General features: G+C 65.1%; 40 protein-coding genes and 3 pseudogenes (1 of these 43 running past the window's edge). 23 read left to right on the top strand and 20 right to left on the bottom strand.

Going from position 1 to position 54,722, the window contains the following annotated elements; all coding sequences use genetic code 11:
- A pseudogene (locus ACTJLC_RS16455) lies at positions 1 to 347 on the top strand (ISNCY family transposase); the annotation flags it as partial.
- A 282-nt stretch (positions 348 to 629) separates the two neighbouring features.
- On the opposite strand, the gene ACTJLC_RS16450 reads toward ACTJLC_RS16455, so the two are convergent.
- The 4 genes and pseudogenes from ACTJLC_RS16450 to ACTJLC_RS16435 form a co-directional block, all read right to left on the bottom strand.
- Positions 630 to 1,742 carry a porin gene (locus tag ACTJLC_RS16450; protein WP_310133202.1) on the bottom strand — a complete coding sequence of 371 codons (1,113 nt, stop codon included), beginning with the start codon at positions 1,740 to 1,742 and terminating at the stop codon, positions 630 to 632.
- Between the two features lie 218 nt (positions 1,743 to 1,960).
- Complete coding sequence (gene mgtA, locus ACTJLC_RS16445) at positions 1,961 to 4,714, bottom strand: magnesium-translocating P-type ATPase (protein WP_310133199.1); 2,754 nt, start codon at positions 4,712 to 4,714, stop codon at positions 1,961 to 1,963.
- Between the two features lie 937 nt (positions 4,715 to 5,651).
- Positions 5,652 to 6,383, bottom strand: coding sequence for a type VI secretion system baseplate subunit TssG (tssG, locus tag ACTJLC_RS16440; protein WP_310133198.1), 732 nt, complete (start codon positions 6,381 to 6,383; stop codon positions 5,652 to 5,654).
- Positions 6,380 to 6,724 (bottom strand): annotated as a pseudogene (locus tag ACTJLC_RS16435) (type VI secretion system baseplate subunit TssF); the annotation flags it as partial. The gene tssG and the pseudogene ACTJLC_RS16435, both read right to left, overlap by 4 nt.
- Before the next feature lies 1 nt (position 6,725).
- On the opposite strand from ACTJLC_RS16435, the pseudogene ACTJLC_RS16430 reads away from it, so the two are divergent.
- Positions 6,726 to 7,427 (top strand): annotated as a pseudogene (locus tag ACTJLC_RS16430) (AAA family ATPase); the annotation flags it as partial.
- A gap of 626 nt (positions 7,428 to 8,053) precedes the next feature.
- On the opposite strand, the gene ACTJLC_RS16425 reads toward ACTJLC_RS16430, so the two are convergent.
- Entirely contained in the window at positions 8,054 to 9,592 is a 1,539-nt protein-coding gene (locus ACTJLC_RS16425) for a sensor domain-containing diguanylate cyclase (protein ID WP_154873329.1), read from the bottom strand.
- Positions 9,593 to 10,144: 552 nt separating this feature from the next.
- Here ACTJLC_RS16425 and ACTJLC_RS16420 point away from each other — a divergent pair.
- The 13 genes from ACTJLC_RS16420 to ACTJLC_RS16360 all read left to right on the top strand — a co-directional run bounded on the left by ACTJLC_RS16420 (position 10,145) and on the right by ACTJLC_RS16360 (position 21,567).
- The gene (locus ACTJLC_RS16420) at positions 10,145 to 10,327 is read left to right on the top strand and encodes a Flp family type IVb pilin (protein ID WP_310133195.1); all 183 of its coding nucleotides are present in this window, start codon (positions 10,145 to 10,147) and stop codon (positions 10,325 to 10,327) included.
- A 76-nt stretch (positions 10,328 to 10,403) separates the two neighbouring features.
- Positions 10,404 to 10,901, top strand: coding sequence for an A24 family peptidase (locus ACTJLC_RS16415; protein ID WP_154873328.1), 498 nt, complete (start codon positions 10,404 to 10,406; stop codon positions 10,899 to 10,901).
- A gap of 12 nt (positions 10,902 to 10,913) precedes the next feature.
- Positions 10,914 to 11,876, top strand: a complete 963-nt coding sequence (gene cpaB, locus ACTJLC_RS16410) for a Flp pilus assembly protein CpaB (protein WP_073428308.1) — start codon at positions 10,914 to 10,916, stop codon at positions 11,874 to 11,876.
- 47 nt (positions 11,877 to 11,923) lie between these two features.
- Complete coding sequence (locus ACTJLC_RS16405) at positions 11,924 to 13,390, top strand: type II and III secretion system protein family protein (RefSeq protein WP_310317493.1); 1,467 nt, start codon at positions 11,924 to 11,926, stop codon at positions 13,388 to 13,390.
- Positions 13,391 to 13,401: 11 nt separating this feature from the next.
- Positions 13,402 to 13,821, top strand: coding sequence for a CpaD family pilus assembly lipoprotein (locus ACTJLC_RS16400; protein ID WP_374709872.1), 420 nt, complete (start codon positions 13,402 to 13,404; stop codon positions 13,819 to 13,821).
- Between the two features lie 27 nt (positions 13,822 to 13,848).
- Positions 13,849 to 15,066, top strand: a complete 1,218-nt coding sequence (locus ACTJLC_RS16395) for an AAA family ATPase (protein WP_310120496.1) — start codon at positions 13,849 to 13,851, stop codon at positions 15,064 to 15,066.
- Positions 15,066 to 16,475 carry a CpaF family protein gene (locus ACTJLC_RS16390; protein ID WP_310133185.1) on the top strand — a complete coding sequence of 470 codons (1,410 nt, stop codon included), beginning with the start codon at positions 15,066 to 15,068 and terminating at the stop codon, positions 16,473 to 16,475. The genes ACTJLC_RS16395 and ACTJLC_RS16390 overlap by 1 nt, the downstream gene beginning before the upstream one ends.
- Positions 16,472 to 17,449 carry a type II secretion system F family protein gene (locus ACTJLC_RS16385; RefSeq protein WP_154873322.1) on the top strand — a complete coding sequence of 326 codons (978 nt, stop codon included), beginning with the start codon at positions 16,472 to 16,474 and terminating at the stop codon, positions 17,447 to 17,449. Before ACTJLC_RS16390 ends, ACTJLC_RS16385 begins: the two co-directional genes overlap by 4 nt.
- Entirely contained in the window at positions 17,446 to 18,408 is a 963-nt protein-coding gene (locus tag ACTJLC_RS16380; protein ID WP_310133180.1) for a type II secretion system F family protein, read from the top strand. Before ACTJLC_RS16385 ends, ACTJLC_RS16380 begins: the two co-directional genes overlap by 4 nt.
- A 221-nt stretch (positions 18,409 to 18,629) precedes the next feature.
- Entirely contained in the window at positions 18,630 to 19,376 is a 747-nt protein-coding gene (locus ACTJLC_RS16375) for a tetratricopeptide repeat protein (protein ID WP_310120500.1), read from the top strand.
- An 8-nt stretch (positions 19,377 to 19,384) separates the two neighbouring features.
- On the top strand, positions 19,385 to 19,828 hold the full coding sequence (locus tag ACTJLC_RS16370) for a TadE/TadG family type IV pilus assembly protein (RefSeq protein ID WP_310133175.1): 444 nt from the start codon (positions 19,385 to 19,387) through the stop codon (positions 19,826 to 19,828).
- A gap of 3 nt (positions 19,829 to 19,831) precedes the next feature.
- Entirely contained in the window at positions 19,832 to 20,923 is a 1,092-nt protein-coding gene (locus ACTJLC_RS16365) for a TadG family pilus assembly protein (RefSeq protein ID WP_310120502.1), read from the top strand.
- Positions 20,920 to 21,567 carry a methyltransferase family protein gene (locus ACTJLC_RS16360; protein WP_310133171.1) on the top strand — a complete coding sequence of 216 codons (648 nt, stop codon included), beginning with the start codon at positions 20,920 to 20,922 and terminating at the stop codon, positions 21,565 to 21,567. Before ACTJLC_RS16365 ends, ACTJLC_RS16360 begins: the two co-directional genes overlap by 4 nt.
- Positions 21,568 to 21,638: 71 nt before the next feature.
- On the opposite strand, the gene ACTJLC_RS16355 is transcribed toward ACTJLC_RS16360, so the two are convergent.
- From ACTJLC_RS16355 to ACTJLC_RS16345, 3 genes are all read right to left on the bottom strand, one after another.
- Positions 21,639 to 23,009, bottom strand: a complete 1,371-nt coding sequence (locus tag ACTJLC_RS16355; RefSeq protein ID WP_310133169.1) for a hypothetical protein — start codon at positions 23,007 to 23,009, stop codon at positions 21,639 to 21,641.
- Positions 23,010 to 23,055: 46 nt separating this feature from the next.
- Positions 23,056 to 26,382, bottom strand: coding sequence for a bifunctional diguanylate cyclase/phosphodiesterase (locus ACTJLC_RS16350; RefSeq protein WP_440844578.1), 3,327 nt, complete (start codon positions 26,380 to 26,382; stop codon positions 23,056 to 23,058).
- A gap of 429 nt (positions 26,383 to 26,811) precedes the next feature.
- On the bottom strand, positions 26,812 to 27,948 hold the full coding sequence (locus ACTJLC_RS16345) for a porin (protein WP_310133165.1): 1,137 nt from the start codon (positions 27,946 to 27,948) through the stop codon (positions 26,812 to 26,814).
- A 522-nt stretch (positions 27,949 to 28,470) separates the two neighbouring features.
- On the opposite strand from ACTJLC_RS16345, the gene ACTJLC_RS16340 reads away from it, so the two are divergent.
- From ACTJLC_RS16340 to ACTJLC_RS16330, 3 genes are all read left to right on the top strand, one after another.
- Positions 28,471 to 31,434 (top strand): hypothetical protein, encoded by a 2,964-nt coding sequence (locus ACTJLC_RS16340; protein ID WP_310133163.1) that lies wholly within the window; start codon positions 28,471 to 28,473, stop codon positions 31,432 to 31,434.
- A 213-nt stretch (positions 31,435 to 31,647) separates the two neighbouring features.
- Positions 31,648 to 32,385, top strand: a complete 738-nt coding sequence (locus ACTJLC_RS16335; RefSeq protein ID WP_310133160.1) for a phage tail tip lysozyme — start codon at positions 31,648 to 31,650, stop codon at positions 32,383 to 32,385.
- Positions 32,386 to 32,450: 65 nt separating this feature from the next.
- A complete protein-coding gene (locus ACTJLC_RS16330) occupies positions 32,451 to 32,747 on the top strand; it encodes a hypothetical protein (RefSeq protein WP_310317500.1) in 297 nt (98 codons plus the stop codon).
- A 94-nt stretch (positions 32,748 to 32,841) separates the two neighbouring features.
- On the opposite strand, the gene ACTJLC_RS16325 is transcribed toward ACTJLC_RS16330, so the two are convergent.
- Positions 32,842 to 34,311, bottom strand: a complete 1,470-nt coding sequence (locus ACTJLC_RS16325) for a helix-turn-helix transcriptional regulator (RefSeq protein WP_310133157.1) — start codon at positions 34,309 to 34,311, stop codon at positions 32,842 to 32,844.
- 402 nt (positions 34,312 to 34,713) lie between these two features.
- Between ACTJLC_RS16325 and ACTJLC_RS16320 the strand changes: the two genes are divergently transcribed.
- Entirely contained in the window at positions 34,714 to 36,903 is a 2,190-nt protein-coding gene (locus ACTJLC_RS16320; RefSeq protein WP_310133154.1) for an ATP-binding protein, read from the top strand.
- Between the two features lie 21 nt (positions 36,904 to 36,924).
- Here the strand turns inward: ACTJLC_RS16320 and ACTJLC_RS16315 are convergent, their stop codons facing one another.
- Positions 36,925 to 40,047 (bottom strand): LOG family protein, encoded by a 3,123-nt coding sequence (locus ACTJLC_RS16315; RefSeq protein WP_310133152.1) that lies wholly within the window; start codon positions 40,045 to 40,047, stop codon positions 36,925 to 36,927.
- Positions 40,048 to 40,105: 58 nt separating this feature from the next.
- Positions 40,106 to 40,528 (bottom strand): HrpB1 family type III secretion system apparatus protein, encoded by a 423-nt coding sequence (locus ACTJLC_RS16310; protein ID WP_208645269.1) that lies wholly within the window; start codon positions 40,526 to 40,528, stop codon positions 40,106 to 40,108.
- A 301-nt stretch (positions 40,529 to 40,829) separates the two neighbouring features.
- On the opposite strand from ACTJLC_RS16310, the gene ACTJLC_RS16305 reads away from it, so the two are divergent.
- Together ACTJLC_RS16305 and ACTJLC_RS16300 are read left to right on the top strand one after the other, a co-directional pair.
- The gene (locus ACTJLC_RS16305; RefSeq protein ID WP_310133149.1) at positions 40,830 to 41,435 is read left to right on the top strand and encodes a hypothetical protein; all 606 of its coding nucleotides are present in this window, start codon (positions 40,830 to 40,832) and stop codon (positions 41,433 to 41,435) included.
- A gap of 249 nt (positions 41,436 to 41,684) precedes the next feature.
- Entirely contained in the window at positions 41,685 to 42,893 is a 1,209-nt protein-coding gene (locus ACTJLC_RS16300; RefSeq protein WP_310133147.1) for a cytochrome P450, read from the top strand.
- Positions 42,894 to 42,926: 33 nt separating this feature from the next.
- On the opposite strand, the gene ACTJLC_RS16295 is transcribed toward ACTJLC_RS16300, so the two are convergent.
- Entirely contained in the window at positions 42,927 to 43,715 is a 789-nt protein-coding gene (locus ACTJLC_RS16295) for a CHAP domain-containing protein (RefSeq protein WP_154873309.1), read from the bottom strand.
- A gap of 412 nt (positions 43,716 to 44,127) precedes the next feature.
- On the opposite strand from ACTJLC_RS16295, the gene ACTJLC_RS16290 reads away from it, so the two are divergent.
- Complete coding sequence (locus tag ACTJLC_RS16290) at positions 44,128 to 44,841, top strand: DUF3455 domain-containing protein (RefSeq protein WP_310133145.1); 714 nt, start codon at positions 44,128 to 44,130, stop codon at positions 44,839 to 44,841.
- 112 nt (positions 44,842 to 44,953) lie between these two features.
- Here ACTJLC_RS16290 and ACTJLC_RS16285 read toward each other — a convergent pair whose 3' ends face one another.
- Positions 44,954 to 46,039 carry an aromatic ring-hydroxylating dioxygenase subunit alpha gene (locus tag ACTJLC_RS16285; protein WP_310133143.1) on the bottom strand — a complete coding sequence of 362 codons (1,086 nt, stop codon included), beginning with the start codon at positions 46,037 to 46,039 and terminating at the stop codon, positions 44,954 to 44,956.
- A gap of 670 nt (positions 46,040 to 46,709) precedes the next feature.
- Here ACTJLC_RS16285 and ACTJLC_RS16280 point away from each other — a divergent pair.
- The gene (locus ACTJLC_RS16280) at positions 46,710 to 47,765 is read left to right on the top strand and encodes a response regulator transcription factor (protein WP_310133141.1); all 1,056 of its coding nucleotides are present in this window, start codon (positions 46,710 to 46,712) and stop codon (positions 47,763 to 47,765) included.
- A 201-nt stretch (positions 47,766 to 47,966) separates the two neighbouring features.
- Here the strand turns inward: ACTJLC_RS16280 and sctC are convergent, their stop codons facing one another.
- From sctC to sctJ, 7 genes are all read right to left on the bottom strand, one after another.
- The gene (sctC, locus tag ACTJLC_RS16275; protein ID WP_154873305.1) at positions 47,967 to 49,805 is read right to left on the bottom strand and encodes a type III secretion system outer membrane ring subunit SctC; all 1,839 of its coding nucleotides are present in this window, start codon (positions 49,803 to 49,805) and stop codon (positions 47,967 to 47,969) included.
- Positions 49,806 to 50,092: 287 nt separating this feature from the next.
- Positions 50,093 to 50,908 (bottom strand): type III secretion system export apparatus subunit SctT, encoded by an 816-nt coding sequence (gene sctT / locus ACTJLC_RS16270; RefSeq protein WP_073428333.1) that lies wholly within the window; start codon positions 50,906 to 50,908, stop codon positions 50,093 to 50,095.
- A gap of 69 nt (positions 50,909 to 50,977) precedes the next feature.
- Complete coding sequence (locus ACTJLC_RS16265; RefSeq protein ID WP_310133138.1) at positions 50,978 to 51,505, bottom strand: type III secretion protein; 528 nt, start codon at positions 51,503 to 51,505, stop codon at positions 50,978 to 50,980.
- 4 nt (positions 51,506 to 51,509) lie between these two features.
- Complete coding sequence (sctN, locus tag ACTJLC_RS16260; RefSeq protein ID WP_310133210.1) at positions 51,510 to 52,892, bottom strand: type III secretion system ATPase SctN; 1,383 nt, start codon at positions 52,890 to 52,892, stop codon at positions 51,510 to 51,512.
- A gap of 66 nt (positions 52,893 to 52,958) precedes the next feature.
- Positions 52,959 to 53,786, bottom strand: coding sequence for a type III secretion system stator protein SctL (sctL, locus tag ACTJLC_RS16255; protein WP_310133136.1), 828 nt, complete (start codon positions 53,784 to 53,786; stop codon positions 52,959 to 52,961).
- The gene (locus tag ACTJLC_RS16250) at positions 53,771 to 54,544 is read right to left on the bottom strand and encodes a type III secretion protein HrpB4 (protein ID WP_310133134.1); all 774 of its coding nucleotides are present in this window, start codon (positions 54,542 to 54,544) and stop codon (positions 53,771 to 53,773) included. The genes sctL and ACTJLC_RS16250 overlap by 16 nt, the downstream gene beginning before the upstream one ends.
- Positions 54,499 to 54,722 carry the end of a type III secretion system inner membrane ring lipoprotein SctJ gene (sctJ, locus tag ACTJLC_RS16245; protein ID WP_310133132.1) on the bottom strand. 598 nt of this gene lie beyond the right edge of the window, so 224 of the gene's 822 nt are visible here — the last part of the coding sequence; its start codon lies beyond the right edge, outside the window; the stop codon is at positions 54,499 to 54,501. Before sctJ ends, ACTJLC_RS16250 begins: the two co-directional genes overlap by 46 nt.

The following is a 54,722-nucleotide window of genomic DNA, read 5'->3' as shown; positions in this document are numbered from 1 at the left end:
GTATGACCGGCTGACAGAAATCGATCAGGGCGCGATCGTCGAGCATAAACGTTTGAGCCACGTGCTGCAGGTCGCGCAGGTGATTCAGGCTCAACGCGATAACAGCCGGATCGGCAAGGTGCCTTCACGAACGCATCTGGGGGTTGCAACCAGGGCTGAGGGCAGCTCGCCGGGCAAGAAGAAAGAACGCGAATTCACGCAGACTGACATCGAGCATGTGATCGTGGATCTTGCCCAGCAAAGACAGATAACCCGCAACCCGTAAACCTGGCCGGTGGTCTGCAGGGTCAGTCGAAACAGACGTCAGCGCCCTGCCCATTCACGGCGGATCCTTCGACACTGGGTGATCAGTAACCGATGAAAGACCGACCTTTTAACCCTGAAAACACGACATTTGTATTTGGCTGCCGCCACGACATCTTGAAATGGCCTCGACAAACAATGTAGTGGCTAGACGGTAATGTCCGTTTTTAGCTAGATAGATGGAATGGTCGCCTCCCGCCTTTGAAGTCTTTCAAGATCAAATGGTCAGGCATACGGCATTGCTGAAGGCCGGGCGTGATGGAGCCTGCACTCCCGTTCGCTCCATCCCGCCCGCGTCAGCCGCATCCCGCGAAACGAACGGGCGCTCATAACCGATGACGGATACCGGCCGCGACCAGCAACTGGCTGCGGCCCGCCGACGGATCGGACGTATTGATCACGGCGGGGACGCGAGATGAAGCGCGCTGATACACCGTCTCCAGATAGGTATCGGTGCGCTTCGAAAGCTGGTAGCCAGCCTGCAACGCGCCCTGATGCCAGTGTGCACCCGAGCCCTTCGTATAGGCGTACATGCTGGCGAGCGACACTTTCGGCGCCCACTGGTACACGCCATTGATCTCATAGTTGCTGAAGCCTACCGAAGGCTCCGCTGAACCGGAACCGGCATCGGTCACACCGCTATAGGTCGAGCGGGACCACGCGGCACCCACCGTAAAATCGCCGATCGCATAGCTTGCGCCGACGCCATACGTGCTCTGCGTCTGCACGCTCGCGTCGAATACGTCGCGATTCGAGCCGGGCAGATTCACGGTGTCATATGCACCTCCCGCGGTGTTGCCGCGGCCGTTCACGTGCAGGTAAGCGGCGCCCGCGTTGAACGGCCCGCTCTGGTAGTTCGCGCCGACGCTGTACGCGCGATTGTTGGCGAACTGACCGGCACCGTTCGAAAACGCGTACATGCCGCCGAAGCTGAAGCCGCCGAACGACGGGCTCGCATACGTGACCGAATTGCGCGCGAGGTACGCGTTGTTGGCGTTGTCGTTGTCGAACGGATGCGCGAACGCCGTGCCCCCCGCACTGCCCGTCAGCGTGAACGGTGCGAAGTAGTCGTGGACCGAATCGTACTGGTGACCTACCCTGACCGTCCCGTACGTCTCGTTGCCAAAGCCGACATAGTACGGGTGATCGATGAAGCCGTCGCCCGTCGTCACCGAAAACCCGCGCTCCAGTTGAAAGATCGCCTTGTTACCGTCACCGAGATCCTCGGTGCCCGCGAGGCCCCAGAAGCTGCCATCGATCAGCCCCGAGGTGGCCTTGTACTGCGCGTGGCCGCCGACGTTACTCACATACGCGAGCCCCGTATCAAGTTCGCCATACAGCGTTACGCTGCTCTGCGCGTGGGCGTTCGCGCCGAGGAACGCGAGCGTGGCGGCGGTGGCGGACGGAATGGTGAAAAGCTTGTTCTGTTTTGCGGACATGTCGTGAACCGGTTGAAAAAATGAACAGGTCGTGCGCATCCGGCGCTGCACGCAACGGTGCGTGGCGAGGAACGTGTGCGCACGATATATGCATCGTGAGGTCTGCGGTGATCGTGAGCGCCATCAACAGACGACGCTCACGCACCATGATTCAAGGCTGGCCGAAGCCATTGCGCACGGGGCTTGAACCCCATCCCGCTGCGCAGTTGCGGTCGGCTTCAATACCACTGCCCGTAACGGCGGATATACAGCGTCTTCACAACCTGCGTCAGCATCATGTAGCCGAGGATTGTTGCGACGAGCCAGAGCCAGTAGCTGTGATCCAGCGAAGTAAAACCCAATGCCCCGGCCAGTGGAGAAAACGGCAACCAGCAGCCCACGAGGATAGCGATCGAGGTCGACAGCAGCACCGGCAGCGACGCGGTACTCTGGACAAACGGAATCTTGCGCGTGCGCAGCATGTGGACGACGAGCGTCTGCGAGACGAGACCTTCGATGAACCAGCCGGAATTCATGATGCTCTGACCGCCGCCGTGCAAGTGGAAAGCCGCGCCGGCGCCGAACACTGTCCACATCAGCACGTAGGTCACGATATCGAACACCGACGACGTCGGTCCCAGCCACACCATGAAACGTCCGATATTGCCCGCATCCCACTTGCGCGGCTTCTTCACGAAATCGGGATCCATCCGGTCCCACGGCAGGAACATCTGCGAGAGGTCATAGATCAGGTTCTGGATCAGCAATTGCATCGCCAGCATCGGTTCCCAGGGCAGGAATGCAGAGGCGATCAGCACCGAGAACACGTTGCCGAAATTCGAGCTCGCCGTCATGTTCAGGTACTTCAGGATATTGCCGAACGTCTCGCGGCCCTTGATTACGCCCTCTTCCAGCACCATCAGGCTCTTTTCGAGCAAGATGATGTCGGCGGTTTCCTTCGCGATATCGGCCCCTGTGTCCACCGAAATGCCGACGTCCGCATCACGAAGCGCCGGCGCGTCGTTGATCCCGTCACCGAGGAAACCGACCGTGTGGCCGTTTGCCTGAAGCGCCTTCACGACACGCGCTTTCTGCAGCGGGGTGAGTTTCGCAAAGACCGTCGTGTGTTCAACCACCTGTGCAAGCTGGACATCGTTCATCGCCTCGATGTCGCGCCCGAGCAGCGCAGCGCCCGGGTCCAGTCCCACGTCGCGGCAAACCTTCACCGTGACAATCGGGTTGTCGCCCGTCAAGACCTTGACCGCCACGCCATGCTCACGCAGCGCACGAATGGCGGGCGCGGCCGAATCCTTCGGCGGATCGAGGAAAGTGAGGAAACCGCGTACCACGAGGTCTGCCTCGTCAAGGGTCTTGTACTGGGACTTCGCTTGGGCGCGCGGAATCTCGCGCGTGGCGACCACCAGCACACGGTAGCCCTCCTCGTTGTACGCCTCGGCTCGTGCAAGCAGCATGTCGCGCTCGTGCGCCGTCAACGCGTGGACCGTGTCACCGTTCTGAATGTGTGTCGACACCATCAGCATTTCTTCGACAGCGCCCTTCGACACCATCAGTTGGTTGCCGTCCAACCCCTCGACCACCACCGAAAGTCTGCGGCGTACAAAATCGAACGGCAGTTCGTCGACCTTGGCGTACTGCGTCAGTTTCACCGGCGCGACACGTTCATTGGCATGGTCCACGACGGCGATGTCCATGAGATTCTTCTGCCCGCTCTGGTGGAAGCTGTTCAGCCAGGCAAGTTGCAGAATCCGCTCATCCCGGTTGCCATGGATGTCGAGATGATGTTCAAGGATGATCTTGTCCTGCGTGAGCGTGCCGGTCTTGTCCGTACACAGGACGTCCATCGCGCCGAAGTTCTGCACCGAATTCAGCCGCTTCACGACCACCTTGCGTCGCGCCATCGCAATGGCGCCCCTCGCCAGATTCGCCGACACGATCATCGGCAGCATCTCCGGCGTCAGACCGACCGCGACTGCAAGCGCGAACGTCACCGCGGACAGCCGGTCGCCCTTGGTCAGGCCATTGATCAGGAACACCACCGGCACCATGACCAGCATGAGACGGATCAGCAGCCATGACACACTGTTGACGCCGCGATCGAAGCTGGTTTCGACGCGCTTGTGACTGACCACGTTTTTTGCCAGTGAGCCGAAATAGGTATCGGCGCCGGTGGCGATGACGATTGCCGTTGCCGTCCCGCTGACCACGTTGGTTCCCATGAAGCAGATATGGGCGAGATCGAGGAGATCGGTCCGGTCATCGGAAGCGGCATGGGCCCATTTCTCCGTCACCGCGCCGAGCGTGTCGTATTTCTCGACGGGCAGTGCCTCGCCGGTCAACGCCGCCTGACTGATGAACAGATCACGCGACTCGATCAGACGGATGTCGGCGGGGATCATGTCACCCGCCTGCAGACTGACGATATCGCCGACGACCAGATTACGCATCGCGATTTCCTGCCTCTCTTGATCCGCGAATACGGTTGCCCTGCGGATCACGGTCGCCGTCGTGCGAACCATGGACTTGAGCCGCTCTGCTGCCCTGTTTGAACGGTATTCCTGAAAGAAGCGCAACAGACCGCTGGCGGTCACCATCGTGAGCAGGATGCCGACCCCGGTCCAGTTGCGATCGTCCGGCGCAGCAAGGTACACGTCCGTGAAGAAGGTAATGACCGACAGACCGAGCAGCACCAGCACGAACGGGTTTTTGAAGGCTCGCAGCAGCTGTACCAGTGCGTGTGGGGCTCTGTCATGGGCGACTTCATTGGGACCCGCACGTTGCAGACGCTCCAGTGCGTCTGCCGTGAGAAGACCGTCGAGCGAGCTGTTCGTCTGCTTGAGCGTGGCGTCGACGGATTCGTTGGCTTCGCTTACTACGTGCGCGAAGGATCTCTGGTCGCGGCCAGCGGAGCCAGACACAAAGCCTTTCTGCTTTCGCCTGGATGTATGCGGTTTTTTTGTGGATTCGTGTTGCATCGGCTGTTCCTGCTGCTATGCACGCGGCGAACGGCCCGCGGCTTTTGAATATTGGAGATGTGTCGTTCCATGAGGCCCGAGGCGCTCAGCGACAGCGCGCGTTGCCTCGATACGGCGGACGCGCGCTGTCGTCGCCATGCTCAGGAGAGACCGTGCTTTTGGCCGAGCAGGGCCCTGACTGCCGCCCACCACCGGTGTGACGGTTTGGCCGGCGTTGGCGATACGAGCGCTGGCGCTGCTTCGTGATAGTGGTGCGACTCGCGGACCTGTGGCAGTTGCGATACGAGCAGGGCGAAATACATGCGATTTCTCCGTTCGGGTCGAAGCCCGACTGATTGTTGAGGTCGCCGGGACGCCTGCACGGCAACGCTCAAACAGTCAGGCAAGTGACGGCGAACGCGTGTGGGCATCCATCAGGCAATGAAAAAACGTAAGCGGCGTAAAGGCCATATGTCACTGTCGGGCATGACGTCTCCTTTCCGATGCGTTGTGCACGGGCGTGTCAGTTCATGCGCCCGCAGGGATAAACCAGCGGGCGCACGCGAGCATGGTCCCGAGTCGGGCTCAGGAAACCGGCCGTACGGACGGACGCAATCTGGCGTGCCGAAGCGGCGCTGAAATGGAGTGAACGGGAGCGGTACTGAAAACTACTGCGACGCGCACCATCTGCCTGCGGGCAGAACGGTGGCTGAATGAGGCTAGCGGATGTTCTGCCGGTCAGGCAATCAAACTGTTCGAGAATTGACTACTGCAACTGTCCAAGGCACTAGCCCCTGTTTGTGAAGACGGACGGATTGTAAGCAGACGCTCAGGACAGCGTCAACCTTAAATTTTGCTGTACGGAGCAAATGCGCGCGTTGAAGATTCGACGCGTCTCGAGATGGATTGGATGTCAGAGTCGTTTTTTGTCAGGGCCGTCGAGAAGATGGATTGCCTCTCACACTCCGCAGGGAATGAAGTGCGAGACCGCGATCGAGGCGTCCGGCACGGCATGCCGCAGCACCCCTGCCAGCCCTTCAGCCGTGCGTGTTTTCTGCATGGTGAGCGCGAGCATCGATAGCAGCCGGCGCTTGTCGGCCACCTCGAGCAGTCGCTGACGCGCGGTGGAAGGCTGCGGCTTTTCATCCGGCGCGGGTAGCCTGGGCACCGACGTGATGAGGCGCGGGGATGTACTGAATCCGAAGCCGGCGAAGCTGAGCAGATAGCGTGACACCGGGTCCGTGCCATCGCGCCTGAAGCCGACCGGGTACCGGTATTTGCGCGCGACACGGTAGTACTGTGTGATGACGCGGTGGTGGAACAGGTCGAGAAACGCCGACAGGCGCTCTGCCCCGTCGCGGTTCTGGGCTACCACATCGACGAAATACGCGGGCATGCGCGCGTCGACGCCATAAAGTCTGAGAAACGTCGTCACCACCGATGGTCGCGCTGACAGATCGTCGGTGTCGTACCGCACCGCATCGATTTCACGCCCGGGAAAGCCCAGTTGCGCGCGCGAACGGAACCGGATGGGATCCGCGGCAGGCGAATCCGTCGTCCCGAGCGGCGGCGCATCGGGCGCGGCCAGCTCGAGCAGTTCGCAGAAGCGGATGAAGTTCATCCGCGGCGCGTCGCCGAGGATCGCTGGCAGCAGCGACGGCGCGGCGGCCGGCAGGGTGCGCGAGTTCAAAATGGCGCCCCTTCGCCCTTTGTTTCGGGCCACTCGATGCGCTGCCCGGTGGGCTGGGTCACGATCACGAGCTTCGTGTAGAGATTCATCGTCGCGTACAGCCCGAGGAACCGGTTGAGCATGCTGCCGAAAAGCTCGAGATCCCCGCTGCCTGCAAAGCGGCCTGCATCGAGCGTGACGGTGATCTCCACGCCACGCAGCAGCCCGCCCTTGACGAGTTTGCTGAGCGGCCGGTGCCGCACGTCGGTGATGGCGTTGATGCGCCGGCTGTTCAGTTCGCCGTCGGTCCAGTCGTAGAGCGCGAGGGAGCCACGCAGGATCTCCGCATCGAGCAGCGACAGCTGGCAACTGCTGTCGGTGAGCAGTGCACAGATTGAACGGCTGCTGCCGCGCCTTGGGCAGCGCACCTGCGAGAACCCGCTGGAAGAGCCGGAAGCCCCCGAAGAACCGACCGGCGCCCCGCCGGTAACCGGCGCCGTTGAACACGCGCGGCAGGGACCCGCCGCACGGGCAGCCACGCGCACCGTGGAAGGCGACGCACTCGCCCGCTTTGCCATCGACATCACGAAAGCGCGTGACGGCAGGATCGACCCCGTATTCGGGCGCGAGCGCGAAATCCAGCAGATGGTCGACGTGCTCGCGCGCCGGCGCAAGAACAACCCGATCCTCGTCGGCGAGCCGGGTGTCGGCAAGACCGCGCTCGTCGAGGGCCTCGCGCTACGCGTCGCCGCTGGCACCGTGCCGAACGTGATCCGTGACGTGCGTATTCTCACGCTCGATCTCGGCCTGCTGCAGGCGGGTGCGGGCGTGAAGGGCGAATTCGAGCAGCGCCTCAGGAATGTGATCGATGAAGTGCAGGCATCCACCGTGCCAATCCTGCTTTTCATCGACGAAGCCCACACGCTGATCGGCGCGGGCAATGCCGCCGGCGGCGCTGATGCGGCCAACCTCCTCAAACCCGCACTCGCGCGCGGCGAGCTGCGCACGATCGCCGCGACCACCTGGTCCGAATACAAGGAATTCGTCGGGGCCATGGCCGGGCTGTGTCTTGCCCGCGAATCCGGCGCGCGCAATGCGGATGCGTTCCTGAACCAGCGCATCCTGCCGGCGGTTTCCCGCGAACTGCTCACGCGCATGGCAGGCGGAACCCCGCCCGCGAGGATCGTTCTGTCCAGTTCGGCCGAAGGCAACCTGACGATCGACTTCGTCGATCACGGGCTGCCCGCTGCGGCAAGCTCCGCGGCGCCGGTCGCCTGAGGAAGACGGGAGATGGGGCTGCGGACGTTATCCGCCGAATTCCCGGCTGTTCCTATCTCCGAACACGAAGAAATAAAGATTCGCCTTGGCGAGCAAATCGAGGCGAGCTTGTCCTATTTCCACTGCCGCGGCCATCTGCCACGAGCAGTCCACTCCGACGAGGTTCGCGGTCTCCCGCGCGACTGCTTGCCCGTCACCAACGCTTAATAGCCGGTCGCAAGAAACCTCTCGAATGGTTTGACTTGCCACGTTTTGGAACCCAACTCCGCAGCGAACGCTTGTAGCGCAGCCGAACACCATCGAGACAATATTCTCCTGGTCTTTACCGCAATAAACCTCCCCACTCTCCCATCATCCAACGCCAACGCCCAACCTGCTCGCGCCACCTGTTCCGCCAAACCCATCAACCAGCATCAACCTTTCTTATCCTGCCAGAACGGCGAAACCTTATTACGACCAGTCGCCTTGGCGTTATACAGCGCCTCGTCAGCGGCCTTGATCACCGCGGTTACGTCGCTATCCTGTTCGGGCGCCCAGCTCGCCGCACCGATGCTGGCCGTCACGCGTCCGTACTCGCTGCCGGCGTGCTCGATGGCGAGTTCGCTGATCGCCGCGCGGATCTGCTCCGCGATCAGCGCCGCGCCCGCGGGCGGCGTATCCGGCAGCACCACGACGAATTCCTCCCCGCCGTAGCGGGCCGCACTGTCCGCGGGTCGTCGAATGTTGTTGCCGATGCACCGCGCGACGGCGGCCAGCGCATCGTCGCCCGCCTGGTGCCCGTAGGTGTCGTTGTAAGCCTTGAAGCGGTCGATGTCGACGAACAGCAGCGAAAACATGCTGTGTGTACGGCGAGCCCGCCGCCACTCCTGATCGAGAATCTCGCCCAGCGTGCGGCGGTTGTTCAGTCCGGTGAGGCCGTCCGTTCTCGCGAGCAGTTCGAGTTCCGATTCAGCGCGCATCCGCCGGCGCAGTTGCGCGCCAAGCAGAAACGCGAGCGCGACGAACGCCAGCGCGAAGGCGATCATCAGCGAGCCGATGGTGGTTGCGCGCCGCCGCCAGCCCGCATAAATGTCCTGCTCGGCCTCGGCCACCATGATGATCAGCGGCAGGTCGGGGAAATTCCTGAAGTAGTACAGGCGGCGCACGCCGTCGATCGACGCGGTTTCGGAAAAACTGCCTTCCGCGGCGGTGCGGAAGCGCCGGAAGGTGGCCGCCTTGCCGATGTCGCGCCCGATCGTGCGCACGTCGTACGGCTGTCGCATGATCATGATGCCGTTGCGACCGATCAGGGACACGGCGCCATGCGGCCCGAGCGACAGCCCGGCAAACAGCGTATGGAAATACTCGAGGTTCATCGCGATCAGCACGATTCCCGCGAACGAGCCGTCGGGATGTGAAAGCCGCCGGCTCAGCGCAATGCTCGGCGAGCCGTTGCGCAGCCGCGAGCTAAACGGATCGCTGATATAGAGACCCGCGTTCGGGCTGTCACGCTGGACGATGAAATACTTCCGGTCCGAGAAATTACCCTGGCGCGGCACATCGCCGGCGGAGTCGACGACGATGTTGCCGGACGCGTCCAGCACCAGCATCGAGCCCAGGTATTTCGCGGTCGCGGCGCGGTCGAACAACACTTGTCTGCGCAGACGCGGCGGCAGTGCCAGCACCGCCGGGTCGCGCATGCCGTCGACGACCGCCTGCAGCGACAACGCGCACAGTTCGAAATTCCGCTCGATATCGCGCTGGGCGATGAGCGCGAGGTTTCGCGACGTGTCACGGGCGCGGTCCATCGCATCGAGGCGCGCGTCGTAGAGCACCGTCGCGCACAGCGAGATCATGACCAGCGTAATGAAGATGCCGCCCGCGATAATCGCATGCGGCGCCAGATGGCCGCGCCAGAGTCGGTTGCCCAGGCCCACACTTCCCCCGTTGTTGCTTGTTACGGTCCGCACCATGCCTTGAGATAGCCAGGAAATCCGGTTATGCGGATCTCAGCTTGCTGGAGATCCGGGCATCGTAAAACGCCGGAGATTCTACCGGTTCAGCCATGCATTGTGGCCAATTCCGCCATTTGTTTTTCCAGCATTCAATCGCCTTGCAGCGAATGGCGGGCTTAAGGGTATTCCGTACCGCCTTGAAAGAAATGTTATGTGTTTTCCCTATTGGTTTTTACATGAATTGTCTTACCATAAGAAAAACAACAACCCGGTGCGGAGTCGTCGTGGCTGGATCCGCCATTGACAATGCAGCGAGGCATGCGGTCTTTTATAGCGGTTACCGAGGGATGCAACCTGCAAGAACCTTCAACCCATGACAAACCAGGAGGCTAAATCTATGTCGCAGGGTTTCCCCCGATCCGACAACCGCCCTTTTCTCTTTTAACACCACAGCCATATCGCTATTTACCGAAAGTAATCGGTAATTTCGATGCGGGAATGATATTCGGTGCCGGGTTGGTTATTCATTCATTGGGTCCACCCTTCGCCACTTTGTTACGGGAGCCAAAAATGCAAACCTTTCTGAAAGCATTCGTTCGCGACGAGTGTGGTGTCAGCGCCATGGAATACGCGGTGCTGGCCGGCATCGTCGTGATCGCATTGGGTGCGATGGCCGTGGGCTTCAACACCAACATCGGCGCGATGTTCACCAACCTCTTCACGCAAGTCACGACCTCGCAGAACAAAGCGTGATGTTGCGCGGCCGGGAGGTTCGATAGGGCCGTTTATCGAACCTCCTTTATCGAACGTTCCACGGAGCGCGCTGATTGTGTCGCTACTCTCTGCCATCATCCGCGTCACCGTACTTTGCGCGCTGCTGCGGCTCGCCGTTTTCGACGTGCGTTGGCGGCGCCTGCCAACCAGGGCGACCCTCCTGATCGCCGCGCTGTTTTTCATCGACGCTCTCGTCATCCGCCTGCCCATTCACGACGTGCTTGCGCATCTGCTGCTGGCGCTTGCCGTTCTGGTGATCTGCGCGGCCTTGTTCGCCGCAAAAATGCTGGGCGGAGGCGATGCAAAACTGGCCTGCGCCGTTTTCCTGTGGACGGGCCCGAGTCTCGCCTTGCCTGCCCTCGCCATCGTCTCGGTGATCGGACTGGGCGTTTCCCTCGTCAGTCTCGCCACACGTCGCATGGCTGCCGAACAGCGCTTTCCCCCGCTGCGTGCCCTCGCGATGTTTTCTGGCACGCGCGGTGTGCCCTACGGTGTCGCGCTGGCGCTCGGCGGCGGGTCGGTCATCGCGTTGCCTTTGCTTGCGATGCGGTAGGACAGCGCCCTCATGTCCAACGTCATCAAAATCGGTTTGCTGGTCCTCGGCGCCATTCTGATTGCCCTGATCGTTCGGGCCGTGGTCGCCGGCTTGTCGCGTCCGTCCGCGCCCGAGGCCAGCACCGAAAAAGTTCGTATCAGCGCGGCGGATCTTCCGCAGGGTCTGCTTCTGCGCGACGAGGACATGATCTGGAAGCCGATACCCGTCGCCGATGTTCCGCTGAATGCGATCGTCCAGGGCGCATCCGGCGCGGTCGAACTGAAGGGCGCGCTTTTGCGTCACGGTATAGCGAGCGGCGCGCTGATCGTCGCCGACGACGTCATCCTGCCGGGCGCCCCCGGCTTTCTCGCCGCCACGCTCAAACCGGAAATGCGCGCGGTGTCGGTCGCCGTCGACGATGTCTCCGGTAACGCCGGACTGATCCAGCCAGGCGATTACGTCGACCTGCTGCTCACGCAGCAGATGGACCGTCGAACCGACTCGCCCGAACTCGCGGTGTCGAGCGAAACCGTCGTCGAGCGCGTTCGGGTGCTCGCGGTGGGTTCGGAGATACAGCGTCCGAAGAACGGCGAGGCCGCCGACGCCACCAATCGCGCCCGCACTGTCACGCTGGAAGTCACGCCGCGCATGGGCGAAGTCGTTGCCGTCGCCGCGCGCCTCGGCAGTCTGTCGCTTGCCTTGCGCAGCTTCGCGACCGTGACCCGCAATCCCGCCGCGTCGGCGTCGGCCGACTCGCCACCGCCGCCCGTCTGGGCCGGCGACATTTCACGCGCCGTGCGCGATCTGCCGCGAGCGCACGCCCCGCAAGGCACCAGCACCAGTGCGAGCACGAGTTCCGGACCGGCTGCGCCGCCCACCGTGACGATATACCGAGGTTCCGAGAGGAGCGACGCGCTATCGAGCGTCGCCCAGTCAAGCGGTAGCGCAGGAAACAACGTACCGCCAGTGCCGTCTCTGCGCGCGCCGCTTTGACGCGCGCGGAGGGCCTAAACAGCGTCCAGTCGCGGGGATGGAACGCCATGACGAAGCAGTTCAGTCCGGGTCGCATCGGTTCGAAGCTCACGGCTTGCGCGGTGATTAGCTGGGCCACGGCGCTCGCGGTCCACGCGCAGGCGGCGCCGGCTCGCGCGGCGCTGCCCGGGCCTGACGCGCCGCTCGCGAGCGCGCCTGGCGGTTCAGCGGGAACCTTGGCCATCGACGCCGGCAAGGGCACCCTCGTGCGTCTGAACGAGAACGCGAGTTCGGTGTTCGTCGCCGATCCCACGATCGCTGACGTTCACGCGCCGTCGCCGAAAGCGGTCTTCGTGCTGGGCAAGAAGGCCGGCACGACGACGCTGTATGTGCTCGGCGCGGACAACCGGACCTTGCTTCAACAGACGGTGGTCGTCAGCCGCGACACGGATGCGCTCCGACGCGCCGTCGCGGCGCGCTTTCCGGCCATGCGCCTGCAACTGACAGCCGGTCCCGGCTCGCTGCTGGTGTCAGGCCAGGCGGCATCGGCTTCCGACGCCGACGCCGTGGTGCAGACCCTTACGCCCTATCTGGCGGACAAGGAAGTGCTCGTCAACCGCATCACGATCGACCGGCCGCTCCAGGTGCAGTTGCGGGTTCGCATCACGGAAGTGGATCGGAACGTCACGCAGCAGTTGGGGATCAATTGGGCGGCACTCGGCTCGGTGGTGGGAAATTTCACGGGCGGTATCTTCGGCGGCCGCCAGATCTTTAACCTGGCCCAGCCGATCGTCGGCCCGTCCGGTACGTCTTATCCGATCAATCTGCCTTCGAACAACGCCTACTCGATCTTTGGCCAGTTCAGGACTGGCAACGCCAACATCCAGGTACTCGTCGACGCACTGAATCAGGAAGGCTTGCTGACGGTTCTTGCCGAGCCCAATCTCGTGGCGATGTCGGGACAGACCGCCAGTTTCCTCGCCGGAGGCGAGTTTCCCATTCCGGTGGCGCAGATCAACGGCGCGGTCACCGTGGACTACAAGCAGTTCGGCGTCAAACTCGATTTCACGCCGACCGTCATGAACGAACGCCGCATCAGCCTGAAAGTGCGCCCCGAAGTCAGCCAGATCGACGCGACCGCGAGCGTCACCACCAATGGCATTACGGTGCCGGGGTTGAGCGTGCGCCGCGCCGACACCACCGTCGAACTCGCGAGCGGCCAAAGCTTCGCGATCGGCGGTTTATTGCAGACCAACACCACCGACATCATTTCGCAGGTGCCGGGCCTCGGATCGATTCCGATTCTGGGCAAGCTGTTCTCGTCGACCAATTACCAGAACAACAAGACCGAGCTCGTCATCATCGTGACGCCCTATCTGGTCGAGCCGACCGATCCCGCCCGGCTTCGCACGCCACTCGACGCGCTGATGTCGCCGAGCAGCGACATCGAGTACAGCTTCAGGCGCGAGTCCGGCGATGCGCCTGCCCCATCCGGACAACCGCGCCTCGTCGGCGCGGCCGGGTATGTCTACTGAGCGGAGCCGCCATGATTTCCGCACGCATTAGCCGCATTAGCCGCCTTCTCCGCCTTCTCCGCGTTACCCGCCTTATCGCGCTCACGCTTGCCTGCATTACGACGGCCGGCGTCGGTGGCTGCGTCAAGCCGCCGAGAACGATGCCCGACGCGTCGATCATCCCGTTCGACGGCCACCTCGCCTTGCCGCCCGATTGCGCCAGCCTGGCTCGCCCATCGGTGCTGACCGACGCCGGCTGGAGGCGTCCCGACATGGCATGGGGCTGCGCGACCTACACGAATCTCGCGGCGCAGCTCGCCCATCCTCGGGACATCGTCAAACCCGAATCGCTCGGACCCGCCGATGCCGCCGTGGCGGCGAGCGCGGTGCATCGCTATCAGACTGAACGCGTGACACCGCTCGACAAGACGACGACGCGCGATCCGCGTTGACGCGCGAGACATTCACCGAAGGCGACCATGAGCACAGACTTCAGTTTTCGGAAAAGCGCGACGGCGGCTCGGCTCGTCGACTTCATCGCGTTCGTCGCGGATCACGCCACGGAACAGGTGCTGAAAGACTATGTGCTCGAGCAGGCGATGCCGCATGCGCACGTGGCGATCGGCGACATTCACGACGCGATTGCCTATCTCTCGAAGATCGAACGCTCGCCCCTCTTTCTGCTGATCGACCTGCATGGCTCCGCGATGCCGCTGTCGGACCTGGCACGGCTCGCCGAAGTGTGCGAACCGTCGGTGCAGGTCGTCGCGCTCGGTGAGCGCAACGACGTCGGGCTCTTTCGCAGTTTGCTCAAGCTCGGCGTGCGTGACTATCTCGTCAAGCCGCTGACCGTCGAACTGCTCAACCGGACCGTCAGCGCAACCGAGGGCAAGATCAATCCCGTCGTGCAGACTCGCGCCGGCAAGACGATCGCGTTCGTCGGCTCGCGGGGCGGGGTCGGCGTCACGACCATCGCCCTGAATCTCGCCCGCCATCTGGCCGAGGACACGCATCGCCGGGTCGCTTATGTCGACCTCAACGTGTATGGCGGCGCGGCCAACAGCATGCTGGGCTTGCAGAGCAACAACGGCCTGACCGACGTGCTGCAGAACGTGCATCGGCTCGATCCGCAGTATGTGGAAAGGACGCTCGTCGCGAAGGGAAGCCGCCTGTTCGTTCTCTCCTCCGAACTCGACTACGGCGCGCCGAAGCCGTTCCAGGCGGGAGCGCTCAAGCGCGTGCTCGAAGTGCTACGCGACAGTTTCCATTACGTCATGCTCGACGCGGGCAACCGGGCCGATCCGCTGGCGGGCGAAGCGTTCGACCACGCATCGCGCGCCTATCTGGTGGCGGACCGCTCGGTGCATTCCGCGCGCGAGACGCTGCGCCTGTTGCGCTACATCGAGGACCGCGACAACAATCCCGCCGCTTCGCTGCTGCTCAATAATCCCAATGCCGCGACCGCGGGCAAAGTGCAGCCCGTCGATTTCGCGGCGGCGGTGGGTCGCCCCGCGCTGCATGAAGTCCCGTTCGAAACCAGGGCGATCTCGCTGGCCGAGAACCTCGGCGAGGCGCCCGACGAAAAAACGGCCAACGGTTTCAATCAGGCGATCACGCGTATCGGCAGCGACCTCACCGGCCAGCACGTCGCCGTCGAGCGCACGTTCCTCCAGAAGCTCGGAATAAGGAAACGCTGATGTTCGGGCAAAAGCAGCCTCCTTCCCCAGACGTGGCCGCGCCGCGCGACAATCCGGCCGCGCCGGCCGCCGCGTCGCCTCCCGCAGCGGTCAGCGGTACGGTCACCGCTTTGCCGGGACGCGCCGCGTTACCGCAGGGCAACGAAGCCCTGGTCCGCTCGGAACTGTTCAAGACCATCCGCAGCGGCGTGTTCAATTCGATGAATGCGTCGGCCGCGGTCGGCAAGACTCGCGAGCAGATGAAGCCCGGCGTCGAACAGCTCGTGCTGGAGATCGCGGCGCACGAGCGGCTGAACGTCACGATTTCGGAGCAGATCCAGATCGTCAGCGAACTGCTGAACGACATGTTCGGCGTGGGTCCGATCGAGCCGCTGCTCGCGGACGACAGCGTGACCGACGTGCTCGTGAACGGTCCCGATCAGATCTACGTCGAGCGTCATGGCCGGCTCGAACTGACGCCGTACAAGTTCCGCGACAACGCGCACGTCGTCAGCGTCGCGCAGCGCATCGCGGCCGGCGTGGGCCGGCGGGTCGACGAAAGCAGTCCGATGGTGGATGCGCGTCTCGCCGACGGCAGCCGGGTCAACGTCATCCTGCCGCCGCTCGCGATTCACGGCGCCTGTATCGCGATCCGCAAGTTCTCGAAGCGCAACATCACGCTGCATCGGATGGCGCAACAGGGCAACATGTCGGCGCAGATGAGCAACGTGCTCAAGCTCGCCAGCACGTGCCGCCTCAACGTCATCGTGTCGGGCGGCACCGGCTCCGGCAAGACCACCTTGCTGAATGCGCTGTCCCATTTCATCGGCAATGGCGAACGCGTCATCACGATCGAAGATGCGGCCGAACTTCAGCTTCAGCAGCCGCATGTCGTCAGCCTCGAAACGCGCCCCGAAAACGCCGAGGGTCTCGGCGGCGTCGCCCAGCGCGATCTGGTGCGCAACGCGCTGCGGATGCGGCCGGACCGCATCATCCTCGGCGAAACGCGCGGCCCCGAGGCGTTCGACGTGCTGCAGGCGATGAACACCGGTCACGACGGCTCGATGACGACGATTCACGCGAACACGCCGCGCGACGCGATCACCCGGCTGGAGAGCATGGTCATGATGGCGAACGCCAATCTGCCGCTGATGTCGATTCGCCGGCAAATCGCGAGCGCGGTTCATCTGTTCGTGCAGATCGAGCGGATGCGCGACGGCGTGCGGCGCGTGACGCGCATCACCGAACTCGTCGGCATGGAAGGCGACGTCATCATCACTCAGGATCTCTTCACCTTCCGTTACGACGCGAGCGCTTATAACGAAGAGGTCAAGGGCGTCTTCGAAACGGCCGCGCTCAGACCCGCGTTTTCCGAACGCGCCGCCTATTACGGTGTGGAAGAAGCACTGCTGGAGGCCATGCGCCCATGACGACGATCGACCTCGTCACGCTCGCCTCGTTCGCTTGCGCGCTGGTGCTCGGACTGATGGCGCTGACCGCGCAGGATCTGCGAAGCAAGCAGCCCGGCGCCAGGATCAGATCGCGCATGCTGCGGTCTTTCTCGATCGAGGACGGCGCACCCGCGCCCGCTCAAAGCGGTGTCGACGCGAACCTCTTTAAGCTGAACCGGCACGGCAACGCGATCAGCCGCTGGCTCAGGCCGAGGATCGCCCGCCTGAGAACGGTGGCCGGCGCGAACGGTCTTCGCGTCGTGATCGGCGCGGCGATCGCGGGCGCACTCCTTGCGCTCGCCATGACGCGTTTCATGCCGCTTCCCGGCGTCGTCAAAGTGCTTCTGCTGCCGGCGCTCCCTCTCTTTGCCGCGGTGCAAGCGTATCGTTTCCTCGTCGCCCGCTTCCGGCGACGCTTCCTCAATGGCTTCCCGGACCTGCTCGACATGATCGTGCGCGCGGTGCGCGCGGGCGTACCCGTTACTCACGTCATCCGCGCGGCCGCCGACGAATGTCCCGAGCCGCTGCGTCATGAATTCCGCTTGATGGGCGACGCGTTGCAGCTTGGGATCGATCTCGAGGAAGTGCTGGCCGTGGCAATGCGCCGAATCGAAGTCACCGATTTCTCTTTCTTTTGCGTATGCCTGCTGCTACAGCGTGAAACCGGCGGCCAACTCGGGGAAACGCTCGAAAACCTGGCCGCCATTGTTCGCACGCGCGGCGAGGTCCGTCTGAAAACGAAGGCGCTGACCGCGGAAGCGCGCATCACGACGAGGATTCTGGCCGCCATTCCGGTGGTCATCATGCTTGCCTTGTACGGCCTGAATCGCTCTTACGTCATGGTGCTGTTCGATAGACCGGCCGGGCAGAAGCTGCTGACGTTCGCGTCGATCTCGGTGGTGCTCGGCATCGCGGTGATCAACAGGATGTCCAAACTCAATACTTCCCGATGAGCGACGCCAGCATAGAGACACTGCTCGACCTTCTGATGCTCGTGGCGCTGTTCGGCACGCTCGCGTTATGGTGGGCCGCGAAGCGCGGCGGCAGGCGCGGCAGGATCGCCGAACGGGTGCGCGAGGCAGCTGTCAGCCTGCGCCCGCACAGTTCGCCCGCCGGCATGGATGACGACGATGCCGATCTGCGCGCGCGTCTGCTGCGGCGCCTCGCGACGCTGGGGGACCGGCTGCCGCTGTTCGACGCGAAGTATCGCGCGGAACTCGGGCGGCAGATGGTGCGCGGCGGTTACCGCGGCAAACATGCGGTTCCCATTCTGGTCGCGATCAAGTTCCTGTTCGGCATTGTGTGTGCGACGCTCGCGGTCATGCTGGGCTCGCACATCGCGTTCGTCGGCCGCTACCCGGCCGCTCGCGGCATTCTGATGGTGTTCGTGTTCATCGTCGGGATGATCGTTCCGGAATACGTGCTCGCGTTGCGCGCGCAGCGGCGCCGCCTCGCCATGGCGGCCTGCTTGCCCGACGCGCTCGACCTGCTGGTCATCTGCACGAACGCGGGGAACAGTTTGGCCGTGAGCATTCGCCGGGTCGCAGACGAACTCGCTTCCATCTGCCCGCCGCTTTCGGACGAGTTTTCGCTGACCGCCGACGAGCTGAAACTATCCGGCGACAGCACGCGTGCGCTGAATGGGCTTGCCCAGCGGATCGACCTGCCCGCCATTCGCGCGCTGATTTCCACGCTCACGCAATCCATGCGCTATGGCACGCCGATCACGCAGGCGCTGCGAACCTTGTCGCGCACCGAGCGGCTGGCTCATATCGTTTCGCTGGAGGAAAAAGCCGCCAAGCTCGCGCCGAAAATGGTGCTGCCGATGATGCTGTTCATTCTGCCGGCGGTCGTCGTCATCGCAGCCGGCCCGGCAATCATTCAAATTCTCGAATTCTTCGCCAAACAATGAAAACCGTCGAATTGCGAATTGCCGTTCGTGCCCCTCGTGCCCTTCCTGGCCCGCGTGCCGTTCCGACGCATCGCTTCGCGATGCCGCGCTTTGCACGGCGCGTCGGCCTTGTTGGCCTCGCTTGCTGCTGCGCCGCCGCGCTGCTCGCGGCAGGCGCTTGCACGACGACGTATCGTGTCTCGGAAGCGCACACGCTGCCTCGCAATACGATGCCCGACAGGATGAGCGAGCTTCGCATCGCCGAGACGGCGCTCGACTCGGGCAACGTGGAACTGGCCACGACGCTCTACGAAAAGGTCGTGGCCGCCGATCCTCGCTCGGTTGCGGGTCTGACGGGCCTGGGCGACACGCTCTACGCGGTCGGCGACTTCACGCGCGCGGCGGTCCACTACGAGCGGGCCAGGCAGGTCGACGCCAACGCGATTGCGCCGATGATCGGCATTGCGCGCGTGGCGATTCATCAGCGGCGCTTCGACGATGCGATTTCCCTCTATCGCCAGGTGCTGGCGCTGACCCCCGATGCACCGCTCGCGTCCGCGGGCCTCGGCGCGGCGCTCGATCTGAAGGGCGACCACGTCGCGGCGCAGGCCGTGCTGAGGCAGGCGCTCAAGGCCAATCCCGGCGATCCGGGCCTGAGCATCAACCTGGGATTGTCGCTGACGCTCAACGGCAATCCGCGCGACGGCGCGAACGTGTTGCTCGACGTGACGCGCTATCCCGGTGCGCCGCCCCAGGCGCGCCAGGATCTCGCGCTCGCCTACGGCCTGCTCGGCAATTCGGAAGCAGCGGCCGCCATCCTCGGACAGGATCTGCCGAAGGCCTCCGTGCAGGACAACCTTCGCTTCTATGAAATTCAACGCAACCGGATGACGCCGCCGCCTGCGTCGATGCTGCCGGCGTCGAAGAGATCGGCCGCGACCTCGGGCGACACCACGTCAGGCACGACGCCCGCCATCACTGCTCGATGAAAACCGCAATGCCGATGCCTCACGTCAACCGTGCAAGCTGTGGACCACGCGCGAGCCGGGGATCGGCGGCGATCGAGTTCGCCATTCTGCTGCCGTTTCTGATCATGATTCTGGTGGGGATCATCGACGTCAATCTGATCTTCTATAACGACGCGATCCTGACGAACGCGGCTCGCGCGGGCGCGAGAGCCGGCACGGTGCTCCAGGTGCCGCCGCTGACCACCACGCAGATCGCGGCCATCACGACCACCTACGCGCAGAACAACCTCGTCACCGGCGGAGCCGCGACTGCGCCGACCGTCACGGTGACGCAGTCGAACGGCACGACCCCCGGCGGCTCGCTTCAGGTCGCGGTTTCATACACGTACCAGGGGCTGCTGCTCGGCTCGGCGTTTAGCGCGTTGGCCAGCCCCGTCGTTCTGAACGCCAGCGCCGTCATGATTTACGAGTAGACCATGACGGCGCCCATGCTTGCCGAGCGCGAGGAACTCCGCCTGAAACACGACGTGGTCAACACGCGTTTGGTCGGCACGCATGCACGCTATCGACGCCAGCGCGGGACGATGAGCTTCGTCTTCGTTTCCTTCGTGCTGATGGCGCTGGCGTTCTCGGCATTCTCGGTGGATATCGGCCGCTACTATCTCGCCTCCAGTGAGTTGCAGACCGCGGCGGATGCCGCCGCCATCGCGGGCGCCCGTTCGTTGTTTACCGGCAACCTGAATTCGACCGCCAACTGGAGCGCCGCGAACGCGAGCGCTGCAAGCGCCGTTCAACTCAATGCCTCGGGGGGATCGACCTTGACAGCGGCGACGGTGCAAAGCGGCTTCTGGAATTTGACGGGCTCTCCGGCCAGTATGCAATCGGCGGCAATCACGCCCGGCGCCTACGATAGCCCCGGCGTGCAAGTCACTGTTTCGCGCGCGACAGGATTGAACGGCGGCTCACTGGTCTTTCTGTTCGCGCCGCTTTTCGGCGTGAACGATACCCCCGTGACGGCGACCGCGGTGGCCGTGGTGTCCGCACCGGGTTTTGTCGCCACCGGCGCGTTGTACCCGGTGGCCCTCGCCAAATGTATTTTCGACCAGTACTGGAATACGCAGACCGGATCGCCGAAGATCGACCCGTCGACCGGGCAGGCCTATACGTTTCAGATCACCAACGGCACGTCCTACGGAGGTTGCCTTCCTGGGCAATGGACCTCGTTCCAGACCAACGCGAACGACGTGCCGACGGTGCGTGGATTCATGGCCAACGGGAACCCCGCGCAATTGAGCATCGGCGCGTCCATCTGGATTCAGCCCGGCGTCAAGACGACGATTTACAGTTCGGTGCTGCCCAACATCGACGTGCTGCTTCCGGTCGTTCAGCAAGTGGCGACGTCGAACGCCACGATCCTCGGCTTCGCCGCTTTTCATATCGATTCCGCGGTCAGCGCGGGCGGCAACAACTACATTCAGGGTCATCTCATCACGAGGGTCAACGTGTCTTCAGGCTCGCCACAAAACAGTCTCTACGGGGCGTATGTCGCGCCGCGTCTCGCGCGATGACGCAAGCTCTTTCCAACCGCCCCGCTCTGACCCGCGCGCAACTCGCGGTCGAGGTCGGCGTGCGAATTCTGACCGTACCGCTGCTCGGTCTGTTCGTCGCCATGACCGTTCACCAATACGTGATGGACACGTCGAGGGTCACGCTGCTGGTGTTCGCCTTCGCGGAGGTGTTGACGGTCGGCCTCGCGGTGTTTGCCCGCGTGCCGCGCGAGCGGGATTGGAGGCCGCTCAGTCTCGGCGCGACCCTGTGCGCGACGTTTTACTTTCTCGCCTTTCAGATAACGCCTGGCATCCGGCTGGTTCCTGAAGCGCTGGCCGCCGCCTTGCAGGTGGTGGGCGTTCTCGTCCAGATCTATGCGAAGTGGTCGCTACGACGTTCGTTTGGTCTTTTGCCCGCCAATCGGGGCGTCATTATCAATGGACCGTATCGCCTCGTTCGCCATCCGATGTATCTGGGGTATCTGATCACGGACATCGGCTTTCTTGCCGCGAACTTCGGCGTTCGCAATCTTCTCGTCGTTGTCGCGCAATGGACGCTTCAAGTCGTGAGGATCGTGAAGGAAGAGCAATTGCTTTCGAACGACATCACGTACCGCGAGTACATGGGGCGCGTGCGCTACCGGCTCGTTCACGGTTTGTTCTGAATGGCTTGTACATTGGATCGATCGCCCGTGTCGTCGTGACACGGGCGATCGCATGCCCGCAGCGCAAGCTGTCATGCGCGTCTTGCGACATCCGCAGCGCGTGCTGGGCGCGCAAGATGCGTCGGGGTGACGGCGCAGTAGGCAGGGTTGGCTTGCGCGCCTGGCGTGATTGCGCAGTAGGCGGGTTTGGCTTCCGCGCCTGGCGTGATTGCGCAGTAGGCGGGTTTCGCCTCCGCGCCTGGCGTGATCGCACAGTAAGCAGGTTTCGCTTCTGCGCCTGGCGTGATCGCACAGTAGGCGGGTTTGGCTTCCGCACTCGGCGTGATCGCGCAGTACGCAGGCTTGGCTTCTGCGCCTGGCGTGACCGCGCAGTAAGCAGGCTTTGCTTCCGCGCTTGGCGTGATCGCGCAGTACGCAGGCTTCGCTTCTGCGCCTGGCGTGATTGCGCAATACGCAGGTTTCGCTTCCGCGCCTGGCGTGACCGCACAATACGCAGGTTTGGCTTCTGCGCCAGGCGTGATTGCGCAGTACGCAGGTTTGGCTTCCGCACCCGGCGTGACCGCGCAGTAAGCAGGCTTCGCTTCCGCACCCGGCGTGATCGCGCAGTACGCAGGCTTCGCTTCTGCGCCTGGCGTGATTGCGCAATACGCAGGTTTCGCTTCCGCGCCTGGCGTGATTGCGCAGTAGGCGGGTTTGGCTTCTGCACTCGGCGTGATTGCGCAGTACGCAGGTTTGGCTTCTGCACTCGGCGTGATCGCGCAGTACGCAGGCTTCGCTTCTGCGCCAGGCGTGATGGCGCAGTACGCAGGTTTGGCTTCCGCACTCGGCGTGACCGCACAATACGCAGGTTTGGCTTCTGCACTCGGCGTGATCGCGCAGTACGCAGGTTTGGCTTCCGCCCCCGGCGTGACTGCACAGTAGGCAGGCTTCGCTTCTGCCCCCGGCGTGACTGCACAGTAAGCAGGCTTCGCTTCTGCACCCGGCGTGATCGCACAGTAAGCAGGCTTCGCTTCCGCCCCCGGCGTGACCGCACAATAAGCAGGCGCTTGCACCGCCAGCGCCGTGCCGAACTCGCGCGCCATCAGTTCGCTCGTCGCCCCCGCCAGTTCCAGCAGATGCGCTTCATCCTCCGCGCCATCGATGCCCACATAAGGATTGTGGTGCAGCACATAGCCAAACAGACGCTCGCAATCGGCGGCATAGCGCCGCGTGTCGAGAATGTGCGCGTGCCAGAACTGATCCACCTCCTCGCCCGGCACGACGGCGACGCTCGGGTATTTCGCCGACAGCTTCAAAAATTGCCGGTAGCCCTGCTCGGCTCGCATCAGCGTCGCGGGCGTCCATCCGCTCTCCTTCCGGTGAAGCAGCTTTGCCTTCATCTGGTCAAACTGGAGTTCGTCGATGGCCAGCCAGGTCCCCTCTACATCTCTTTCTTGTTGCATGGTGATGCTCCTTTCACATGTGATGGGCGCGCCCGAGGTGTCAGCCTCATGCACGCACGACTTGCGGGCTCTGCTCTTCGGCAAGACCGCGCTCCGGCCGGCGACTCAGAAACGACGTCATGTCGCCGGCAGGAAGAGGTTGGCTGTAGAAGTACCCCTGGACTTCATCGCAGCCTTCGTTACGCAGAAAATCGATGTGCGCCTGAGTTTCGGCGCCTTCGGCGACCACCTCCAGGCCGAGACTGTGACCGAGCGCAATGACGGCGCTGGCGATCTGCGCGTCGCTCTCACTGTCGGGCACGTCGCGAATGAACGAACGATCGATCTTGATCAGGTCGATCGGGAAGTGGTTCAGATACGCGAGCGACGAATAGCCGGTGCCGAAATCGTCGATCGACAGGCGCACACCGGTCCGCTTCAAGCTCGCGAGCCACGCGGCCGCCTGTTCGGGGTGGCGCATGACCATGCTCTCGGTCAGTTCCAGTTCCAGCATGTCGCCGGGCAATTGCGCCTGCGCGAGCGCGTCGACGATGTCGTGGTGCAGATGCGGGTCGGCGAATTGCCGCGCCGACAGATTGACAGACACGCGCAGCGGCCCCAGCCCACGATCGAGCCATTCGGCGTTCTGCCGGCATGCCTCGCGCAGCACCCACGCGCCGATCTGCACGATCGCCCCGGTTTCCTCGGCTAGCGGAATGAAGTCCAGGGGCATCACCAGTCCGAGTGTCGGGTGACGCCAGCGGATCAGCGCCTCGACTCCGGTACAACGATCCGATTGCAGCGACACGCGCGGCTGGTAGTACAGAACGAACTCGTCGTTGTCGACCGCGTGCCGCAAATGCGACTCCATGTCGATGCGACGCTGCAAGGTCGCGCTCATCTCGCGGACGTAGAGCTGATACGTGTTCTTGCCGCGTTGCTTGGCGCCGTACATGGCGATATCGGCATGCTTGAGCAAGGTCTGGGCATCGTCGCCGTCGCCGGGGAAAGAACTGATGCCGATACTGGCGGTAACCTGCATTTGCCTTCCGCTCACGACGAACGGTTCGGAAAGCGCGCCCTGGATCGCCTCGACCGACCACTTCACGTCGTCCTGCGCGTCCCCGTGCCCCGCGACGAGCACGATGAATTCGTCGCCGCCCAGACGGGCGATCATTCCGGTCTGCGCGACCTGCTGGCGCAGCCGGTCGGCCACCGCGCGCAGCAACTGGTCGCCGGCGTTGTGCCCGAGCGAGTCGTTGACGTCCTTGAACTGATCCAGATCGATGAACAGAACATGGAGCGCGGTGTTCTCGATGTGCGCGGTCAGGAGCGCTTCTTCCAGCCGGTCCCTGAACATCAGCCGATTCGGCAGGCCGGTCAGCGCATCGTGATTCGCGATGAAGCGCAGATTCTCCTCGGCTTGCCGCCGCAACAGAAAGTGACTCGCCTGGATCGCGATGGAGCGCGCCATCGCCAGCGCCTGGGGCTCCGTCTGACGCCTGTCCCGTGCGTAGAATTCCGCCGTGCCGAGCGTCGTGGAACCGGCACGCAGCGGAAAGGCGAACACGGTGGTGATGCCCGCCGCGCCGAGCCATTCGGCGTGCGCGAGCCGTGCCACGGCGCTCTTTCCGGCGCTCCAGCAAGGCTCCATGAAGACCTCCGCGGCCGCCGCCGATGCGCTGTTCGAGCGCGACTGCAACCAGGGCTCGAGTTCGGGTACCCGCGCGCGGTAAATGGCGTAAAGCGATTGCCGCTGACCGGGTTCCGTGGGCCAGAACGCGCCCGCGTCCCAACCCATGCCGTCCGCCAGCACGTCCACCAGTTGCCGGAAAACATCGAACTCGCTCGTCGCGGTCGCGAGTTGCAGCGTGATCGCATGTTCCTGCTGCTGCGCGCGCTCCGCCGACTTGCGCTGCGTGATTTCCAGCGCCGTGCCGCGCAGCGCTCGCTGCTCGGGCGGTCCATATGCGTGGCCGATTAGATGCAGCCAGCCTCTTCGACCGCGCGCGGACCGGTAACGGCATTCGAACTGGAACGGCGTGCCCGCGCGAAGCGTTCTCTTGCCGTGCGCCACCAACGCCGCGCGATCCTCCCGTTCGATCACGTTCATCAGCGCCGCCAGCGGCAGCGTGCCGCTGCGCGCGCCGATGAGGCGGGCCATCTCGTTCGACAGGCGGACCGTCTCACCATCGGGACTGATGCGCCAGTCACCCAGGTGCGCGATGCGCTGCGCCTCGGCACGCGCGATTTCGCTGTCCCGCAGCGTATGCGTGATCCGTTCGGCCAATTTGACGGCGCGCACGCGCGAACTCGACAGCGCATACCCCAGCCCGCCCAGCAACACACTGATGACCACGCCGGCGACCGTCGCGAACATCGGCAGACGGCGTTGCGAGCCGCTCAGCGTTGCCGGATCGGCGGCGAACTCGATCAGCCAGCGCCGGCCGCCGAACGGTTGCACGAGACTTCTCGTGAAGTGCCGCGCGTCGTGCGCCGACGTGCCGAATTCATCGCCGGACGACAACGACGGGTGCGCCGCGGACACGCCCGCACCGGATGTCGGGTTACGCCTGACCGCGTCGCGCGCCATGTCGCCGATGCCCGCGACGCTGTCGAACAGCATCGTGGAGGGCGACGGCGGCACCGCCGGCGTATCGAACGCGCCGGCGTCGTAGATGCGAAAGCGGATCACGCGCAGTGTTTCCTCGCTGAGCAGACCCGCCATCAGGTCCTTGACACGGATGCCCGCGCCGACCGAGCCGATATACGCGCGACGCCGCGCATCCACGGCATCGTGCGGCATGCCCTTGCGGTAGACCGGCAGGCGCAATGCGATGCCGATATGCGGATTGTTGCCCTCGGCGAGAATCAGGCGCCCGCTGCTGACCGGTTGCCCTGTGTCGCGCGATCGTTCGAGCGCAGCCAGTCGCCGGGACGGCACACCGAGATCGATGCCGAGCGACGGCACATTCGGTTCCAGCGGTTCGACATAGGACAGCACGAAATAAGCGGGACGCGCGCCCGGCGGTCGAATCGCAAAGTCGACGCCGGCTTTTTGCAGAACCGGGTCGCTGCGCTGCGTGGCGATGAACTGCTCCACGTCGGCGCCGCGAATATACGGCGCATAGTTCAGCGTCTGAAAACCGGGGTAACGCTCCGGCAGGTTTAGGCCGTTCACGAAGTCGCGAAACTCGCTGCGCGATACATCGTCGCCCGCGCTGAACAGCGCCTGCATCGTCACCAGTACGTCGGAATACAGCCGGATACGCGTGTCGATTCGCTGTTCGACATCGCGGGTGTCGTTGTCGAAACGAAGTCTCGCCTCGCTCTGGATCAGGTCCGCGCTGACCGTATGCACCACGGCCGTTACCGCGAGCCCGAGCAGCAGCATGGCGACGGCCAGGCCGATTGCGTAACCACGATGAGCCGGGCGTAGCAATCGCCCCCACGTCTCGCGCACATCCGCCCCCCGGAGTAACCCCGCACACACGACACGAACCCGTCCGACAGGCTCGCCGCTATTGATTCATTACCGCCCGGTCAATTAACGCACGCCAATCGTGCAGTTGGCATTGAATAGCGCAAGCGCGCCCGTTATTGCGGATTAAAACAATGCTGGTCTAATTCGGCCATATTGGTAAATTCGACCGAATAGATTGGAAAGCTCACTTGAGTCATTCCGGTTCAAGTCTACGTAGCTTAGACGAAAGCCGTTTTTTGGCTAGTTATCACGAACCCTTATTCATATATCACGCGAAAAATACCTCATCCATATCGGCATCACCCCGATCATGCAGCGGTAATACATTCCGATATCGCGCTAAAACGAATGTCGGAGGCCGAGCGATACGATCATCTGGGTATTGCTGCTCGAAGGAGACAGCAAAAACATTTCGGCCGTCACACCGGAACTGGCACGCAAATAGACGGCGTTGAGATACACGTCGGTGCGAGTGGACAGGAAATAATCCGCGCCGAGCCCGATCTGATTCCAATGATCGTTGTCGAGCTTCGAATACGCATAACTGGCGGCCACGAAAAAGGCGGGGCTGACCTTGTACTGGGTGTTGCCTTCCGCGGTGCGCAGGACGCTGGATCGACCGTTGTTCTGGAAGTCCACCAGCGTGAACACGCCTTGCATCAGCACGGGGCCGAGCTGATAGCCCGCCGCCGCGCCCGCCACGACGAGTTTGTCGAAAACCACCGGCCTCGCCAGGGTGCCCAATGCTCCCGAGCCGGATAAGGGCGTGCCGAGTACCGGCGTGCCGATGCCAAAGACGGCCTGGTAATTGCGAATGGCGGTGTAGGCGGCCGCGAGGCGCAGCGGCCCTTGCGTGTAACCGGCGCCGAAACCCATCGCGCTGTTGCGCGCGAAGTCCCCCGCCTGGCCGCCGAACGCATACAGCGCGCCGAATTGCAGGCCGGCCAGGGTCGGCGTCACGTATTTGACCGAATTGTTGATGCGCTCGCCGCCGAGCCTGTCGTAATCGCCGAGATGGAACGCAAAAACGCTGGGAATCGTCGAGCCGGCGGAGAACGACGACAGGTTCGTCGTCATGAAATCGTACTGACGGCCCAGCGAAATCGTGCCCAGCCGGTCGCTGGCGAGACCGACGAACGCTTGCCGGCCGAATTCCAGTCCGCCTTGACCCAGCGTGCCGTTGTTGATGCCGAAACCGTTTTCGAGCCGGAATATCGCGCGGTATCCGCCGCCGAGGTCCTCCGTGCCGCGAAAGCCCCAGCGGTCATTGCGACCGACGCCGCTGAACTGCGCCCACGCGTGGCCGCCCCGAACGTTGGTCGTATAGGTGAGCGCGTCGTCCACGATGCCATAAAGCTGCACGCTGCTTTGCGCACGAACTTCATTGGCGGATAAAGCCAAACCCGCCAGCATCGCGCCTATCACCGAATACGACGTGAATTGCCTGATTCGGTGCCGCCCGATATCGGGGTCCACAAAATACTGTGTGAGTTCTTGTTTGCGTCGTTTTAAACGATTCATTACAGCGCCCCCCTGAGTGAACCTGTTTTATGCCGGACATTCGCAAACGGACGTTTTCGGACTGACGCACTGACATTGGGAATTACAGAACCGTGCCCGAGCGAATGGCAACGATCGATACAGCAAAAGAATAATGGCTTTCCAAAAAAGGTGGCGCTTTATCTTTTCGTTATGGTCAATACCCTGGTTGCAAGTTCACCAGTGCGGGAGTAGATACTTGCCGTGACCGGAATATCTATCCGGCATTGATGCGAATTACGTTGAGCATCGATTCATTTATGCGGAGATACCACCTTCGCTTCGCAGCCGAAATACCTTCGCTTCCTCTTGGCCATCGCCCCTCCCCGCGTCCGTTCGCCTGCTCGCACGACGCTTCGCGACCGGCCTTCCGCGTTTCTCGCAACCGGCTACCTTCGGTCACGCTGGCCGAGTCCGCGCGCCGCGCGGGAGCGCGAACAGCAACCAGGGGAGGACACTATGCGACTGATCGGCCGCCTGCTCGGGCACCCGCAACCATTCGACGCGCAGAGCGCCGGTGGTACGCGGCAAGAACCCACGCATGCTCCCGTGGGCAGGCCGCTCGCGCGAGCCGAGACATCGAGCGCGCTCGAGTTCCTCCGCAGCGAGGGCCGACACGCCGCGGCAAGCACGAGGCACGCCGATCGAACGAACCGCACGAATTTTCGCAGCACCATCGCACCGCTCGTCGAGGCGGAGTTCGGTAGCGATCCGTGCGCCGATGGCGACTTTGCGGAAGGCGGCGCGCTCCACGACGCACAGCGCGCACGCAAGAAGATCGTTTCGCTGTTCCCCAACACGTCGGAAGCGGAATCGAACGAGACGACGCTGTTAGCGCAGCGCCTGATGCAATTCAAGGGCGGCAGCGCGTCGCGCTACGGCAATGCGATGACCCTGGCCTATGTGCTCAGGCAAGCGACCGGCGGCGATGCGTCCCGCGCGCTGGCGGTCGTCAACGCGTGGAGAGGCGACACGGCGCCCACCGGCGGGCAATTGGGCGCCGACATGCTGGCGACCCAGTGCGCGCTCAGCCAGTCCGACCAGGGCTGGCAACTGCTGCTCGAAAAGCCGGACATGTTGGCGGCGATGAGTCCCGCCGGCCGCCTCGCCGGACTCGAAACTGAAACGGCGCGCGCGGACGCACGTCTCGCGTTCCGGGCGAGCGACCATCTGCTCAGGAACTACGTCGACGGACTGGGCCTGCCGAGGCCCACCACGCTCGACGAATCCATCGGACTTGCCCGCCACATCGCCGGCCAGGCAAGCGCGCCGGAGCAACAAGCCGCACTCACGGGCATTCCGGCGAACGTGTTCAGATATCACCGGATCGCGGCGGACGCGTTGCTCGGCGCCGTCTCGCCGGACCCGACACTGAGCCAGTGCGAGGCGATCGTGTTCCTGCGAGGCGGCACGATCGACCCCGACCATGTCACGGAAACGTCCACGCGCTTTAACCGGATCGTGGGCGCGAGCGGCCATCGCGGGTCGTTCCTGAAGCGCATGCGCTCGTCGGACGATCTGTCCGCGCTCGACGAGCCGCAGATCCTCAAACTGCTCGTCTTGAACATCGTCGGCAACGTCTGCACCGACCTCGAACCGCTCGTGACGGAGCCGCATGGCGGCACGCCCGCCAATGCGCCGGCCGGCAGCGGCGCGCTTGCCGAACAGCCCGAAACGCGGGTGCAAGATGCAGCCCGCCTGGCCACGCTGATGGTGATGGGCGATCGCATTGCCCGCAAGGGATGGCGCGACGAGATGCCGATCGGCACGCTCGCGCGGCGCAAGATCAGGGAACAAACGGCGCGCCTGCTCGGCGTGAAGGAAAAGGAACTGGCGAAGGATTCCACCTGGGCCGACTTCTCCGCGCGATTGCAGCAACTCGACCTCGCCATGCTGCGGGAATGGGCAACGGATGCGCAGCCCGGCTTCGAAGGTTCCGCACTGGAAAATCGCCTGAACCTGCTGAGCGACATCGACCACGGCGTCGCGCCTCGCATCGCGGGACTCAAGGAACTCGTGACTATCGTGGAAGAAGGAGCGAGCATCGATGTCAGATCGTCAAGAGTCAAAGGCTTCAACACCACGCTCTGGTTCAGCGGGGCACTCGCGCTGACGGGCGTGATCAGCCATGCGATTCCCGCTGTCATGGCCTTGCCGACGCGCGCCCATACCAGGGGCCGGGGCGGACGCATCGCGATGAACGGCAGCGAGGGGCCCGACGGCGCTTGCCTCGAAATCCACGCCGGCACGTTCGAACGCGACACGCGCATTCGTCAGCGCGGCGTCGTCCTGATGTCGAACATTCCGATCGCCTTTGCATGGCTGATCCGCGAATGGGGCACGCATGAAGTCAATCAGACCTTCAGAGGGCCGGTCATCCGCATCGAGGTCAAGGCGCCCGATGGACTCGACAAATGCAAGGAAATCGCCGCCGGGCTCTTCGACGGATTGTCGGATACCCGCACCGGCGCGACGCAAGGACTCTGGAATCGATGGGTGACGGCGGCTGCGAAGCACCCTTCCGTCTCGGTTCGATACGACGAAGGTCACACCAGTGCGCCGACCGACGTCAAGCAGCACACGGCGCTCGCCGGCGCCACCATGCCCTTCCTTCACCTGCCGCAACTGACGTTGCCGTTGGCCTCGATCCAGTTCGGTCCGTGGCTCGCGGGCGCCGTGCAGCGACATCGCTCGGTCATGCACGGCGGCGAGGTTCACGTCAATTCGGCCGGCACGACACTGGTCGACGGCGCATACGAGCATGTCACCAAGGTGCCGGCCGGACTGGCTTATCCGCCGCCGTCGGTCGTCTTGCCGACGGTCGCGGGCGTGAATCTGGCGGGCGGGCACGGCGCGATGTTCACGGCCCTCAACAGCAAACGCACGACGAATGTGATCATGCTGAAGAACGGCAGCATCCATATTCCCGCGCCGGACGTCAGCGGCTCCACGCCGACACGGCAATGGACCACGGACGTCGAGACCTGTCGCGAGTGGCTGGCGAACCGCGACGGCGCATCGACGCCGGCGCCGCCCGCCGGTCTGACGGAAACACCGCCCGACACGCTCGCGTCGGCGCGTGCGGCGCGTGGACAGCAGGAAATGGTCGTGCGGCAGTACATGAAACCGCAGGCCACGAAGCGGCTCGAAGAACTTCAAACGCTCGCGGCCCATATCGCCGCGAGCACCGGTGACGAACAGGAAGTGGGCGAAATCGGCGACAACATCGGCCAGCTCCTGATGGACGAAGCAAACTGGGAGGCGCCCGAAGTGCTGGCGCAGCAGAGGGAGCACTCGCAAAAGACCTCGGGGCCTCTGCCGTGGGGCTATCAGTGGCAAATCCTGGAGGAAAGCACGGTTCTGTCGGCGCAACCGCTCGGGCGGAGCGCGCCCGCCGCATCGAACTTTCCGGCAACGCGCTGATGGCGCGAGGCGCGCTCGAAGACGGCGAAGCGTCATCGGAGATGCGCCTCCGCGCGTCGTTTCGCGCCGCCGGCTTCAACTTCCGAAACGCCGGCGCCAAGCGCAACGCGGCTGTGAGAATGGGCGTGGCGGCGTGCGTTGCGCATATCGAACGTCAGGCTGGCCGCTCTGCGTGCAAACGAATTTCCACGGACCTACCCGCGCGAGACAACCATGATCGAATCCGCCCAGTTACAGCGCGTAGACGAACTTCTGCATCAGCTTGGAGCCGGCGGTCCCGGCGCGAGCAGCGAGAACGATCAGAGCATCCTTCTGCAGATCCAGCAGATCCTTTCGGGGCTGTTCGACAACAGTAACGGCCCGTCATTCCAGATGCCGTCGATGCCCTCCTTTTCCGCGGCGCCCGCGCGGGCGAGCTACGCGTCCACCTCGTCGGCCTCACCCGCCTCGTACTCGGGCGCGGTTCCGGCCGGCGACGGCTCGGGCCAGGGGACGCCCGCGAGCACGGCCGAGGGGAAACAGACGGCGGAGCATTTCATGACGAACCTGCAACGGGACTTCGGCCTGACGAGAAATCAGGCGGCGGGGATCGTCGCCAACCTATGGCACGAAAGCGGCGGCATGAACACCGGCATCAACCAGGGCGGCGCGGTCGGCGCACCCAATTCCAACCTGCAGTCCGGCTATGGCGTCGCGCAATGGACCGGCTCGCGCAAGCAGGATTACCTCGACTACTGCTCGCAACATAAGCTCGACCCATCCAGCGAACAGGCGAACTACGGTTTCCTCAAGCATGAACTTGAAACCTCGCAATCGGGCGCGATCGACGCGGTCAAGCAGACGCAGACCGCGCAGGACGCGACCGTCGTGTTCTGCAATACGTTCGAACGTCCCGGCGATCCGCAGATGTCGAGCCGCCTCGCGGATCTTCAGTACGTGCTGTCCGCGTGATGGCGGGCAGAGGACGCGTGTGTCCCGCCATGCCGGGTTGATACAACCAGCCGGGGATTGCCTCGATGAGTTCAGACAAGTTGCCGCCGGTCGGTGGCGGAGAAGCGCCGGCTCAGCCTGATTTCGAAGGCTCCGATGAAAGAACGCAGCCCTTGAGAGCGCAGCTCCAGAAGCAGCGTCTGCACGAGGCGCAGCACGGCCGCGAACCTGCACCGGCGACGCCGAGGCAACTTGCCGACGCGTACTTCATGATGCGCCAGGGTCATTCACTGCAAGAGGCCGCGCGGGCCTTCGGCATCGAAAGCCCCGCCGATATCGAGGACTTGCGCGAGTTCGCCGAAAAGAACCTGCCCCGCTCCTAGCGCCGGCGCGCATCGCGCTCCGAACCGCACATGCGCGCCACAGAAGCGGACACCGGCATCGCAACCCGATGCGGCGTCCACCCGCGCCGACACGCTATCGCTCCAAAGTCTCCGAAGGCACTTCGTGAAACTGCTTGCGATATCCGCTCACCAGCGTCGAGCGGTTCTGCACGCCCCACTTGTTCGCCGTCAGCAACACGGTGCGATCGCCGGAGAACGAGTCGTCCAGCAGATCGGCGCGAATCCGCTCCATGCGCAGCCGACGGATCAGCTCCGAGGGCGACAGTCCGAGTGAATGCTTGAACGCGCTTTGCAACGCACGTTCGGTCACGCCGACCTCGGCCGCCACCTCGCGCACCGACAGGTCGCGCCGGTCGAGATTTTCCTGCAAATAGCGATACGCGCGCCGATAACGTGCGGGCAAGCGCGCCGCGACGTCGTCGAGTTGCGGCGCCTGGCGCGCGGCCCGCCCGCTGTACGAGGTCAGCACCTGCGAGTCGTCGCGCAGACACTGGGTGGCGATCAGCGCATAGCGTCCGAAGAAGACCATCCCTTCACGGCTGCGGCCGAGCGCCTGGTGCGTCTTGGCGACGCAATACAGATACTCGAGCTGACGGTGCCCGGTCGATGCCGCATGGTCGGTGCGATGCAGCGGCTCGAGCAGCGACTCAGCGAGCTGCGGCGCGTCGCACGCTAGCGCGGCGAGCACGACTTCGAGCCGCGTCGTGCGCAAATAGTCGCCGAGGCCATGCTGCTGCGCCCAGTTCAGATGCGCGGTGATGCGGTCCATCGCGCCGCGCTCGCCGCTCGCGAGCGCGCGCAACTGGCGCAGATAACCGATCCGCTCGCAGAGCAGCGGCGTGCGAACGCTCAACGCGCCCACTTCGTGCAGATCGGCTTCGTCGCTTGCCGTGCCGACCGCGCCGACACTGCGCAGCCCCTGCCCGCCGAGCCCCGATTGCCAGTACACGTGATCGTTCAGTTGCGCCGCGCCGCGCAGTTCGCGCTGCACGGCGACGTCGAAGCGCAAGGTGGCGACGATGTCGCGCCAGCTATCCGAGCCGTGTTCGGATGTCGCGGCGGCGAGTTCGTCGAGCGCATCGGTTGCATCGCGCGAGCGGCCGAGTTCGTGCAACGTGCCGGTAATCGCCAGGCGGGCTTCGAGTTGCCGCGACACCTCGACGTCGGGCTCGTCGATCAAGCGTGCAAAGCATGACAACGCCGTGGCAAGCCGATGGCGAAACAGCGCCTGCCAGCCGGCATTGCGGCACGACGCCGCGCGGATTGCCTGGCGCGGCGAGCGGAGGATCGCCTTCTGCGCGCGCCGATACTGTTCTTCGGCTTCGTCACAAATACCGAGGGTCATCTGCATGTCGGCATGAAGCTGCAGCAGTCCGGGCGAGCCCGCGGCGGCGCCCGCGCCGTTGCGCGCGAGATCCGACCAGCGGGCCGCCTGCGCGCCCGCCGCCTGGACATTGCCTTCACGAACCTTGTTGATGAAACCGTCCGGTAAATCCTGCACGGACAACGACGCCGCGAGTGGAAAATAAAGCGTCAGGAACATTGCGCTACTCCTCGTTGACACGCGCACGGCTGTCACCGCCGCCGGCACGCACGCTTTTGGCGAACACGATGGTTGGGAATGTCGCCATCGTTCGCACCGCTCAATCTATCCGCGTATGCGAAAGAACATCTTCAATAAATCTGAGCTTTTCGGCGGATTTGAGAACTGTTGAGATTTCCGGCGCATGTCGAACCGAATAGCCCCTCCGCGACGCATGCGGCGACCCTGCGCGGAGCGCGCCTGTTCCGTGTAACCTTTCGCTTGGCACCCAGGCACACCCAGGCGCACCCAGGCGCACCCAGGCGCACCCAGGCGCACCCAACCGCGGCACCCCACCGCGCGCAACCGCTGCATGCCGGCATGCCGGGAAAATCGGCTCGCCGGATTCGCTGGAGATTCAGGATGTCGTCACCACGACCGGGTGAAATGGTCATTGCGTTCAGTCGCTACACGCTCACGCAGAATCCGCCGCGTCTCGTCGCCGACGACTCGCCGGTCGAACTCGGCGCTCGCGCGCTCGAATTGCTGCTGGCGCTCGTGGAGGCCGGCGGCCGGCCGGTGGCGCGAGCCGAACTGTGCCGCCGGGGCTGGCCCGATCTGGCGGTCGACGCGAACACGGTTCAGGCGCAGATTTCCACGCTGCGACGCGCGCTCGGCGACGATCGCGACCTGATCGTCACCGTGCCGGGCTTCGGCTATCGTTTCGCCGCCGAAGTCCACACGGGCAGCGCGCCCCGGCCATCGGAGGCCACCGGCCCGGCGTTGCAGCCGCCGACCGAACCGCCCATTCACATTCCGCCGCGCACCGCGCAGACGTCGCCGCGCACGATGCGCTTGCGCGCGCCGCTGCATCTCACGCCGTTTATCGGCCGCCATGCGGAGTTGTCGGAAGTGCTCGGCCTCGCTTCGATCGCGCGCGTCATCACTCTGGTCGGCGCGACTGGAACCGGCAAGTCGCGCATTGCGCACGAGGCCGCTCGCCGGCTTGCCGCGCAATTCCCCGACGGCGTGGTGCCGGTGTCGCTCGCGGCGCAAACACCGCGTGAGAGTTTCGCGGACGCCTTCGCGCTCGCGCTGAACCTTGCGCCGCCGCTCGCGCGCGCTTCCTTCGCGCGTCTGCTGGATGGCGTGCGCACGCGGCGCGTGCTGTTCGTCGTCGATTGCGGGAAGACGGACGGCGAGCCCGCGGCCCGCATGATCGCCGCCTTGCTCGCGGAAGCGCCCGAGGTACGCGCGATCGTCACGGCCGCCGCGCCGCTCGGTCTCGACGGCGAAGAAGTGGTGACGCTCTACCCGTTGCGCACGCCCGACGACGCCCAGGTCAGCACCGCGCTCGCCGCGGAGTACGACGCGCTGCGGTTGCTGTTCGCACGGCTCGGCACGCTGTTCGCGCGGCGAGCGCGGCTGCGCGAAAAGCCGCGCGCGCTTGCGCGTTGGACCGGAAGCGCGGCCCTTCTCGCCGCACTCGATGCCGGCGAGATCAGCCAGGACGTGATCGATGCGGCCGTGCGCATCGCGCAGCAGTTGGACGGCGTGCCGCTCGCGCTCGAACTCGCCGCCGCGTCGATCGACGACAGCATGAACGCGGGCGACACGCTCGATACTGCGATGACCGGCTACGCACGCCGCCTTGCCGGCTTGATCGACGCGCGCATCGACGCGCCGGGCGTGCCGCGGTCCCTCTCGGCGCCGGTGCCGGTGGCGCTCGATCTGCATATCGCGCGGCTCGACCCTTTCGCGCGCAAGCACTTCCTGCTGCTCAGCCTGTTCGCGGGCGAGTTTCCGCGTTGCGCGGCGATCGGCCTGCTGACGGCCTGCGAGCCGCCGATGTCCGCCAGCGAAGGCGGCGGCGTGCGCGGCGAGGCGCTTGCCGACCGCCGTCTCGACCAGCTTGTCGAAGCCGGCCTGATCGAGGAGATCGACAGCGACGGGCAATGGATGCTGCAGATGCGCCGGCCGATCCGCGAACTCGCGCGCGACATGCTCACCGACAGCGGCGAATTCGATCGCGCGGCGCTCGCTCATGCGGGCGGCTTGCCGATACGCATCGCGGCGCACCGCAAGCGCGGCGAGCACAAGACGATCGACGTGCTCGATCTCAGCGATCTGGACGATCTGCGCGCCGCGCTCGCGTGGGCGGTGAAGGCCGGGCGTTTCGAACTCGCGGTCACGCTGCTCGAATGCTCCGCGCCGCTGTGGCGCCTGCTCTCGCTCGTGCACGAACATCTGCGGCGCGCGCGCGCCGTGCTCGCCCAGTTGACCGCGAGCGCGACGCCGCGCCGGCGCGACGAGATGCGTCTGCATGCGGTCATCGCAGAGGCGCTGCCGCGGGTGGAGACGCCCGCCGACCAGGTGATCGCCGCGTGGAACGAGGTCTATCAACTGGCCAACGCCTGTGCGGACAGCGCGTTTCGCGAGCGGGCGATCATCGCTCTGATCGCGTGCTGCAACGAGGCGGGCGATGCGGGCCGCGCGGCTGAACTGAAGGCCGTGCATGAAGGGATGATCCACGCGGGCAGTGCGCCGCCGACGTATCGCCCCGATAAAGCGACCGACGCGCCGGGCGTCGCGGGCAAGGCAACGGAGCGGTGAACGCCCGGCGCGCGGGCGGCACTATGCCCGCGGCGTCGAGCCGATCCCATACAGCGTTCGGATACGCATGAATTCATCGCCGAACGTCCGATCGAAGTCGTCGCGGCCCGCCTGCACCACGTGCACGTTCAGCGCCTTGAGCCTGCTCGCGCCTGCTTCGATGCGGCGTTGGCGGTCGAGCGCCGGATCGCCGGCGCCGAAGTATTCCAGATAACCGTCGCAGAGCCGCTTGCCGTCCGGCATCAGCGAGTTGACCAGGATCATCGGTTTGTCGCGCATCGGCTGCACGCCGGCTGCCTTCAAGGCGAGCGCGAAGCCGATTTCCTCGGCCGTGCCGACGCCGCCCGCGAGAAAGACCGCCATGTCCGCCTCGAACAGCTGATGCATCCGCGTGATGATGTCCGGGCTGACGTGGCCGACGTCGAGCGCGGCGGGCAGTTCGCTGGTCGTCGTTTCCTTGCCGATGACCATCGTCGTGCTGATGCCGGCCACCTTGCCGCCGGTGCGGCTCGACGCGGCATGGCGCTGATAGTGTTGATAGAACTCGCCCATCAGACCTTTGGCGCCGCCGCCATAGATCGCATCGTCGCCGCGTCCGGCGATCCAGCGCGCCACCGATGTCGTCTCGGCCACGAGTGAAGGCTCGACCGCCTTGCCCGACGCCAGCACCACCACTGCGGGACGCCGCGCCGCGCGGCCCGCATCCAGTTCGCGGCGCACGTCGAACCGGTTGGGCGGGGCCGCCGCGCCGTCTTGCGGGACCTCGATCCGCTCATACTGCGCCCAGTGCCGTTCGAGTTCGGCGGTCGCCTGACTTTCCTCGTCGTAACGCCGCGACAGCGTCAGCGGGTTTTCGCTCAACCCGTAGTGATGCTGGGTCCTGACGAGTTCCTGCAGGATGGCGAGATGCGGATCGCCTTCATTGACGAGCACACGCACGTTCTTGTAGTCGGGATGCAGGCTCGTCAGCACGAGCGCCGAAAAGTATTCGTAAAGGACGGTAGCCTGCGCGCCGAGCGTGCCGGGCACGGCATCGAACACCACGGCATCGGCGTGCTGCACGCGCTGGCCGATCGCATACGGATCGAACGCTCGCGCAGCCGATGCCTGGCCGATGACAACAGGCGGCGCGCGCTCGCCTGCCGGATCGGGCCGCGTTGCGTTCGCCGGCGCGAGCGCGCGGATACGCTGCTGCCATGCGGCGCCACGCGTGCTGCCCGGCTGACCGATCAAGGACACGCGATAATCCGGCACGCGCGATCTGCGCGCCGCGTTCTCGAACGTGACGCCGTCCGCGCGCATGGCGTCGATCGCTTTCACCCACGGCAGCGACGCGGTGTAGGCGCCTACGTGTGACCGGTCCATCAGTTCCTGCACGGAGCGCGACTCTGGGTTGATGGCCGCGGCGGGCACGAACCACGCCTCGCTGTCGGCGGCATTGACGGCGCCCGCCGGCGGACGGCGGAACTCGAAGGTGGTGGCGCCGGAAAAATTGCGCACGTCCGCCGCGCCCGTCGAAAGATCCATGTCGACGAGGCTCGCGACGCACACGCTCACCACGCTCGGTTCGAGCCGCTCGCCGGTGGCGGCCGCGCGCCGCTCGTAAGCTTGCATGAAGTGTTCGAGAAGCTGCGTGGTGCCGCCCGCCGTATTGATCCACCAGGTCGTCTCGACGCCGGGCACGGCCTGAATCGCCGGGTCCTGTCCGCCGACCCGGCGCTCAACTTCCGCGAGCGCCTCCTCCTTGATGTGCGCCGGGAAATACGGCTCCAGCAGCGGCCAGTCGGGAAATTCGAGTCCGCGATCGTCGGCGATGAAGTGCAGCCTGTCGCCGCGCTCCGCATCGACGCCGAACGATGCCAGCCGCTGCAGCAACGCTTCGCGCGAGATCGTCGGATGCTCGCCGTCGAGCACGCGCCGGATCACCCGCACGAACGATTCCGCCTTGCCGGAATTTTCCACGCCGGCGTCGGGCCGCAAGCCGCGCACGTTCGCGACGTAGCTGCCGTGACGCTCCTCGGGTTCTCCAAGATCGTCGATCAGCTCGATCAGCGAACTGATCCTGAGCGTGGCGCTGCCGAAACCGGAGCGCCAATGCTCGATTTTCAGCTGCTTGGTGGTGCCGACGAAGAGTTGCGCCACATTGCGCGTGGCGATGTCGGACTCAGGTAACGCCGGCGTCGCCGGGGTCGTGCCCAAGGCCGTCGGGCCACGGCGGGTCAGTGCGCCGGTGCGGGCGACGTCGTCGAGCGAGTCGACGATCTGCACGGTCGTCGCGGCGTGCGGCACGCCCGGCCGCTGCCCTTGCCGCAAGGTACTGTCGAGCGCCTTCCGGTAGTGTTCCTTCTCGTCCGCGCCGCGCGGCGCGGCGCCGAACATGCCCCGCAGCAATGGCCGGTAGAAACCGAAGTCGGCAACCACCAGCGCCCGTTCGCGCGGCTGTCCGACCGCACTCGCCGCCGCGCGCGCGGAACGCAGATAGTCGATCGCCTCGATGAACTGGTACGGCGCATGAAAATCGCCGCGTGTCAGCACGATCGCATCGGCGGCGTCGAATTGATCGAGGCGCCGCGGATCATCCGGCTTGCGCCCGCGAAAGCCGCTCACCACGACCTGCCTGTCGGCGAAGCGGCGCTTGACGTCGAGCGCCGCCGCGGCCGTATCGCCCGACAGTTCGCTCCAGCCGGTATGGATGCGGTCGGTTCGCCCCGCGCCGACGCACGCGCGATGCACGTATTCGTGCGCGTTCTGCGTGATGAAATTGCCGGTCTTCATCCGCGCAAGCAGATCGACGAGCCATTCGTCGCCGGGCCCGGTTACCGGCTTGTCGTTGCTGCTTTCGTCGACGAGAATCCGCAGCATGTCCTTCGCACGCCGGATGCGCCCTTCGGTCTGCGCATTGCGGATCGCGTGATCGTCGTGCGCGTGAGATACCCCGGCGTCGCGCAACACGATCTCGCTGCCCGGCTCCGCCAGCGGTACCGACTCCGGCGCACTGGCGCGGGATGGCGGCAGACCGTCCAGCTGCGGCGAACCAGGCGGGCGCCTCGATGCGGGCGGCGGCCCCGCAGGCCGCGCTCCAGGGTCGTGCTCCGGCCACGGCCGCGGTTCGCCCGCGCCGCCGCTGCTGATTTTGTCGTCCAACAGGAAGTCCTTTCGAGAGTGATGGATGCCGCGTGTCGCGCGGGAATGCTCACGCGTCTCAGCTGTACTCGTTGCCGAGCGCCTCCGCGATGCGCGCGGGCACCGCGTCGCCCTCGACACCCATGAACTTCGCGGCGATCGCGAGCGCGGTGGGGTCGCCGCTGTGCAGGATGGCGCCCACGCAGCGGCGCCAGTCGCGATCGCCCAGCATGTAAAGACACCAGCCCTGCAGCGCGATGACGACGGGCGAACCCTGCCCCTGCTCGTCGAGTTGCCGCAACAGGCGCAACGCATCCATCCAGCGCTGCGAGTTGACGAGCAGACGCACCTCGCAGATATCGACGACGGACGGATTGGGATGCAGCAGCCGCAGCACGAGCAGCAGCTCTTCGAGTTCGGCATGCGCGCCGAGCCGCAAGCCGACCGAAAACACCGACAGCAGCACACCCAGCACCGACAAACTGCATTGATCGTTTTTCATTGCATGTACCTGCGCAAACGAAAAGGCATCGGGAAACACGCAGCATTGTCGATGCGTACCCTTCGCCATGACCGCGAGCACACGAAGCGCGGCATAAGATCGCGAAGCGCATCCGCCGCCTCGAAGCGCCGCGCGCGGCGATGCGCCGCGAAGTCGCCAACGTTTCGTGCGCTCACACGCCGCTTCGCATTCGCCGACGCGAGCGCATCCGCTTCCCCTAGCCTGTGTCTGTTGAAGTCGGCGCGTTCTGCCGCCTCATCAGTTTTCGATTACCCGCATGATCAACCTTGTGAGAGGAACCATGACCTTCAACACAGTCCAGCCGTCGTTCCAGGCGCAGACGCTCGAATACTCGCCCAACACCCAGTCGTACGGCGGCGCGGATCCGAGCCGGATCAACGCTGACATCCAGCAGCTTCTCAACGACCTCGGCGCATTCAGCCAGACGCCCGGCTCGTCGGGCCAGTTTCCGGGCTCGGGTCAATTCCCCGGCACCGGCCAGGTGCCGGGCTACCCCGGCCAGTCGACGAGCGGCAACCCGCCGCTGCGCTCCGTCAAGCTCACGTCGCGCTCCGGCGGCGAAGTCGATCTGCTCGCGGACCCGTCGGGCAACCTGTACGACAAGAAGGGCAAGTCGGTGGGTTCGATCGGCGCCGACGGCAGCGTCAGCTTCACGCCCGATGGCGAGAAGGAGGTCCAGACGCTGGCGACCAACAACCACCTCGATTTCGGTATGTTGATTCGCGGCGACTTCGTGAAGCCCGACGAGCAGTCCAACGGCAACGTCAAGTTCTCGGCCGAGGATGTCAACATCGGCGCCGGCGACCTGAACCTCAGCGGCAACACGACGACGACGACTCCGCAGGTGCAGCCGCTCATGCAACAGCCCGGCACGATCACGATCTGACGCGCGCCGATTCGCGTCGGGTTCGCGTGAGGTTCGCGCCGATTTCCGCGGCATTCGCGCGCGCGAGTTGCGCATGATCGGCGCGCGGGTCGCGGATGATCGCGCGCCGGCTGCGCACGCGCTGCGCATGATCGACACGCTGGCTGCACACCGGTTGCGCATGACTGGCGTGCCAGTCGCGCGCGAGTTGCGCACCATCGGCGCCGTCTCGCGGGCACGCCCGCGCCTTCCCCTCAGCCGAAGCCGGCCATGACCGTCACGCTTGCCGACCCGGACTTTTACAGCGCCCTGCCCTCGATCATCGGCACGGGCTCCGCCGATCCGTACCCGGTCTATGCCTGGCTGCGCGCGAACCGGCCGCTGTGCCGCGACGCGAGCGGCGTATGGCTCGCTTCGTCGCACGCGCTCGTCACGCGCATTCTCGAGGACGCGCGCTTCTCCGCGCGCATGCCGCCTTCGGCCACGCCATTCGACGACGCCCTCGGCTACACCGACATGATCGTGTTCCAGAACGGCGCGGAACACGACCGCTTGCGGCGGTTCCTCGCGCCGCTCTTTTCGCGCAAGGCGCTGGCGGCGCTGCAAGCGTTCATCGACGACGAAATCGCGCGGCTCGTCGAGCGCCTGCGCGACACGCCGCGCTTCGACCTCGTGGCCGACATCGCGAGCGTGCTGCCGGTGCGCACGATCTGCCGGCTGCTAGGCTTTCCGGACGCGCACGGCGCGCGCTACCTCGAAGCGTCGACCGGCGCATGGCAACTGATCAGCGGCGCGCCGCTCGCGCCCGCCGAACGCATGAGCGCGATCGCGCAGACCGAAGCCTTTCTCGCGCAAGTCGAATCGTTCATCGCCGGCATCGATCCCGACGCGATGCCGGATCACGCGGCGTCGCGCTTTCTGCATCTCGAACGGGAAGGCGGAATCGGGCGCCGCGAGATGCTCGTCAACATCCTGTTTCTCTTCATTGCCGGTTACGGCACGACGTTGCTGTCGATCGGCAACGGGCTCGCCGCCCTGCTGCGCGCGCCGCGGGCATGGCAGGCGCTGCGGGCCGATCCGGCGCTCGTGCCGCAAGCGGTGCGCGAACTATATCGCCACGACGCAGCCGTGCAGGCGGTGTTCCGCTATGCGTGGGAAGACGTCGAGATCGACGGCCAGCGGATTCGGCGAGGCGAACTGGTGGTGCCGCTGCTCGGCGCGGCGAACCGTGATCCGGCCGCGTTCGATGCGCCCGACGAGATCCGCTTCGAACGCGAAGCCGGGCGTTCGCTGACATTCGGCGCGGGTCCGCATAGCTGCATGGGACTCGCGCTCGCGCGCATGCAGCTCGAATCGCTGCTGCGCTCGTTGCTAGCTCACATGCCCGATCTGCGGCTCGCGCCTGGTCCGCAGGTACGGCAGCAGCACGGCTCGTTTCATGGCTATGACCGGCTGGTGCTGGAGCGCGCCGGCGGTTAATACAAGCAACACAAACGCAAACATCGGCATCGCTCAATCGGAGAGGAATTTCACGTTGCCGGTATTGCCGGTGTAGGTGTCGTAGGACACGACTTGCGGGCCACTGCCGCCCTGCGTGTTGTTCGAGCCGATCAGCGTGATCTTGCCGTGGTCGTTGCTCGCGACGATCTCGACGTGTTCGTCCGCGCCGACGATGCAGACATCGCCGGGCTTCGCTTCGCTGCGGCTCACGTTGTGCCAGCCATCGCGCTTGAGTTCGCTGTCGAGAGTCGACACGAGGTTGGTGTGCTGCGATTGCGGTATATCGCCGGCTTTCACCAGACAGGCCGACACGAAGTTCGCGCAGCACACCGTCGTGTCGACGCCCTTCTCCATCGGCACGCCCTGGTTCTGCATGATGCTCGCCGCCGACTTGTGCAACTGGGTCTGCGCCACACCCGCCGCGTTGCCGTTGCCCGCGGGCGCGACGTTCGCATCGCCGCGCTGGACCGCGCCCTCCGAGCCGCTGGAACCGCCGCTGGAACCATTCGATCCGCGGTAGCTGGCTTGCGTGATACCGCCGCCGCTGGGCATTTGTGGCGGGCTGTACGAATCCGTTGGCGAAGATGCACTCGTCAGCGCGAGCAGAAATTGCAGGAACAGTTGCTCCATTTGCGGATCGCCCATGCCCCCGCTATTGCCCGCCGCGTTCCAGTTTCCCGCCGGCAGATTCGAGAACGCGTCGCGCAGGTTCAAGGGCTTTCCGAACGAACCCGAAGGATAGGACGTACCCAACAGACCCTGCGTCGGAAAAGACAGCGCCGGAAATGCGGTATAGGACATCACGACTCCTTTGGCATGGCGAAGCCACTCGCGCGAATCGCACCGAAGACCGCTCGCCCGATGCGGCATGGTCTTCCGGATGCAAGCTCGAATGTAGAAGCAAGCCTTGCGGGAAGCCGTGAGCGATGCGCACGAATGCGCGATAAAGCGAAGCAGCCAATGTGACGCCAAAGCGAATCCAGGGCCAACCCGGCACCGATCCGACGCGAGCACGACGAACCGCCGAAGCCAGGCGCGAATCGCGTGTCGAATCTCATGGCGAAGCTCATGGCGAATTTCATGCCGCATGACATGCCGCATGACATGCCGGATCTCAGGCCGTTGCGCGGAATCATCCGCGGGTTCGCATCGCGCGCCCCGGCACACGCAAGTTTCGTGTCTACTCGCGCCATTGCATTGCCTTGAGACCGCCGTGCTGAACCGTTCACTCGTCACCGTCCGTGTCGTCGCGCGTCCGCCAGGCGCCGCTCGCGTCGTCTCCGGCCGCGCCACTTTCGCCGTTCTCGCGCTCGCGGGACTCGTCGCCGCATGCGCCGCTCCGACACCGGGGCCGATGCAGCTCAAAGTGACGCAACAACAGCAACTCGTGCCGCCCGCGAACGACACGCTGCCCGTCTCGTTGCGCGTCGAGCGCGAGGAAGTGCTACAGGATGTGCTGAGCGCGGTCGGCGATGAAACCTACAGTTGCCGCAGAAGCGGCCCGACCCTCTCATGGACGCCCACCGGCGCGGAAGCGACGCTCGTCGATCAGGCCCGCAACAGCGTCGGCACGGTCATGCCGAACCGGATGTTCAACGCGTACGACGGCAGCTACGTGATCGGCCGCCTCGTCGGCGATGAGCCCGTCACGCCCGGCGCGCTGCCGTGGCAACGTCTCGCGACGCGCTTCAATACCGGCGAACGCACTGGCGAGGGACGCTTTGCGCGAACGACCTCGATCCAGCGCGTGTTGACCTCGGGCGGTCTGCCGCCGGACCCCGTGTGCGGCCAGGAAGGCCTGTCGCTTTTCGTGCCGTATTCGGCGACCTATCTTTTCTATCGGGCAGCAGATCCGTCAGCGGTGGCGCCGTCGCCCGCCGACGCCGCTGCCGCGCCACCGCTGAACGCCGCGTCCGCCGTGGAGTAGCACGCAACCGCGGCGCATCACACGCCGAAGCACACCGAGGCCCGTCGAAGCCCACGGTTCGAACGACGTAGCTATCGCGGCTTCTTTTTTCGCGGCCCGCAACGCCTCGGCGTCATTCGCACGCCGCGTGAGCCGCCTTTCGCTGCGGCGACCCGCGTTCTTTTTCCGTCTGCCGCTGTTCCTCCGCGATCAAGCGTTGCATGATGCGGCGCGCGTGCACCGCGCCGGCGTCGATCGGCAGCATCGCCGGACGCAGCGACCAGAAGTCGCGCTCGCCGATCGTCCGCTGCTGTGCCTCGAGCATCGGCAAGTCCTCGTCGCGAAACGGCGCGATCAGATTGCGCGCCGCCTGCCGCACGAGTTCCGCGCCTTGCTCGCCCATGTCGCGAGGCAGTCCGAACGCGAAAAAATAATGCGTGCTCGCGACGGACTCGGGCGTCAGCCAGTGTGCCGAGAGGCTCACGCGCGTCAACTCCGGCACACCGCTCTCGCACACCGCGACGGCGATGCTCAGGAGACCCGGCGGCATCCATCGCACATCGAGTTGACGGTCCGCGCGCGTGCCATGCGCCAGATTGAAAGCGCGCATCAGCATCGGCTGCAAGTGCTCGTCCGTGGCCTCGCGATGCACCGATACCGTATCGCCGTCGACCGCCGCGCGCACCGTGCTGCGAGCCATCTCGTCGCTACCGAGCGTACCGGCATGCAAATACTGGAGGTGACTGAGATCGAGCAGGTTGTCGGCGCTCAACTGGTAGTTCGCCCGCGTAGGCAGATAGTTCTCGCTGGTGAAGTTGCGCAGCGGGTCGAGAAAGTCGAAGGCCGGCAACGGCGCTGTTTGCGCACGCTCGGGATCGCCCGGCCAGAACCACACCGCGCCGTAACGCTCGCGGGTCGGATAGCACCGCGTGCGCGCATGCGCGGGTACGCGGCCGTCGCCGTGCGGGTTGAACACGCAATGACCGTCCGATCCGAAACGCAGACCGTGATACGGGCAAGCCAGCGCGCCATCCACGACTTGCCCGCGCGAGAGCGGCGCGAAACGATGCGGGCAGCGATCGTCGAGCGCGACGGCCTCGCCGCTGGCGTCGCGATATAACACGACCGGCTGGTCCAGCAGTGTGCGCGCGAACGGCGCTTGCGTCGTGACCTCGCTGGACAGCGCGGCGACATACCAGGCATTGAGCAGATACGGCATCGGGAATCTCCACGCGAATGCGCGCGCGGTCGTCCATTCGGTTGTCCATTCGGTACGCAGCCGCATTCCGTGCCGATACTAAGGAAATCCGCCCGGCAATACGCTCAACAATACTCATATCGGCAAATAGCGCCGAATTGTCTATTGCTTCGCATTGGACGACGACGGATAAAACGCAAGGCGCGATACTGAATTGCGACAGGCTTTCGCCTATCGGCAACGGGCCATGAAAAATAGACGCGAACGGGTGCCCGGAAACGCGGCTTAAAACTTACGTTTAAATTACATCCCTGTAAGGTTTAGTGCCTGTGCCTTGCAAACACGGCCTTTCCCGCCGACTGCCAACCTTCTTGTTTGTAAGGTTCGCATCCCTGGCAGGCGATCGGCTTTACTGACACTCGAAAATATCCGCCCCTGGCGAGTGCCGAACTACGAAAAACAGGCGAACGCAAAATCGCCTTTTCGTGATTGATCTTTGCCGCCGGCAAATGGGGCCGCTCAAGAGAAACAATACGTTACATCCTTGATGCGCGGCTCCCTCTACTGTCGAATCACTCGCATTGCGTAACGCATAACGAGCGGTGCGCATCGCGTCGAAGACCGGTTCCATGAAGAACGTCCGCCCGCCGCTCACGAGTCGCCCGGGCGCATCGTATCGCACGGAGGAAAAATGAAACTTGCAGTGATGACCAGAAGCGCAACACTGTTCGGGTTGATCTGCCGCTGTTTTGAAGCCGATGGCGCCGTCTGTCACCGTTTCGCCGACGACGTCGCCTTCGCACGCGCCATCTATCGCGACGAATACAGCGCGATCCTGATTGACGCGGATACCGGTATCAGTCCGCTGCGGCCGGTGCTCGCGCGACGCGCGTGCTACTCGGATCGCCGTGCGCCGTTGATCGTGGTCGGCGGCGGCCACGACCGTGCCGGCATCGCGCGTTTGTTCGACGCCGGCGCCGACGACGTCGTCCTGTCGCCGGTCGATTCGCGCGAGTTGACGCTGCGCGTGCATCTGGCGCTGCTGCGCGTGCAACTACAGGCCGCGGACAGCGGCGACCGGCTGGAATGCGGCCTCTACCGGCTCGATCGCCGCACGTGCACGGTGCACGTGAACGGCAAGGCGGTGCGGCTCACGTCGCGCGAATTCGCGATCGCATGGTTGCTGTTCTCGCATCCCGGCGAGTATGTGAGCCGTCGCCAGATCGCCGGCGCGGTCTGGAGCAGTTCGGAGGACATCATCGGACGCACGCTGGAGCAGCACATCTACAAGCTGCGCAAGAAGCTCGAACTCAATGGTCCGTGGGGCGTGCATTTGCGCACGCTGTATGCGCACGGTTACCGGATCGAGATTGCCGAGATGACGGACGCGCCGCTGGAAGAAACTGAAGCCGAAACCGAAACCGAAACCGAAGTTGCTCACGCGAATACCGCATTCGAACCGATGGCGACAGCCGCTCACGCAGGCCCCGCATTCGAACGGATGGCGACAGCCGAACGCGCGGAGGCGGCGCTAGCCTGCCTCGAATCGATGCCCTGCACCACCCGCGCCCCCGATGCGCCCCCACCGCGCGCGGAGGTGCATGCCGCGGACAGCGTCGTCGCACGCAATGCGCCGTCGTGGAGCGATTCGGCGGGCGTCTTCTCGGCCTCGTCGAGCGTGGTCACGAAGGTGCCCTACACGCTGTGGGACGCGTTCCCCGGCATGCGCACGCGCGGCGGCACTTGAGCTTGCGATCAAGCACGAAAAGTCCGGCCCGCGCCCCGGCATACCGCCGCGCGACACCGGCGACTTGAGCTTGCAATCGCGCGGCTTGCAATCCGACCTGCGCCCCGGCACACCGCCGCGGCACACGCGCAACCAGGCGACATGCAAGCGCGACACGAAAAAACCGCGCCGCGCTTGCACACCGCCACGCCACCACACCGCTCAAAACTCGATGATGCGCGGCGACAGCAGGAACAGGCGTTCCATGTGGCTGCGCTCGTCGGCGCGATAACGGAACAACGCGCCGAGCAGCGGAATCTTCGACAGACCCGGCACGCCGGTTTCGCCGTTGGTCGCCGTATCGACCCGGTAGCCCGCGATCAGCAGGCTCTCGCCCTGGCCCACGAACGACTCGGTGTTGATCGTGCTCGTCGTGATCACCGGAATGTTGTCGACCTGCTGCGAGGTCACCGAGCCGTCCTCGATGTGCACGTTCAGCTTGATGCTCGTCTTGCCGTTGTCCTCGACGACGAGCGGCAGCACGCGCAGCGATACGCCGGTCGACACGCTATACAGATCCGCCGACGTGTAGCCCGACACGCGCACGAAGAAGCGCGTTTTCTGGTCCATCACCGCTTCGACGTTGTTGAGCGTCGCGACCTTCGGGCTCGCGTCGATCTTCGCGAGATTGCTCTGCTGCAACGCGTTCACGCGCGCGAGCAGATAGCGGCCCGCGCTGCCGAGCACCGCCGTCAGCGAGCCGCCGACCGGCGTGGTGCTGATTACGGTCGTGCCGTCGGCGAGCGTCTGCGTGCCGAAGATCGGATCGATGTTGCCGTTGTAGCCGTTCTGCTGCGTCGTGCCGTTGCCGGTCTGAAAATCGACGTGGCTGTTGTGCGCGCGCCAGTCGACGCCGATCTGCTTGAGCGCGTTGTCGTCGATTTCGATGATGTGCGCTTCGATCTCGATCAGGCGCGGCCTGACGTCGAGCTGGTCGATCAGGGTCTGGTACTGCGGCAGCCGCTGCGGCAGATCGCGGATCAGCACGGAGTTCGTGCGCGGATCGGCTTCGATCACCGGCAGCGACTGGCTGCCGGAGACGGTCGTGTCGGCGGAGTCGTCATTGCCGCCCGAATTGCCGGCTGAGTTGCCGACGTTCTGCATGCCCGACGCGCCGCCCGCCGCCATGCCGTTCAACAGCCCGCCGATGCCCGGCGTGACGCCGCCGTTCGCCGTCATGCCCGCGGGCAACGGCGGGTTCACGCCGCTGTTCTGGAAGCCGCCGCCGTCCATGCTGCCGGTGACGTCGCGCATCGGCTGCAGGCGGCGCATCGTCGGTTCCTTCGCGATGCGGCTGGTCGCCGCGTCGTAGCCGGACGCGTTGTCGCGCGACTGGCTGCGCGGGTGATACATGCTCGACAGCACGTTCGCCACGCCGGAGACCGTGACGGTCTTGCCGTCGATCTCCACGTTGTGATCGGCGGCCCACGCGTGACGCAACTGGAACACGCGAATCGACGAGCCCGAGCGTTGCGCCGCATTCTCGTCGAGACGGCGCGCGATTTCCGCGACCAGTTGCACGTACGGCTGCGGTCCGCTAACGAGCGCGGTGCCCTGGCTCTCGTCCCAGGTCACCGGAAAGCGCGGATTCTCGACGCGCAACTGGCTGAGCGCCGAACGCAGATCCGCCGCGCTCGCGTGATCGAGTTTGATCACGCGCCGCGTCACGGTGTTCACATCGCTGATCGACAGCACGCTGCCGTCGTAGAACCACACGAAGCCGAAGGTCGACGCAAGCGTATCGAGAAAGCGTTGCGGCGGCATGTCGAAGCGGCCGCTCACGGTGCCGTGCACGTCGCCGGAAATGGTCGCCGGCACGCCCTGCCCCGCCGTGAAGTCGCGCAGCACGTCCTTCACGTCCTGCCCTTCGGCCGAGACATGAACGACGGAACTGCGCCAGTGAATCGCCGCCGCTTCGGCGCGCACGCCCAACAAAGCGGGCAATGCGATCGCGAGAGACGCCGCCAGCCGGACAGCGCGCATGAGCCGTTTCTTCTTCATGGGTTTCACGTTGGTCAAGGGTTAGCCGCGGCTCGGGAGGCCGCGAAACGATACGGAGCGGTGCGGGCCCGGCGCCGCGTTTCACAGACGGCGCGGCGCGCGCCGAACGCCATGCAACCGGTGCCGGCGATGCCAAATGTATCCAGGCGCATGCCGCACATTCTCAACAAATCTGACGGTTGGCCGTCATTTGAGAAGTGTTGAGGTTTCGGGCCCGGCTGTTTTCAACGGACGCGGCTTTTTACCGGCCTGGCCGGCGCATCCGCGGCGACGGCAGCAGCGGCAGGCTACTTCTTCGTGACGCCGGCGATCGTGCGCAACTGGTCGCCGAGGTTCGACAGCACGAGCTGATCGCGCACCTGATCGACGAAAATGCCGACGAACAGCGCGAGCATCAGCACCGTCAGCGCGCCCTTCACCGGCTGGCTCAGCGTCATCAGATCGAGCTTTTGCGCGGACTTCGCCGCGAAACCGAACGCGAAATCGACCAGCAGCAGCATCAGCATCATCGGCGCCGCGAGCTTCGCGGTGGTCTGCATCAACGAGTCGGTCTGCTGCAAGGCGAAGCTTTCCAGCACGTTGGCCGGCACCGGCGTGCTCGCCGTCAACGGCCACCAGTGATACGACTCGTACAGCGCGCCGAGCAGAAAGGTCATGCCGCCGAAGGTCCAGAACGCGACGCTCGCCACCTGGGCGAGCAGCGTGCCGGTCGGCGTCGACTGCTCCTCGCGCATCGGGTTCGTGATCTGCACGTTGTTGTAGCCGGTCAGGTCGTCGACGTAGGTGCCCGCGCTCTCCGCGACCCAGAACACGGTCGAGGCCGCGAAACCCAGCAGCAAGCCGATCCCCGCCTCGCGCAGACCGATCACCACCAGCGTCGTGCCGGAGAGCGACGTGAACAGCGACGCCGGCTGTCCATACGCGATGAACGAACTGAACAGCATGACGATGCCGTTGCGCACCACCCCTTGCAGGATGCCGTCAGCGGTCGGCGGGAACAGATACAGGATCACGAAGAGCCGCACCGAACACACGCCGAGCACGGTCAGCGACTGAATCAGCGTGGTGCCGAGTTGCGGCAGCGTGGTGAGGGATTCGTACATTCGGATGACTAGCGGCGATTGAACAATGAGCTAACGATGAGCGAACGGTGAACAGCGGACGCCGCGCGGTCACGCGGGCCGCGGCATCAACCGCAGGCGCGCGAGCGCGGTTTCCTCGGCGTCTTCATCGGCCTCGTCGGCGGCATGCTGGTCGAGCGAGCGCCGCAGCGTGTCGATGCGCTCGCGGCACAGATCCATCCGCCCGCGGTTGTTGGCGAGCGCGCGCGCCGCCGCGGCCAGTTCTTCGGCCGCGGCGCGCATCGCCGTCTCGAGCGCGGCCAGTTCGCTTTCCAATTGCTGCACGCGCGCGGCGACCACGTCCGCGTAACGCATCGTCGCGTTGAGGTCGGCAAGCTGGAATGCGCTGCCGCCGCTCATCATCCGCGCGACGCGCTCGCGATAGGCGCGCAGTTCGTCGCCTGCGAGTTCGACGCGCTCGCGTTGCGCGTCATGCCGGGCGACGGCTTGCGCATGTGCGTCGCGCCGCGCCGTCAACGCCGCCTGCAGCCGCGTGTCGAGCCGGCCGCGCCGGCTGACGGTATGGCCGAGCGCGGCGACGCGCCGCCGCGTGGTGTCCGGGTTCGGGGCCGCGCTCATCGCGTCAGCCTCGCGCCAGTTCGAACAGACGCGCCTCGGTATCCTGCGGCGCCGCGAACTCGTGCGTCGCCTGCGAGAAGAACGCGCGGATCGCGTCGATCTTGCGGATGGCTTCATCGGCGAGCGGATTGCCGCCCGGCTGATACTCGCCGATCTGCAACAGCATTTCGACCTCGCGATGCTTCGCCATCAGTTCGCGCAGCCGGGCGGCCGCCTGCACGTAGTCGGGCGTCATGACCTGCGGCATCACGCGCGACAGGCTCGCCAGCACGTCGATCGCCGGGTACTGATTCTTCGCGGCGATCTCGCGCGAGAGGATCATGTGGCCGTCGATGATGCCGCGCACTTCCTCGGCGATCGGATCGTTGGCGGATTCGTCCTCCGCGAGCACCGTGTAGAGCGCCGTGATGGAGCCGTGCTCCCCCATGCCCGCGCGTTCGAGCAGGCGCGGCAGCTCGGCGAAGATCGACGGCGGAAAGCCGCGCCGCGCCGGCGGCTCGCCGGCGGCGAGACCGATCTCGCGCTGCGCGCGCGCGAAGCGGGTCAGCGAATCCATCATCAGCAGCACGCGCTGGCCTTGATCGCGGAAGTGTTCGGCGATCGCGGTGGCGACATACGCGGCCTTCGCGCGTTCGATCGACGAGCGGTCGGACGTCGCGCACACCACGATCGAGCGCTCCATGCCTTGCCGCCCGAGAATCAGCTCGACGAACTCGCGCACTTCGCGGCCCCGCTCGCCGATCAGCGCGATCACGGTCACGTCGCACTGCGCGCCGCGCGCGAACATGCCGAGCAGCGTGCTCTTGCCGACCCCGGCCGGCGCGAAGATGCCCATCCGCTGTCCCTCGGCGAGCGTCATCATGCCGTCCACGACGCGCACGCCCGTCGCCAGCGGCGTATCGATCATGCGCCGGCTCATCGGCGAAGGCGGACTCGCGAACACCGGCCGTTCCTCATCGGTGTCGATCGGCCCGAGCCCGTCGATCGGCTGACCGAGGCTGTCGATCACGCGGCCGAGCAACGCATCGCCGACCGGCACCGACAGCGAGCGTCCGAGGCCCACCACCCGCGTCGAGCGCGAAATGTCGGCGAGCCGCGAGAACGGCGAGAGCAGCGCGACATCGCGCGTGAAACCGATCACCTCGGCATGTTGCAGCAGTTCGCCGTTCGCGGCGCGCAACTCGCACAGTTCGCCGAGCGTCACGTCGAGCCCGGCCACCTTGACGAGCGTGCCGATGACTTCCAGCACCTTGCCGGTGCGCGCGATGCTGGAGGTCGACAGGATCTCGTGTTCGATCGCGTCGGCGAACTGTTCGACGTCGAAGAGCGAATGCGGCTCGTCGTCGGAGCCGGAGTCCGCATCGGACACGGGGAGGTCGCGCGTCATGTTCATCGGGCGCTCATGTCGTTCGTGCGTCGCTCATGGGTGGTTCATGGGTGGCTCATGGGTGATTCAGGCCGTGCCGGAATCGGCGAATGCGTCGGCGGGGTTTTCGTCGGGGTTGTCGTTGGCGTTGTCGTCGATCTCGCTGTGCGGCGCGAACGCATCGGCGGCGGCCTCCAGTTCATTCGCCGACTGCTTGAGCGCGCGCGACACCGCGAGCCGCATCGCGCGCATCTGCGTGGCGAGGCTCGCGTCGATCGCGCCGAAATCCGATTCGCACAGGCAACTGCCCGGCTCCAGCCGCTTATCGGCGACCACGGAGAGCGGGAAAGGCCGGCCCGATTCGCGCCAGCGCGCGGACAGCCGCTCGAACGCGATGCAGGCCTTGTCGTAATCGACGGGACTGACGACGACCCGCAGCCACGTCGCGCCTTCGACGATCCGGTCCACCGCCGACAGCGCGCGCTCGAACAACTGGTCGGACTGCTGCACCTTCACGATCTGCTCGACGGCAACGGTCACGATGCCGGCAATGCGCTCGCGCATCTTCAACTGCGCGCGGCGCTGATCCGCGCCCGCTTCGCCGAGGCGCTCGACCCAGTCGGCGAGCGCGCGTTGCTCGCCGTCGCGGTAGCCGCGCTCGGCCGCGCGGTCGTATTCGTCGCGCGCATCCGCGAGTACGCCCGCCGCTTCGTCGTGCGCCGCCGCGACGATCGCCGCGGCTTCGTCGCGCGCGGCGGCGAGGATCGCCTCGCGATCCGCGGCGAGCTGCTCGTAGCCGTCGCCGATTTCCATCAACGCGCCGAACGCGGCGCGCGGCACCACGTCCTGATGCGCGCCGACGTGCGCGCTCGCCGCCTCGGGCAGCATCCGGTCCGACCTCAGCCAAATAACCATGCCCACTCCGGAAGCAGTTCGGGAAGCCGCGCGACCAGTTGCGCCGTGCCGGCCGCGTCGAGTTCGCGCCCGCTCGCGCGCAGCCACGCCGCATCCGGCAACGCGTGCGGCAAGGCCAGCCGCAATAGCGGGCACGGCCTGGCGGCGGCCGGCGTGTCGCGGGCGAGCAGCGCGTAGCCTTCATACGCGAGTGTGTCCGCGTCGACCTCTTCGAGCGCGGGCAACTGTCCGCGCGAGACGAGGCGCGCCACATCGGGCGCATTCGCCGGGCCCGCCGCGCCTGACGCCGTCAACCGTTCGAGCGGCACGCCGACCCATTGCGCGAGGCGCTGACGGCTGCGTTTGTCGATCAGCTTGCGCACGTCCGCGCGCCGCAGCAGCAGCGCGCGCATGCGCAGCACGCGCACGCCGGCCTCCACCGGCAAGGCGTCGAGCACGGCAAGATTCGGCGCGCGCAACGTGTCGAAGCCGGGCGCGTTCACGTTGGTCGCGCGCAGCAGCGCGCGCGAGCAGGCGGCGACACATGCGCCGTGCGCGGTCGCGAGCGCGCCGCGCAGTCCGTCGAGCGACGCGCCCGACGCGCCGGCCGGCAGGTCGAGCGCCGCTGCGAACCACGACGGATGCGCCCAGCGCGCCGCTTCGCGCGCATTGCGCTCATAGGCGCCGAGCGCCGCCGCGGCGCGCGCGAACGGAAACGACGTCGACGGCGCCGTCATGTCGCCGATGACGATTTCGGCCGCCGCAGCCTGGCGAGCCACGCGCTAATCCGCGGACGAAGCCGGCTCGCCGCGCTGCTCACGGGCAGGCCGCGTTTGAGCCAGAGGAACAGGCTCGCCGCGCCGGCCACCAGCACGAGCGCGGCGGCCACGAGAATCGGCAGCGGCGCCGCCGCATGCATCTGCGACGGCTTCGACAGATCGACCGGATCGGCGGGCA

This window comes from Paraburkholderia sp. 22099 (assembly GCF_052045835.1).
Taxonomy (GTDB): Bacteria; Pseudomonadota; Gammaproteobacteria; order Burkholderiales; family Burkholderiaceae; genus Paraburkholderia; species Paraburkholderia terricola.
This window is presented reverse-complemented; position numbering and strand designations above follow the sequence as displayed.

Coding starts and splice junctions, on each gene's coding strand:
- sctC (WP_154873305.1), bottom strand. CDS start 49,805: ATGAAGAAGAAACGGCTCATGCGCGCTGTCCGGCTGGCGGCGTCTCTC.
- ACTJLC_RS16365 (WP_310120502.1), top strand. CDS start 19,832: ATGACGGCGCCCATGCTTGCCGAGCGCGAGGAACTCCGCCTGAAACAC.
- ACTJLC_RS16330 (WP_310317500.1), top strand. CDS start 32,451: ATGAGTTCAGACAAGTTGCCGCCGGTCGGTGGCGGAGAAGCGCCGGCT.
- sctT (WP_073428333.1), bottom strand. CDS start 50,908: ATGTACGAATCCCTCACCACGCTGCCGCAACTCGGCACCACGCTGATT.
- ACTJLC_RS16450 (WP_310133202.1), bottom strand. CDS start 1,742: ATGTCCGCAAAACAGAACAAGCTTTTCACCATTCCGTCCGCCACCGCC.
- mgtA (WP_310133199.1), bottom strand. CDS start 4,714: ATGCAACACGAATCCACAAAAAAACCGCATACATCCAGGCGAAAGCAG.
- cpaB (WP_073428308.1), top strand. CDS start 10,914: ATGTCCAACGTCATCAAAATCGGTTTGCTGGTCCTCGGCGCCATTCTG.
- sctL (WP_310133136.1), bottom strand. CDS start 53,786: ATGGTTATTTGGCTGAGGTCGGACCGGATGCTGCCCGAGGCGGCGAGC.
- ACTJLC_RS16320 (WP_310133154.1), top strand. CDS start 34,714: ATGTCGTCACCACGACCGGGTGAAATGGTCATTGCGTTCAGTCGCTAC.
- ACTJLC_RS16370 (WP_310133175.1), top strand. CDS start 19,385: ATGCCGATGCCTCACGTCAACCGTGCAAGCTGTGGACCACGCGCGAGC.
- ACTJLC_RS16385 (WP_154873322.1), top strand. CDS start 16,472: ATGACGACGATCGACCTCGTCACGCTCGCCTCGTTCGCTTGCGCGCTG.
- ACTJLC_RS16405 (WP_310317493.1), top strand. CDS start 11,924: ATGACGAAGCAGTTCAGTCCGGGTCGCATCGGTTCGAAGCTCACGGCT.
- ACTJLC_RS16285 (WP_310133143.1), bottom strand. CDS start 46,039: ATGCCGTATCTGCTCAATGCCTGGTATGTCGCCGCGCTGTCCAGCGAG.
- ACTJLC_RS16280 (WP_310133141.1), top strand. CDS start 46,710: ATGAAACTTGCAGTGATGACCAGAAGCGCAACACTGTTCGGGTTGATC.
- ACTJLC_RS16310 (WP_208645269.1), bottom strand. CDS start 40,528: ATGAAAAACGATCAATGCAGTTTGTCGGTGCTGGGTGTGCTGCTGTCG.
- ACTJLC_RS16300 (WP_310133147.1), top strand. CDS start 41,685: ATGACCGTCACGCTTGCCGACCCGGACTTTTACAGCGCCCTGCCCTCG.
- ACTJLC_RS16350 (WP_440844578.1), bottom strand. CDS start 26,382: ATGCTGCTGCTCGGGCTCGCGGTAACGGCCGTGGTGCATACGGTCAGC.
- ACTJLC_RS16265 (WP_310133138.1), bottom strand. CDS start 51,505: ATGAGCGCGGCCCCGAACCCGGACACCACGCGGCGGCGCGTCGCCGCG.
- ACTJLC_RS16395 (WP_310120496.1), top strand. CDS start 13,849: ATGAGCACAGACTTCAGTTTTCGGAAAAGCGCGACGGCGGCTCGGCTC.
- ACTJLC_RS16295 (WP_154873309.1), bottom strand. CDS start 43,715: ATGTCCTATACCGCATTTCCGGCGCTGTCTTTTCCGACGCAGGGTCTG.
- ACTJLC_RS16305 (WP_310133149.1), top strand. CDS start 40,830: ATGACCTTCAACACAGTCCAGCCGTCGTTCCAGGCGCAGACGCTCGAA.
- sctN (WP_310133210.1), bottom strand. CDS start 52,892: ATGACGCGCGACCTCCCCGTGTCCGATGCGGACTCCGGCTCCGACGAC.
- ACTJLC_RS16390 (WP_310133185.1), top strand. CDS start 15,066: ATGTTCGGGCAAAAGCAGCCTCCTTCCCCAGACGTGGCCGCGCCGCGC.
- ACTJLC_RS16400 (WP_374709872.1), top strand. CDS start 13,402: ATGATTTCCGCACGCATTAGCCGCATTAGCCGCCTTCTCCGCCTTCTC.
- ACTJLC_RS16425 (WP_154873329.1), bottom strand. CDS start 9,592: ATGGTGCGGACCGTAACAAGCAACAACGGGGGAAGTGTGGGCCTGGGC.
- ACTJLC_RS16380 (WP_310133180.1), top strand. CDS start 17,446: ATGAGCGACGCCAGCATAGAGACACTGCTCGACCTTCTGATGCTCGTG.
- ACTJLC_RS16375 (WP_310120500.1), top strand. CDS start 18,630: ATGAGCGAGCTTCGCATCGCCGAGACGGCGCTCGACTCGGGCAACGTG.
- ACTJLC_RS16360 (WP_310133171.1), top strand. CDS start 20,920: ATGACGCAAGCTCTTTCCAACCGCCCCGCTCTGACCCGCGCGCAACTC.
- ACTJLC_RS16420 (WP_310133195.1), top strand. CDS start 10,145: ATGCAAACCTTTCTGAAAGCATTCGTTCGCGACGAGTGTGGTGTCAGC.
- ACTJLC_RS16355 (WP_310133169.1), bottom strand. CDS start 23,009: ATGCAACAAGAAAGAGATGTAGAGGGGACCTGGCTGGCCATCGACGAA.
- ACTJLC_RS16340 (WP_310133163.1), top strand. CDS start 28,471: ATGCGACTGATCGGCCGCCTGCTCGGGCACCCGCAACCATTCGACGCG.
- ACTJLC_RS16325 (WP_310133157.1), bottom strand. CDS start 34,311: ATGTTCCTGACGCTTTATTTTCCACTCGCGGCGTCGTTGTCCGTGCAG.
- ACTJLC_RS16335 (WP_310133160.1), top strand. CDS start 31,648: ATGATCGAATCCGCCCAGTTACAGCGCGTAGACGAACTTCTGCATCAG.